At 52.9% G+C, this 55,115-nt stretch carries 66 protein-coding genes (1 of these 66 cut by a window edge); 16 read left to right on the top strand and 50 right to left on the bottom strand.

The window, feature by feature from the left end; translation table 11 throughout:
* From secY to rpsJ, 22 genes are all read right to left on the bottom strand, one after another.
* Positions 1-1,050, bottom strand: the 5' portion of a protein-coding gene (gene secY / locus EOS98_RS02175) for a preprotein translocase subunit SecY (protein ID WP_001118864.1). 282 nt of this gene lie to the left of the window's left edge; the window shows 1,050 of its 1,332 coding nt (coding positions 1-1,050); its start codon is at positions 1,048-1,050; its stop codon lies off the left edge, out of view.
* Positions 1,051-1,057: 7 nt separating this feature from the next.
* A complete protein-coding gene (rplO, locus tag EOS98_RS02170) occupies positions 1,058-1,492 on the bottom strand; it encodes a 50S ribosomal protein L15 (protein ID WP_001238917.1) in 435 nt (144 codons plus the stop codon).
* 3 nt (positions 1,493-1,495) lie between these two features.
* Positions 1,496-1,675 carry a 50S ribosomal protein L30 gene (gene rpmD / locus EOS98_RS02165; RefSeq protein ID WP_001140434.1) on the bottom strand — a complete coding sequence of 60 codons (180 nt, stop codon included), beginning with the start codon at positions 1,673-1,675 and terminating at the stop codon, positions 1,496-1,498.
* Between the two features lie 3 nt (positions 1,676-1,678).
* Positions 1,679-2,182, bottom strand: coding sequence for a 30S ribosomal protein S5 (gene rpsE / locus EOS98_RS02160; RefSeq protein WP_000940121.1), 504 nt, complete (start codon positions 2,180-2,182; stop codon positions 1,679-1,681).
* 14 nt (positions 2,183-2,196) lie between these two features.
* Positions 2,197-2,550, bottom strand: coding sequence for a 50S ribosomal protein L18 (gene rplR / locus EOS98_RS02155; RefSeq protein ID WP_000358956.1), 354 nt, complete (start codon positions 2,548-2,550; stop codon positions 2,197-2,199).
* 9 nt (positions 2,551-2,559) lie between these two features.
* The gene (rplF, locus tag EOS98_RS02150) at positions 2,560-3,093 is read right to left on the bottom strand and encodes a 50S ribosomal protein L6 (protein WP_000091939.1); all 534 of its coding nucleotides are present in this window, start codon (positions 3,091-3,093) and stop codon (positions 2,560-2,562) included.
* A gap of 12 nt (positions 3,094-3,105) precedes the next feature.
* Positions 3,106-3,498, bottom strand: coding sequence for a 30S ribosomal protein S8 (gene rpsH, locus EOS98_RS02145; protein WP_000062611.1), 393 nt, complete (start codon positions 3,496-3,498; stop codon positions 3,106-3,108).
* 33 nt (positions 3,499-3,531) lie between these two features.
* A complete protein-coding gene (gene rpsN / locus EOS98_RS02140; RefSeq protein WP_001118932.1) occupies positions 3,532-3,837 on the bottom strand; it encodes a 30S ribosomal protein S14 in 306 nt (101 codons plus the stop codon).
* A gap of 14 nt (positions 3,838-3,851) precedes the next feature.
* Positions 3,852-4,391, bottom strand: coding sequence for a 50S ribosomal protein L5 (gene rplE / locus EOS98_RS02135; protein WP_001096206.1), 540 nt, complete (start codon positions 4,389-4,391; stop codon positions 3,852-3,854).
* Between the two features lie 14 nt (positions 4,392-4,405).
* Positions 4,406-4,720, bottom strand: a complete 315-nt coding sequence (rplX, locus tag EOS98_RS02130; protein WP_000729185.1) for a 50S ribosomal protein L24 — start codon at positions 4,718-4,720, stop codon at positions 4,406-4,408.
* A gap of 10 nt (positions 4,721-4,730) precedes the next feature.
* Positions 4,731-5,102: a 50S ribosomal protein L14 gene (rplN, locus tag EOS98_RS02125; protein ID WP_000613954.1), complete on the bottom strand. Its 372-nt coding sequence runs from the start codon at positions 5,100-5,102 to the stop codon at positions 4,731-4,733.
* Between the two features lie 163 nt (positions 5,103-5,265).
* Positions 5,266-5,520 (bottom strand): 30S ribosomal protein S17, encoded by a 255-nt coding sequence (rpsQ, locus tag EOS98_RS02120; protein WP_000130101.1) that lies wholly within the window; start codon positions 5,518-5,520, stop codon positions 5,266-5,268.
* Positions 5,520-5,711, bottom strand: a complete 192-nt coding sequence (gene rpmC / locus EOS98_RS02115; protein WP_000644742.1) for a 50S ribosomal protein L29 — start codon at positions 5,709-5,711, stop codon at positions 5,520-5,522. Before rpmC ends, rpsQ begins: the two co-directional genes overlap by 1 nt.
* Entirely contained in the window at positions 5,711-6,121 is a 411-nt protein-coding gene (gene rplP, locus EOS98_RS02110) for a 50S ribosomal protein L16 (RefSeq protein ID WP_000941208.1), read from the bottom strand. The genes rpmC and rplP overlap by 1 nt, the downstream gene beginning before the upstream one ends.
* A 12-nt stretch (positions 6,122-6,133) precedes the next feature.
* Positions 6,134-6,835, bottom strand: coding sequence for a 30S ribosomal protein S3 (gene rpsC / locus EOS98_RS02105; protein WP_000529945.1), 702 nt, complete (start codon positions 6,833-6,835; stop codon positions 6,134-6,136).
* A 17-nt stretch (positions 6,836-6,852) separates the two neighbouring features.
* Positions 6,853-7,185 carry a 50S ribosomal protein L22 gene (gene rplV / locus EOS98_RS02100; RefSeq protein WP_000447529.1) on the bottom strand — a complete coding sequence of 111 codons (333 nt, stop codon included), beginning with the start codon at positions 7,183-7,185 and terminating at the stop codon, positions 6,853-6,855.
* Positions 7,186-7,199: 14 nt separating this feature from the next.
* Positions 7,200-7,478, bottom strand: coding sequence for a 30S ribosomal protein S19 (gene rpsS / locus EOS98_RS02095; protein WP_001138115.1), 279 nt, complete (start codon positions 7,476-7,478; stop codon positions 7,200-7,202).
* A gap of 16 nt (positions 7,479-7,494) precedes the next feature.
* On the bottom strand, positions 7,495-8,316 hold the full coding sequence (rplB, locus tag EOS98_RS02090) for a 50S ribosomal protein L2 (protein ID WP_000301869.1): 822 nt from the start codon (positions 8,314-8,316) through the stop codon (positions 7,495-7,497).
* A gap of 17 nt (positions 8,317-8,333) precedes the next feature.
* On the bottom strand, positions 8,334-8,636 hold the full coding sequence (gene rplW, locus EOS98_RS02085) for a 50S ribosomal protein L23 (protein WP_000617546.1): 303 nt from the start codon (positions 8,634-8,636) through the stop codon (positions 8,334-8,336).
* Positions 8,633-9,238, bottom strand: a complete 606-nt coding sequence (gene rplD / locus EOS98_RS02080; RefSeq protein ID WP_000424395.1) for a 50S ribosomal protein L4 — start codon at positions 9,236-9,238, stop codon at positions 8,633-8,635. The genes rplW and rplD overlap by 4 nt, the downstream gene beginning before the upstream one ends.
* A gap of 10 nt (positions 9,239-9,248) precedes the next feature.
* Entirely contained in the window at positions 9,249-9,878 is a 630-nt protein-coding gene (gene rplC, locus EOS98_RS02075; RefSeq protein ID WP_000579838.1) for a 50S ribosomal protein L3, read from the bottom strand.
* Between the two features lie 32 nt (positions 9,879-9,910).
* Positions 9,911-10,222 (bottom strand): 30S ribosomal protein S10, encoded by a 312-nt coding sequence (gene rpsJ, locus EOS98_RS02070; protein WP_001181005.1) that lies wholly within the window; start codon positions 10,220-10,222, stop codon positions 9,911-9,913.
* A 379-nt stretch (positions 10,223-10,601) separates the two neighbouring features.
* Between rpsJ and hopD the strand changes: the two genes are divergently transcribed.
* Positions 10,602-11,069: a prepilin peptidase gene (gene hopD / locus EOS98_RS02065; protein WP_024798447.1), complete on the top strand. Its 468-nt coding sequence runs from the start codon at positions 10,602-10,604 to the stop codon at positions 11,067-11,069.
* Here hopD and bfr read toward each other — a convergent pair.
* The 11 genes from bfr to fkpA form a co-directional block, all read right to left on the bottom strand.
* Positions 11,066-11,542: a bacterioferritin gene (gene bfr / locus EOS98_RS02060; protein WP_000675530.1), complete on the bottom strand. Its 477-nt coding sequence runs from the start codon at positions 11,540-11,542 to the stop codon at positions 11,066-11,068. The two genes, hopD and bfr, sit on opposite strands and share 4 nt — an antisense overlap.
* Before the next feature lie 72 nt (positions 11,543-11,614).
* Positions 11,615-11,809 carry a bacterioferritin-associated ferredoxin gene (bfd, locus tag EOS98_RS02055; RefSeq protein WP_000289082.1) on the bottom strand — a complete coding sequence of 65 codons (195 nt, stop codon included), beginning with the start codon at positions 11,807-11,809 and terminating at the stop codon, positions 11,615-11,617.
* A gap of 184 nt (positions 11,810-11,993) precedes the next feature.
* On the bottom strand, positions 11,994-13,178 hold the full coding sequence (gene tuf / locus EOS98_RS02050; RefSeq protein WP_000031748.1) for an elongation factor Tu: 1,185 nt from the start codon (positions 13,176-13,178) through the stop codon (positions 11,994-11,996).
* A gap of 71 nt (positions 13,179-13,249) precedes the next feature.
* On the bottom strand, positions 13,250-15,364 hold the full coding sequence (fusA, locus tag EOS98_RS02045) for an elongation factor G (protein WP_000124693.1): 2,115 nt from the start codon (positions 15,362-15,364) through the stop codon (positions 13,250-13,252).
* A gap of 96 nt (positions 15,365-15,460) precedes the next feature.
* Positions 15,461-15,931, bottom strand: coding sequence for a 30S ribosomal protein S7 (rpsG, locus tag EOS98_RS02040; RefSeq protein ID WP_001138042.1), 471 nt, complete (start codon positions 15,929-15,931; stop codon positions 15,461-15,463).
* A 95-nt stretch (positions 15,932-16,026) separates the two neighbouring features.
* The gene (gene rpsL / locus EOS98_RS02035; RefSeq protein ID WP_000246815.1) at positions 16,027-16,401 is read right to left on the bottom strand and encodes a 30S ribosomal protein S12; all 375 of its coding nucleotides are present in this window, start codon (positions 16,399-16,401) and stop codon (positions 16,027-16,029) included.
* Positions 16,402-16,526: 125 nt separating this feature from the next.
* A complete protein-coding gene (gene tusB / locus EOS98_RS02030) occupies positions 16,527-16,814 on the bottom strand; it encodes a sulfurtransferase complex subunit TusB (RefSeq protein ID WP_000903398.1) in 288 nt (95 codons plus the stop codon).
* A gap of 7 nt (positions 16,815-16,821) precedes the next feature.
* Positions 16,822-17,178: a sulfurtransferase complex subunit TusC gene (gene tusC, locus EOS98_RS02025; protein WP_000820705.1), complete on the bottom strand. Its 357-nt coding sequence runs from the start codon at positions 17,176-17,178 to the stop codon at positions 16,822-16,824.
* On the bottom strand, positions 17,178-17,564 hold the full coding sequence (gene tusD / locus EOS98_RS02020) for a sulfurtransferase complex subunit TusD (protein WP_126523796.1): 387 nt from the start codon (positions 17,562-17,564) through the stop codon (positions 17,178-17,180). The genes tusC and tusD overlap by 1 nt, the downstream gene beginning before the upstream one ends.
* Positions 17,564-18,286 (bottom strand): transcriptional regulator, encoded by a 723-nt coding sequence (locus EOS98_RS02015; protein WP_000091471.1) that lies wholly within the window; start codon positions 18,284-18,286, stop codon positions 17,564-17,566. Before EOS98_RS02015 ends, tusD begins: the two co-directional genes overlap by 1 nt.
* 276 nt (positions 18,287-18,562) lie before the next feature.
* Positions 18,563-19,381: an FKBP-type peptidyl-prolyl cis-trans isomerase gene (fkpA, locus tag EOS98_RS02010; protein WP_000838222.1), complete on the bottom strand. Its 819-nt coding sequence runs from the start codon at positions 19,379-19,381 to the stop codon at positions 18,563-18,565.
* A gap of 219 nt (positions 19,382-19,600) precedes the next feature.
* Here fkpA and EOS98_RS02005 point away from each other — a divergent pair, with 219 nt between their 5' ends.
* Positions 19,601-19,819 (top strand): protein SlyX, encoded by a 219-nt coding sequence (locus EOS98_RS02005; RefSeq protein WP_001152701.1) that lies wholly within the window; start codon positions 19,601-19,603, stop codon positions 19,817-19,819.
* A 188-nt stretch (positions 19,820-20,007) separates the two neighbouring features.
* Here the strand turns inward: EOS98_RS02005 and slyD are convergent, their stop codons facing one another.
* The 4 genes from slyD to kefG all read right to left on the bottom strand — a co-directional run bounded on the left by slyD (position 20,008) and on the right by kefG (position 23,259).
* The gene (gene slyD / locus EOS98_RS02000) at positions 20,008-20,598 is read right to left on the bottom strand and encodes a peptidylprolyl isomerase (protein ID WP_000861341.1); all 591 of its coding nucleotides are present in this window, start codon (positions 20,596-20,598) and stop codon (positions 20,008-20,010) included.
* A gap of 94 nt (positions 20,599-20,692) precedes the next feature.
* Complete coding sequence (locus tag EOS98_RS01995) at positions 20,693-20,893, bottom strand: YheV family putative zinc ribbon protein (protein WP_001007735.1); 201 nt, start codon at positions 20,891-20,893, stop codon at positions 20,693-20,695.
* 9 nt (positions 20,894-20,902) lie between these two features.
* Positions 20,903-22,708 carry a glutathione-regulated potassium-efflux system protein KefB gene (gene kefB / locus EOS98_RS01990; RefSeq protein WP_000398141.1) on the bottom strand — a complete coding sequence of 602 codons (1,806 nt, stop codon included), beginning with the start codon at positions 22,706-22,708 and terminating at the stop codon, positions 20,903-20,905.
* Positions 22,708-23,259 (bottom strand): glutathione-regulated potassium-efflux system ancillary protein KefG, encoded by a 552-nt coding sequence (gene kefG, locus EOS98_RS01985; RefSeq protein ID WP_000081820.1) that lies wholly within the window; start codon positions 23,257-23,259, stop codon positions 22,708-22,710. Before kefG ends, kefB begins: the two co-directional genes overlap by 1 nt.
* A gap of 265 nt (positions 23,260-23,524) precedes the next feature.
* Between kefG and EOS98_RS01980 the strand changes: the two genes are divergently transcribed.
* Both EOS98_RS01980 and EOS98_RS01975 read left to right on the top strand, forming a co-directional pair.
* Positions 23,525-25,432 (top strand): ABC transporter ATP-binding protein, encoded by a 1,908-nt coding sequence (locus EOS98_RS01980; RefSeq protein WP_126523795.1) that lies wholly within the window; start codon positions 23,525-23,527, stop codon positions 25,430-25,432.
* Between the two features lie 162 nt (positions 25,433-25,594).
* On the top strand, positions 25,595-25,816 hold the full coding sequence (locus EOS98_RS01975; RefSeq protein ID WP_001633525.1) for a LysR family transcriptional regulator: 222 nt from the start codon (positions 25,595-25,597) through the stop codon (positions 25,814-25,816).
* 1 nt (position 25,817) lies between these two features.
* Here the strand turns inward: EOS98_RS01975 and EOS98_RS01970 are convergent, their stop codons facing one another.
* Positions 25,818-26,129, bottom strand: a complete 312-nt coding sequence (locus tag EOS98_RS01970; RefSeq protein WP_000047689.1) for a monooxygenase — start codon at positions 26,127-26,129, stop codon at positions 25,818-25,820.
* A 197-nt stretch (positions 26,130-26,326) separates the two neighbouring features.
* On the opposite strand from EOS98_RS01970, the gene EOS98_RS01965 reads away from it, so the two are divergent.
* The 3 genes from EOS98_RS01965 to EOS98_RS01955 are packed head-to-tail and all read left to right on the top strand — an operon-like array spanning position 26,327 to position 28,530.
* Positions 26,327-27,394, top strand: coding sequence for a hydrolase (locus EOS98_RS01965; protein ID WP_001214115.1), 1,068 nt, complete (start codon positions 26,327-26,329; stop codon positions 27,392-27,394).
* Positions 27,391-27,609 carry a YheU family protein gene (locus EOS98_RS01960; RefSeq protein ID WP_000586568.1) on the top strand — a complete coding sequence of 73 codons (219 nt, stop codon included), beginning with the start codon at positions 27,391-27,393 and terminating at the stop codon, positions 27,607-27,609. Before EOS98_RS01965 ends, EOS98_RS01960 begins: the two co-directional genes overlap by 4 nt.
* Positions 27,610-27,660: 51 nt before the next feature.
* Complete coding sequence (locus EOS98_RS01955; RefSeq protein WP_001274690.1) at positions 27,661-28,530, top strand: phosphoribulokinase; 870 nt, start codon at positions 27,661-27,663, stop codon at positions 28,528-28,530.
* A 95-nt stretch (positions 28,531-28,625) separates the two neighbouring features.
* Here the strand turns inward: EOS98_RS01955 and EOS98_RS01950 are convergent, their stop codons facing one another.
* Complete coding sequence (locus tag EOS98_RS01950) at positions 28,626-29,030, bottom strand: OsmC family protein (RefSeq protein WP_001148919.1); 405 nt, start codon at positions 29,028-29,030, stop codon at positions 28,626-28,628.
* A gap of 307 nt (positions 29,031-29,337) precedes the next feature.
* Here EOS98_RS01950 and crp point away from each other — a divergent pair, with 307 nt between their 5' ends.
* Together crp and EOS98_RS01940 are read left to right on the top strand one after the other, a co-directional pair.
* Entirely contained in the window at positions 29,338-29,970 is a 633-nt protein-coding gene (gene crp / locus EOS98_RS01945) for a cAMP-activated global transcriptional regulator CRP (protein ID WP_000242758.1), read from the top strand.
* A 48-nt stretch (positions 29,971-30,018) separates the two neighbouring features.
* Positions 30,019-32,106, top strand: a complete 2,088-nt coding sequence (locus EOS98_RS01940) for a YccS/YhfK family putative transporter (protein ID WP_000269312.1) — start codon at positions 30,019-30,021, stop codon at positions 32,104-32,106.
* A gap of 42 nt (positions 32,107-32,148) precedes the next feature.
* Here the strand turns inward: EOS98_RS01940 and argD are convergent, their stop codons facing one another.
* The 5 genes from argD to ppiA form a co-directional block, all read right to left on the bottom strand.
* The gene (argD, locus tag EOS98_RS01935) at positions 32,149-33,366 is read right to left on the bottom strand and encodes a bifunctional acetylornithine/succinyldiaminopimelate transaminase (protein WP_000190024.1); all 1,218 of its coding nucleotides are present in this window, start codon (positions 33,364-33,366) and stop codon (positions 32,149-32,151) included.
* A gap of 85 nt (positions 33,367-33,451) precedes the next feature.
* Positions 33,452-34,015, bottom strand: a complete 564-nt coding sequence (gene pabA, locus EOS98_RS01930; RefSeq protein ID WP_000601879.1) for an aminodeoxychorismate synthase component 2 — start codon at positions 34,013-34,015, stop codon at positions 33,452-33,454.
* Between the two features lie 31 nt (positions 34,016-34,046).
* Positions 34,047-34,649: a putative adenosine monophosphate-protein transferase Fic gene (locus EOS98_RS01925; RefSeq protein ID WP_001280675.1), complete on the bottom strand. Its 603-nt coding sequence runs from the start codon at positions 34,647-34,649 to the stop codon at positions 34,047-34,049.
* Positions 34,639-34,806 (bottom strand): YhfG family protein, encoded by a 168-nt coding sequence (locus EOS98_RS01920; protein WP_023239092.1) that lies wholly within the window; start codon positions 34,804-34,806, stop codon positions 34,639-34,641. The genes EOS98_RS01925 and EOS98_RS01920 overlap by 11 nt, the downstream gene beginning before the upstream one ends.
* A gap of 108 nt (positions 34,807-34,914) precedes the next feature.
* A complete protein-coding gene (ppiA, locus tag EOS98_RS01915) occupies positions 34,915-35,487 on the bottom strand; it encodes a peptidylprolyl isomerase A (RefSeq protein WP_000920478.1) in 573 nt (190 codons plus the stop codon).
* 276 nt (positions 35,488-35,763) lie between these two features.
* Here ppiA and tsgA point away from each other — a divergent pair, with 276 nt between their 5' ends.
* The 7 genes from tsgA to EOS98_RS01880 all read left to right on the top strand — a co-directional run bounded on the left by tsgA (position 35,764) and on the right by EOS98_RS01880 (position 49,039).
* Complete coding sequence (gene tsgA / locus EOS98_RS01910; protein WP_000185267.1) at positions 35,764-36,945, top strand: MFS transporter TsgA; 1,182 nt, start codon at positions 35,764-35,766, stop codon at positions 36,943-36,945.
* A 318-nt stretch (positions 36,946-37,263) separates the two neighbouring features.
* A complete protein-coding gene (gene nirB, locus EOS98_RS01905; RefSeq protein ID WP_126523794.1) occupies positions 37,264-39,807 on the top strand; it encodes an NADPH-nitrite reductase large subunit in 2,544 nt (847 codons plus the stop codon).
* Positions 39,804-40,130, top strand: a complete 327-nt coding sequence (nirD, locus tag EOS98_RS01900) for a nitrite reductase small subunit NirD (protein ID WP_000084814.1) — start codon at positions 39,804-39,806, stop codon at positions 40,128-40,130. Before nirB ends, nirD begins: the two co-directional genes overlap by 4 nt.
* Before the next feature lie 182 nt (positions 40,131-40,312).
* On the top strand, positions 40,313-41,122 hold the full coding sequence (gene nirC / locus EOS98_RS01895) for a nitrite transporter NirC (protein WP_000493576.1): 810 nt from the start codon (positions 40,313-40,315) through the stop codon (positions 41,120-41,122).
* Positions 41,123-41,133: 11 nt separating this feature from the next.
* On the top strand, positions 41,134-42,507 hold the full coding sequence (gene cysG / locus EOS98_RS01890; protein ID WP_000349897.1) for a siroheme synthase CysG: 1,374 nt from the start codon (positions 41,134-41,136) through the stop codon (positions 42,505-42,507).
* Between the two features lie 328 nt (positions 42,508-42,835).
* A complete protein-coding gene (locus EOS98_RS01885; RefSeq protein WP_127821134.1) occupies positions 42,836-48,676 on the top strand; it encodes an autotransporter domain-containing protein in 5,841 nt (1,946 codons plus the stop codon).
* Positions 48,677-48,868: 192 nt separating this feature from the next.
* On the top strand, positions 48,869-49,039 hold the full coding sequence (locus tag EOS98_RS01880) for a YhfL family protein (RefSeq protein WP_000472323.1): 171 nt from the start codon (positions 48,869-48,871) through the stop codon (positions 49,037-49,039).
* A 144-nt stretch (positions 49,040-49,183) separates the two neighbouring features.
* On the opposite strand, the gene trpS is transcribed toward EOS98_RS01880, so the two are convergent.
* From trpS to aroB, 6 genes are all read right to left on the bottom strand, one after another.
* Positions 49,184-50,188, bottom strand: a complete 1,005-nt coding sequence (trpS, locus tag EOS98_RS01875; protein WP_000165562.1) for a tryptophan--tRNA ligase — start codon at positions 50,186-50,188, stop codon at positions 49,184-49,186.
* The gene (gph, locus tag EOS98_RS01870; protein ID WP_047605611.1) at positions 50,181-50,939 is read right to left on the bottom strand and encodes a phosphoglycolate phosphatase; all 759 of its coding nucleotides are present in this window, start codon (positions 50,937-50,939) and stop codon (positions 50,181-50,183) included. The genes trpS and gph overlap by 8 nt, the downstream gene beginning before the upstream one ends.
* The gene (gene rpe / locus EOS98_RS01865) at positions 50,932-51,609 is read right to left on the bottom strand and encodes a ribulose-phosphate 3-epimerase (protein WP_000816286.1); all 678 of its coding nucleotides are present in this window, start codon (positions 51,607-51,609) and stop codon (positions 50,932-50,934) included. The genes gph and rpe overlap by 8 nt, the downstream gene beginning before the upstream one ends.
* A 17-nt stretch (positions 51,610-51,626) precedes the next feature.
* The gene (gene dam / locus EOS98_RS01860) at positions 51,627-52,463 is read right to left on the bottom strand and encodes an adenine-specific DNA-methyltransferase (protein WP_000742132.1); all 837 of its coding nucleotides are present in this window, start codon (positions 52,461-52,463) and stop codon (positions 51,627-51,629) included.
* 180 nt (positions 52,464-52,643) lie between these two features.
* Positions 52,644-53,921 (bottom strand): cell division protein DamX, encoded by a 1,278-nt coding sequence (gene damX / locus EOS98_RS01855; protein WP_031606030.1) that lies wholly within the window; start codon positions 53,919-53,921, stop codon positions 52,644-52,646.
* A 97-nt stretch (positions 53,922-54,018) separates the two neighbouring features.
* Complete coding sequence (gene aroB, locus EOS98_RS01850; protein ID WP_126523792.1) at positions 54,019-55,107, bottom strand: 3-dehydroquinate synthase; 1,089 nt, start codon at positions 55,105-55,107, stop codon at positions 54,019-54,021.
* Positions 55,108-55,115 lie beyond the last annotated feature (8 nt).

Genomic DNA, 55,115 nt, shown 5'->3' with positions numbered 1-55,115 from the left:
ACCGGACTTCTTCAGGTTATCTGCTGTTTCACGCGGGTTGAAAACCAACGCCGTGTAGAAGAAACAGAAGAAGATGATTGCAGACGCATAGAGTAACACATAAAGCGGTTGCCCAGGCTGCAAATACAGCGAAATTGTTGTCAGCCAGTTCCAACCAGTACCGCCCCCGAACCATGACGCGATGGTCGCCGGGAACAGAATAATACTGGAAGCGAAGATTGCCGGGATTACCCCCGCCATATTCACTTTCAGCGGTAAATGTGTGCTCTGTGCAGCATAGACACGACGACCTTGCTGACGTTTGGCGTAGTTTACCACAATACGGCGTTGACCACGTTCAACGAATACTACAAAGAACGTCACTGCAAATACTAATACTGCAACCAACAGCAACACGAGGAAGTGCAGGTCGCCTTGACGCGCTTGCTCGATAGTATGGGCAATGGCTGGCGGGAGTCCCGCAACGATACCAGCGAAGATGATGATTGAGATACCGTTACCGATACCGCGCTCAGTAATCTGTTCGCCGAGCCACATCAGGAACATCGTCCCTGTAACCAGACTTACAACAGCGGTGAAATAGAATGCAAAGCCTGGATTCATCACCAGGCCCTGCATACCAGGCATATTCGGCAAACCGGTAGCAATACCGATCGACTGGAATATCGCCAGCACCAGAGTACCGTAACGGGTGTACTGGCTGATCTTACGACGACCAGACTCCCCTTCTTTCTTAATTTCTGCCAGCGTTGGATGAACCACCGTCAACAGCTGGATAATGATCGACGCCGAAATATACGGCATGATCCCCAGGGCAAAGATAGAAGCACGGCTGAGAGCACCACCAGAGAACATGTTAAACATTTCAATGATGGTGCCTCGCTGTTGCTCAAGCAGTTTGGCAAGTACAGCGGCATCAATACCAGGGATCGGAATAAAAGAGCCAATACGGAACACAATCAGCGCGCCGATAACAAACAGCAGTCTGCGTTTCAGCTCACCTAAGCCACCTTTGGCACTTTGAAAATCTAATCCCGGTTGTTTAGCCATCTGCTACTTATTCCTCGATTTTACCGCCAGCAGCTTCGATAGCAGCACGAGCGCCTTTAGTAACACGCAGGCCACGAACAGTTACCGGAGTAGTGACTTCGCCAGCCAGGATCACTTTCGCGAACTCGATCTGGATACCGATAATGTTTGCCGCTTTCAGCGTGTTCAGGTCTACAACGCCGCCTTCTACTTTCGCCAGGTCAGACAGACGAACTTCGGCTGTAATCGCTGCTTTGCGAGAAGTGAAGCCGAATTTCGGCAGACGACGGTACAGAGGCATCTGACCACCCTCGAAACCGCGACGTACGCCACCGCCAGAACGAGACTTCTGACCTTTGTGACCACGACCACCGGTTTTACCGAGGCCAGAACCGATACCACGACCCAGGCGTTTACCCGCCTTTTTGGAGCCTTCGGCCGGAGACAGAGTATTTAAACGCATCTCTTACTCCTCAACTTTAACCATGAAGGAAACCGCGTTGACCATACCACGAACAGCAGGAGTATCCTCGCGCTCTACGGTGTGGCCAATACGACGCAGACCCAGGCCAAGCAGCGTTGCCTTGTGTTTCGGCAGACGACCGATTGCACTGCGGGTTTGAGTAATTTTAATAGTCTTTGCCATGGTTTATTTCCCCAGAATTTCTTCAACGGATTTACCACGCTTGGCAGCGACCATTTCTGGAGAATTCATATTTTCCAGGCCGTCGATAGTTGCACGAACCACGTTGATCGGGTTGGTGGAACCGTATGCTTTAGCCAGAACGTTATGAACCCCAGCAACTTCCAGAACGGCGCGCATTGCACCACCGGCGATGATACCGGTACCTTCGGAAGCTGGCTGCATGAATACACGAGACCCCGTGTGAACACCTTTAACCGGGTGCTGCAGGGTGCCGTTATTCAGCGCGACGTTAATCATATTGCGACGGGCTTTTTCCATCGCTTTCTGGATCGCTGCTGGAACTTCACGCGCTTTACCGTAACCAAAACCTACGCGACCGTTACCATCGCCTACTACAGTCAGAGCTGTGAAGGAGAAAATACGACCACCTTTAACGGTTTTAGATACGCGGTTTACCGCGATCAGCTTTTCCTGCAGTTCGCCAGCTTGTTTTTCGATGTGAGCCATCTTACACCTCTACCTTAGAACTGAAGGCCAGCTTCACGGGCAGCATCTGCCAGTGCCTGGACACGACCATGATATTGGAACCCGGAACGGTCAAAGGACACATCTTTGATGCCTTTTTCCAGAGCGCGTTCAGCGACAGCTTTACCCACAGCTGCAGCCGCGTCTTTGTTACCGGTGTACTTCAGTTGTTCAGCGATAGCTTTTTCTACAGTAGAAGCAGCTACCAGAACTTCAGAACCGTTCGGTGCAATTACCTGTGCGTAAATATGACGCGGGGTACGATGTACCACCAGGCGAGTTGCGCCCAGCTCTTTGAGCTTGCGGCGTGCGCGGGTCGCACGACGGATACGAGCAGATTTCTTATCCATAGTGTTACCTTACTTCTTCTTAGCCTCTTTGGTACGCACGACTTCGTCGGCGTAACGAACACCCTTGCCTTTGTAAGGCTCAGGACGACGGTAGGCGCGCAGATCTGCTGCAACCTGACCGATCACCTGCTTATCAGCGCCTTTCAGCACGATTTCAGTTTGAGTCGGACATTCAGCAGTGATACCTGCCGGCAGCTGATGGTCAACCGGGTGAGAGAAACCTAAAGACAGGTTTACTACATTCCCTTTAACCGCTGCACGATAACCTACACCAACCAGCTGCAGCTTCTTAGTGAAGCCTTCGGTAACACCGATAACCATTGAGTTCAGCAGGGCACGCGCGGTACCAGCCTGTGCCCAACCGTCTGCGTAACCATCACGCGGACCGAAGGTCAGTGCATTATCTGCATGTTTAACTTCAACAGCATCGTTGAGAGTACGAGTCAGCTCGCCGTTTTTACCTTTGATCGTAATAACCTGACCGTTGATTTTGACATCAACGCCGGCAGGAACAACGACCGGTGCTTTAGCAACACGAGACATTTTTTCCTCCGATTAGGCTACGTAGCAGATAATTTCGCCACCAAGACCAGCCTGGCGCGCTGCACGATCAGTCATAACACCTTTAGAGGTAGAAACAACTGCGATACCCAGACCGGCCATAACTTTCGGCAGCTCATCTTTACGTTTGTAGATGCGCAGACCTGGGCGGCTGACACGCTGAATGCTTTCTACAACAGCTTTACCCTGGAAATACTTAAGAGTCAGTTCCAGTTCCGGCTTGGTGTCGCCTTCAACTTTAAAATCTTCAATAAAACCTTCTTCCTTCAGCACGTTGGCAATTGCCACTTTCAGCTTGGAGGAAGGCATGGTGACCGCAGCTTTGTTCGCGGCCTGACCGTTACGGATACGGGTCAGCATATCCGCGATCGGATCTTGCATGCTCATCTGTCTTTACTCCCGTGATTCAATTGGTGACAATTACCAGCTAGCCTTTTTCAGACCCGGAATTTCACCGCGCATAGCGGCTTCACGGACCTTAATACGGCTCAACCCGAACTTCCGCAGGAAAGCGTGCGGACGACCAGTTTGACGGCAGCGGTTACGCTGACGTGACGGGCTGGAATCACGCGGCAGAGTCTGCAGCTTAAGAACCGCATTCCAACGATCTTCGTCGGTTGCGTTCACATCAGAGATGATCGCTTTCAGTTCAGCGCGTTTCGCGAAGTATTTATCAGCTAAAGCTACGCGTTTTACTTCGCGTGCTTTCATTGATTGCTTAGCCATTTAGTAACCCTACCTTACTTGCGGAACGGGAAGTCAAAGGCAGCCAGCAGAGCACGGCCTTCTTCGTCAGATTTCGCAGTAGTGGTAATGGTAATATCCAAACCACGAACGCGGTCGACTTTATCGTAGTCGATTTCTGGGAAGATGATCTGCTCACGGACACCCATGCTGTAGTTACCACGACCGTCGAATGACTTAGCGGACAAGCCACGGAAGTCACGGATACGAGGAACAGCAATAGTGATCAGGCGCTCAAAGAACTCCCACATGCGTTCGCCACGCAGAGTTACTTTACAGCCGATCGGATAGCCCTGACGGATTTTGAAGCCTGCAACAGATTTGCGTGCTTTGGTGATCAACGGTTTTTGACCGGAGATTGCTGTCAGGTCTGCTGCTGCGTTATCCAGCAGTTTCTTGTCAGCGATCGCTTCACCAACACCCATGTTCAGGGTGATCTTCTCGACCCGAGGGACTTGCATGACAGAATTGTAGTTAAACTCAGTCATGAGTTTGTTAACTACTTCGTCTTTGTAGTAATCATGCAGTTTCGCCATCGTACTACTCCAAATTACTTGATAGTTTCGCTGTTAGACTTGAAGAAACGGACTTTTTTGCCGTCTTCGAATCTAAAGCCTACACGGTCAGCCTTGCCGGTTGCCGCATTGAAGATTGCAACGTTAGAAACCTGAATTGCAGCTTCTTTTTCAACGATGCCGCCCGGTTGGTTCAGAGCCGGAACCGGCTTCTGGTGTTTCTTAACCAGGTTGATACCTTCAACAATGACCTTGCCGGAAGACAGGACATTCTTAACTTTACCGCGTTTACCTTTATCTTTACCGGTTAACACGATAACTTCGTCATCACGACGGATTTTCGCTGCCATGATTCGCTCCTTAGAGTACTTCTGGTGCCAGAGAGATAATTTTCATGAACTTCTCGTTACGAAGTTCACGAGTTACCGGCCCAAAAATACGCGTACCGATAGGCTGCTCGCTGTTATTGTTTAAAATAACGCATGCATTACCATCGAAGCGAATGACAGAACCGTCCGGGCGACGAACACCCTTCTTGGTGCGCACCACTACCGCCTTCAGCACATCACCTTTTTTGACCTTACCACGCGGAATCGCTTCTTTGATGGTGATCTTAATGATGTCGCCTACGCCTGCGTAGCGACGGTGCGAGCCACCCAGAACCTTGATACACATTACGCGACGTGCACCGGAGTTGTCGGCGACGTTCAGCATAGTCTGTTCTTGGATCATTTTAGTGCTCCGCTAATGTCAACTACTACTGAGACCCGAAAATCAGGTCGTTAAAAAAACCCCATATCGAGGGCGCGGCATTATAACACCGCAAATCAGATATGGGTAGAAAAAATAAACGGCCCATCGCTGAGCCGTTTATTCGTTGAGAATGCGTACTGTATTACAGAACCGCTTTCTCTACAACGCGAACCAGAGTCCAGGATTTGGTCTTGGACAGCGGACGGCATTCGCGGATTTCAACCACGTCGCCGATACCGCATTCGTTGTTCTCGTCATGTACGTGCATTTTGGTCGTACGCTTGATGAATTTACCGTAGATCGGGTGTTTCACAAAACGTTCGATAGCAACAACAATGGATTTCTCCATTTTGTCGCTAACCACGCGACCTTGCAGAGTACGGATTTTATCGGTCATTACGCACCCGCCTTCTCAGTCAGTAAAGTCTTAACGCGTGCGACATCACGACGCACTTGCTTCAACAGGTGAGACTGTTGCAGCTGGCCACTTGCAGCCTGCATACGCAGGTTGAACTGCTCACGCAGCAGGTTCAGTAGCTCGGTGTTCAGCTCTTCAACGCTCTTCTCACGCAGCTCTTTTGCTTTCATTACATCACCGTCTTAGTTACAAAGGTGGTTTTAATCGGCAGTTTCGCTGCTGCCAGCTTGAATGCTTCACGGGCCAGCTCTTCCGGTACGCCGTCCATTTCATACAGGACTTTACCCGGCTGAATCAAGGCAACCCAATACTCCACGTTACCTTTACCTTTACCCATACGCACTGCCAGCGGCTTTTCAGTGATCGGTTTGTCCGGGAATACACGGATCCAGATCTTACCTTGACGCTTAACTGCACGGGTCATAGCACGACGTGCTGCTTCGATCTGACGGGCAGTCAGACGACCACGGCCAACAGCTTTCAGGCCGAAGCTGCCGAAGCTAACATCCGCGCCTGCAGCCAGACCACGGTTGCGGCCTTTGTGCATTTTACGGAATTTTGTACGCTTTGGTTGTAACATCAGCGACGCTCCTTATTTACGGCCTTTACGCTGCTGCTTTTTCGGTTGAGCAGCCGGTTTTTCCGGTTGTTCAACAGCAGCCATACCACCCAGGATCTCGCCTTTGAAGATCCACACTTTAACGCCGATTACACCATAAGTGGTGTGCGCTTCAGAGGTGTTGTAGTCGATGTCAGCACGCAGAGTGTGCAGCGGTACGCGACCTTCGCGGTACCATTCGGTACGTGCGATTTCCGCGCCGCCCAGACGGCCGCTAACTTCAACTTTGATACCTTTAGCGCCCAGACGCATGGCGTTCTGTACAGCACGCTTCATCGCACGACGGAACATAACGCGACGTTCCAGCTGAGAAGTGATGCTGTCAGCAACCAGTTTAGCGTCCAGTTCAGGTTTACGAACTTCGGCGATGTTGATCTGTGCAGGAACGCCAGCGATATCCGCTACGACCTTACGCAGTTTTTCTACGTCTTCACCTTTTTTACCGATAACGATACCCGGGCGAGCGGTGTGAATAGTCACACGGATGCTCTTAGCCGGACGCTCGATAACGATACGAGATACAGACGCTTTAGCCAGTTCCTTCGTCAGGTACTGACGTACTTTAAAATCGCTGTCCAGGTTGTCAGCGAATTCTTTGGTGTTCGCAAACCAGGTAGAGTTCCATGGTTTTACAATACCCAGGCGAATACCATTAGGATGTACTTTCTGACCCATTGCTAGTCTCCAGAGTCTCAGCGATCGGACACAACCACAGTGATGTGGCTGGTGCGCTTCAGGATGCGATCTGCACGACCTTTTGCACGCGGCATAATGCGCTTCATGCTCGGGCCTTCGTCTACGAAAATTTTCGTAACTTTCAGATCGTCAATGTCAGCGCCATCGTTGTGTTCAGCGTTAGCAATGGCAGATTCCAGAACTTTCTTGACCAGTACAGCCGCTTTCTTGTTGGTGTAGGTCAGAATATCCAGAGCCTGCGACACTTTCTTACCGCGAATCAGGTCAGCAACAAGGCGAACCTTCTGAGCAGAAGAACGAGCATGGCGATGTTTAGCGATAGTTTCCATCTCTTCCTCCTACCTTATTTCTTCTTCGCTTTTTTATCAGCAGCGTGGCCGCGATAAGTACGAGTCGGTGCGAATTCACCCAGTTTGTGACCGACCATTTCGTCGGAAACAAATACCGGAACGTGCTGACGACCATTATGGACAGCGATGGTCAAACCGATCATGTTAGGAAAGATCGTTGAACGACGGGACCAGGTGCGCAGGGGCTTCTTGTCTCCGCTTTCCACCGCTTTCTCTACCTTCTTCAGCAAGTGCAGGTCAATAAAAGGACCTTTCTTGAGAGAACGTGGCATGGCTTATCCTCTAAAATTATTTGCTACGGCGACGTACGATGAATTTATCAGTACGCTTGTTGCTGCGGGTCTTCTTACCTTTGGTCTGAACGCCCCACGGAGTTACCGGGTGCTTACCAAAGTTACGACCTTCACCACCACCATGTGGGTGGTCTACTGGGTTCATCGCAGTACCGCGAACGGTAGGACGAACGCCACGCCAGCGTGCAGCACCTGCTTTACCCAGAACGCGCAGCATATGCTCAGCATTGCCAACTTCGCCCAGGGTTGCACGGCAGTCTGCTTCGACTTTACGCATTTCACCAGAACGCAGACGCAGGGTGACATAAGCGCCATCGCGAGCAACGATCTGAACGTAAGTACCAGCGGAACGCGCCAGCTGACCGCCTTTACCTGGTTTCATTTCTACGTTATGAACGGTAGAACCAACCGGGATATTGCGCATCGGCAGGGTGTTGCCTGCTTTGATTGCAGCATCAACGCCAGACTGAATCTGGTCGCCAGCTTTCAGGCCTTTCGGGGCCAGGATGTAACGGCGTTCGCCGTCTTTGTACAGAACCAGCGCGATGTTCGCGGAACGGTTCGGATCGTACTCAAGACGTTCAACAACTGCCGGGATACCGTCTTTGTTGCGTTTGAAGTCAACAATACGATAAGCCTGTTTGTGACCACCACCGATATGACGAGTGGTGATACGGCCATTGTTGTTACGACCACCGGATTTGCTGTTTTTTTCAACCAGCGGAGCAAAAGGTTTGCCCTTGTGCAGCTCTGGGTTGACCACTTTAACGACGTGGCGACGACCCGGAGATGTCGGTTTACATTTAACAACTGCCATTGTATTACTCCTCCGACTTACTCAGCGCCGCCGACGAAGTCCAGATTCTGGCCTTCTTTCAGGGTGACGTAAGCTTTTTTCCAGTCGCTACGACGACCGATACGCTGTCCGTGACGTTTAACTTTCCCTTTAACGACCAGGGTGTTAACGACTTCGACTTCGACTTCAAACAGTTTCTGCACAGCAGCTTTGATTTCTGCTTTGGTCGCGTCTTTAGCAACTTTGAGAACGATGGTGTTAGTTTTTTCCATCGCAGTAGACGCTTTTTCAGAAACGTGCGGTGCGCGCAGCACCTTCAGCAGACGTTCTTCACGAATCATGCCAGCATCTCCTCAACTTGCTTAACAGCATCAGCAGTCATTACGACTTTGTCGAAGGCGATCAGGCTAACCGGGTCGATACCAGTCGCATCGCGTACGTCAACCTTGTGCAGGTTACGTGCGGCCAGGAACAGGTTCTCGTCCAGCTCACCGGTGATGATCAGCACATCTTCCAGAGCCATGTCTTTCAGTTTCTGTGCCAGCAGCTTAGTTTTCGGCGCTTCTACAGAGAACTTCTCGACAACGATCAGACGATCCTGACGTACCAGTTCGGACAGGATGCTTTTCAGCGCGCCGCGGTACATCTTCTTGTTAACTTTTTGACTGTGGTCCTGCGGACGAGCAGCGAAGGTCACGCCACCGGAACGCCAGATCGGGCTCTTGATAGAACCTGAACGCGCACGGCCAGTGCCTTTCTGGCGCCACGGTTTTTTACCGGAACCAGTTACTTCAGCACGAGTCTTCTGAGCACGAGTACCCTGACGAGCACCAGCTGCATAAGCAACAACAACCTGGTGAACCAGCGCTTCGTTGAAATCACGACCGAAGGTAGTTTCGGAAACAGTCAGCGCGCTCTGCGCGTCTTTCAATACTAATTCCATTGCTATCCCCTTACGCCTTCACAGCTGGTTTAACGATCAGGTCGCAACCGGTTGCACCCGGAACACCACCCTTAACCAGCAGCAGGTTGCGCTCAGCGTCAACGCGTACTACGTCAAGGCTCTGAACGGTTACGCGCTCATTACCCATCTGACCTGCCATTTTCTTGCCTTTGAACACTTTGCCCGGAGTCTGGTTCTGACCGATAGAACCCGGAACGCGGTGAGACAAGGAGTTACCGTGAGTAGCGTCTTGGGTACGGAAGTTCCAGCGCTTAACGGTACCAGCGAAACCTTTACCTTTAGAGGTACCGGTTACGTCAACTTTTTTAACGTCAGCAAACAGTTCAACGCTGATGCTCTGACCTACGGTGTATTCTTCGCCTTCAGCCAGACGGAATTCCCACAGACCACGGCCAGCTTCTACGCCAGCTTTAGCAAAGTGACCCGCTTCCGGCTTGGTGACACGGTTAGCTTTTTTAGCACCCGTAGTAACCTGAACAGCGCGGTAGCCATCGTTAGCCAGGTCTTTAACCTGAGTAACACGGTTTGCTTCAACTTCGATTACGGTTACTGGGATAGAGACGCCATCTTCAGTGAAGATGCGGGTCATACCCACTTTTTTACCGACTAAACCAATCATTGTATCAACCTCTCAATCGCTCGATGACCTGATTAACCCAGGCTGATCTGCACGTCTACACCGGCAGCCAGGTCCAGACGCATCAGAGCATCAACGGTTTTCTCGGTTGGCTCAACGATGTCAACCAGACGCTTGTGAGTGCGAATTTCGTACTGATCGCGCGCATCTTTGTTAACGTGCGGAGAGATCAGAACGGTAAAGCGCTCTTTGCGGGTCGGCAGCGGGATCGGACCGCGAACCTGCGCACCAGTGCGCTTGGCAGTCTCGACGATTTCCGCGGTTGATTGATCGATCAGACGATGATCAAACGCTTTCAGGCGGATACGGATTCTTTGGTTCTGCATGAGACCAGAGCTCCAATTATTTTATAAACGAAAATGATTACTCCTCACACCCATTACGATTGATGGGAGAGTGTAACCGTTCTTACGTAGCTCCCCGATTGGGAGCATTGTTAAATAGCCAAATCGGCTATTCGAGGTTCAAATCGAACCTGCCGTCAATTACGACAAGCCCGCGCATTATACGTAAATCTCAGCCTGACGCAAGTGTCGGATAGAAATTAAGCGCTTTATTCTTATGCGAGCACGATTCCAGATGGTACGCATAGGATGGCAACGCGTATCTTTTCTTTGGAAGGCATCAGGCAAACCTGGCAATACGTCGTTGTCGCTGTCGCATAAATCTATAAAGGTGAGCACAAGCCTTGACGAGGATTTGCTTATGTTTGTTGCCCTCCCCTTTCTCATTTTTTATGCGTCGTTCTCTTTATTACTTGGCATATACGACGCGCGTACCGGACTGTTGCCTGACCGGTTTACTTGTCCATTACTGTGGGGGGGTCTGCTTTATCACCAGATTTGCCTGCCGGAGCGTTTACCGGATGCGCTTTGGGGTGCTATCGCCGGCTATAGCGGATTCGCGTTAATTTACTGGGGCTATCGCCTGCGTTATCAGAAAGAGGGGCTTGGATATGGCGACGTCAAGTACCTTGCTGCCTTAGGGGCGTGGCATTGTTGGGAAACACTGCCGTTACTGGTTTTCCTTGCCGCCATGTTGGCCTGTGGCAGGTTTGGCGTCGCGCTACTGGTGAGAGGTAAATCGGCATTAATAAACCCGCTACCTTTTGGGCCATGGCTGGCGGTGGCGGGTTTCATAACAGGTTGGAAAGTTTTCTTTCCAGACGGTTAATCGGTCACCTTAATTTGTGATTGCAGATAATTTTGCATACCAAGTTTAGCAATCAAATCCAGCTCAGTTTCCAGCCAGTCGATGTGGCCTTCCTCGTCGGCAAGAATTTCAATCATCATATCCCGGCTGACATAATCATGAACGCTATCAGCATAGGCTATTGCCTCACGTAGATCTTTTGCGCCTTCCAGTTCGAGCCGGAGATCCGATCGTAGCATCTCTTCGACATCTTCACCGATGCCCAGCTTGCCCAGATCCTGTAGGTTCGGTATGCCTTCCAGAAATAAAATACGCTCAATATACTTATCGGCGTGTTTCATCTCATCAATGGATTCATGGTACTCAACATCATTAAGCCGGGTCAGGCCCCAGTTTTTGAACATACGGGCATGAAGAAAATACTGATTAATTGCGACAAGCTCATTTCCCAATAGTTTATTGAGATAATTTATGATTTTAACATCACCTTTCATTTTATAGTCCCTCCGCTTCCACTCTCTAGAGCGTAGATGGGGCTACAGGGATGTCAAAAAAAAGAGTGTGACTCAGGCGATCTCTTTAAATTCCGGCATTTGCGTTAACTCATCCTGCATCACTTCTCGCGCGGCGCGAATACACTTACCACATTGATTTCCCACAGGAATAAATTTACGCAACTGTTGAAATGACTGTGGATGAAATTGTCGTACAGCCTGGCGGATTTTTTTATCGCTTATACCATTACACAAACAAACGTACATGATCGCTCCCGTTCAATTTCTGCACAAAGTGTAAATGAGAATGGTTATGATTACAATAGCACAAAGCGATTTACGCCACGGGAGAAGCGTTAAAAAAGGCAAATAAATATAACAGCGGCTAAATAGCAGGCAACAAAAAGGGCGCCGAAGCGCCCTCTTCAATTCAAAACTAATTAACGAGTAATTAGCCCAGAACTTTAGCAACAACGCCCGCGCCAACGGTACGGCCGCCTTCACGGATTGCGAAACGCAGACCGTCGTCCATCGCGATCGGGTGGATCAGGGTAACAACCATTTTGATGTTGTCGCCCGGCATTACCATCTCTACGCCTTCCGGCAGTTCGATGGTACCAGTCACGTCAGTAGTACGGAAGTAGAACTGCGGACGGTAGCCTTTGAAGAACGGAGTATGACGGCCGCCTTCATCTTTGGACAGAATGTACACTTCAGATTCGAACTTGGTGTGCGGCTTGATGGTGCCCGGCTTAGCCAGTACCTGACCACGTTCGATTTCTTCACGTTTGATACCACGCAGCAGAACACCTACGTTCTCACCGGCACGGCCTTCGTCCAGCAGTTTGCGGAACATTTCAACGCCAGTACAGGTAGACTTCTGAGTCTCTTTGATACCAACGATTTCAACTTCTTCGCCCACTTTGATGATACCGCGTTCTACACGACCGGTAACAACGGTACCACGACCGGAGATGGAGAATACGTCTTCGATCGGCAGCAGGAACGGCTTGTCAATCGCACGCTCTGGTTCCGGGATGTAAGAATCCAGGAAGCCAGCCAGTTCGATGATTTTCGCTTCCCACTCTGCGTCGCCTTCCAGCGCTTTCAGAGCAGAACCACGAACGATCGGAGTGTCGTCGCCCGGGAAGTCGTACTGAGACAGAAGTTCACGAACTTCCATTTCAACCAGTTCCAGCAGCTCTTCGTCATCAACCATGTCGCATTTGTTCAGGAACACGATGATGTACGGAACGCCTACCTGACGACCCAGCAGGATGTGCTCACGGGTCTGCGGCATCGGGCCGTCAGTCGCAGCAACAACCAGGATCGCGCCGTCCATCTGAGCAGCACCGGTGATCATGTTTTTAACATAGTCGGCGTGCCCCGGGCAGTCTACGTGTGCGTAGTGGCGGGTCGGGGTATCGTATTCAACGTGAGAAGTGTTGATGGTGATACCACGCGCTTTTTCTTCCGGCGCGTTATCGATCTGGTCGAATGCACGAGCAGCACCGCCGTAGGTTTTAGCCAGTACGGTGGTGATTGCAGCGGTCAGGGTAGTTTTACCGTGGTCAACGTGGCCGATGGTGCCGACGTTAACGTGCGGTTTTGTACGTTCAAATTTTTCTTTAGACACGGCTATATTCCTTACTATAGCGCTCTCCCCTTCAGGAGAGAGCACGGGATTTTGGTTTTTAACCCTGCGGCTTATTTACCACGGGCTTCGATTACGGCCTGAGCAACGTTGTTCGGCGCATCATCATACTTCAGGAATTCCATAGTGTACGATGCGCGACCTTTGGTCAGAGAACGCAGCTGAGTTGCATATCCGAACATTTCAGACAGCGGTACTTCAGCGTGGATCTTAACGCCTGTAACTTCAGATTCCTGACCTTTGAGCATACCACGACGGCGGCTAAGGTCGCCGATAACGTCACCGGTATTCTCTTCAGGTGTTTCTACTTCAACCTTCATGATCGGCTCAAGCAGAACTGGTTTTGCTTTCTTAAAGCCTTCTTTAAAGGCGATAGACGCAGCCAGTTTAAACGCCAGCTCAGAGGAGTCAACGTCATGGTAAGAACCGAAGTGCAGACGCACGCCGAGATCAACTACCGGATAACCCGCCAGCGGGCCAGACTTCAGCTGCTCCTGGATGCCTTTATCAACGGCCGGGATGTATTCGCCAGGAATTACACCACCTTTGATGTCGTTGATGAACTCGTAACCTTTCGGGTTAGAGCCCGGCTCCAGCGGGTACATGTCGATAACAACATGACCATACTGACCGCGACCACCAGACTGTTTCGCGTGTTTACCTTCGATGTCGGTAACTTTCGCGCGAATCGCTTCGCGGTAAGCAACCTGAGGTTTACCCACGTTAGCTTCAACGTTGAATTCACGCTTCATACGGTCAACGATGATATCCAGGTGAAGTTCACCCATACCAGCGATGATGGTCTGGTTAGATTCTTCATCAGTCCATACGCGGAATGACGGGTCTTCTTTCGCCAGACGGCCCAGAGCCAGACCCATTTTTTCCTGGTCAGCTTTGGTTTTCGGTTCTACCGCGATGGAGATTACCGGCTCAGGGAATTCCATACGTTCCAGAATGATCGGGTTTTCCGGATCACACAGGGTGTCACCGGTAGTCACGTCTTTCAGGCCGATAGCAGCCGCGATGTCGCCCGCGCGAACTTCTTTGATCTCTTCACGTTTGTTGGCGTGCATCTGAACGATACGACCGAAACGCTCACGTGCGGTTTTCACGGAGTTCAGTACGGTATCACCAGAGTTAACCACACCGGAGTACACACGGAAGAAGGTCAGGTTACCCACAAACGGGTCGGTAGCGATTTTGAACGCCAGCGCAGAGAACGGCTCGTCGTCGCTTGCGTGACGCTCAGCCGGAGTATCTTTACCGTCGTCCAGAATACCGTTGATCGCAGGTACGTCTACCGGGGATGGCAGGTAATCAATTACCGCATCCAGCATCGCCTGAACACCTTTGTTCTTAAATGCAGAACCACAGGTTACCAGGATGATTTCGTTGTTCAGAACGCGCTGACGCAGAGCTTGTTTGATCTCTTCTTCAGTCAGTTCTTCACCACCCAGGTATTTTTCCATCAGCTCTTCAGAAGCTTCTGCGGCGGACTCGATCAGGTTCTGGTGCCATTCGTTAGCCAGGTCCTGCATGTCAGCCGGGATATCTTCGTATTCGAAGGTAACGCCCTGGTCGGCATCGTTCCAGTTGATGGCTTTCATTTTCACCAGGTCAACAACGCCGGTGAAACCTTCTTCAGCACCAATTGCCAGCTGCAGCGGAACCGGGTTCGCGCCCAGACGGGTTTTGATCTGACCAACAACTTTCAGGAAGTTCGCGCCCATGCGGTCCATTTTGTTAACGAACGCAATACGCGGAACTTTGTATTTGTTTGCCTGACGCCATACGGTTTCAGACTGCGGCTGAACACCACCAACTGCGCAGTAAACCATTACCGCACCATCGAGAACACGCATGGAACGTTCTACTTCGATAGTGAAGTCAACGTGCCCCGGGGTGTCGATGATGTTGATGCGATGCGGTTCATACTGCTTAGCCATACCAGACCAGAATGCAGTAGTCGCTGCGGAGGTGATAGTAATACCACGCTCCTGCTCCTGCTCCATCCAGTCCATGGTAGCTGCGCCGTCATGAACTTCACCGATTTTGTGGTTTACACCGGTGTAGAACAGAATACGTTCGGTAGTAGTGGTTTTACCGGCGTCGATGTGCGCACTGATACCGATATTACGGTAGCGTGCGATGGGTGTTGTACGAGCCATTTGATTCCTCGTTGATATCTTTAGGCGTTCAGTTAAGTTATCCAAAACGGGCGACTTACCTGAAGCGCCCGCCTGGTGACTATGACTCCGAAGGGATTACCAACGGTAGTGTGCGAACGCCTTGTTGGCTTCTGCCATACGGTGAACGTCTTCACGTTTCTTAACTGCAGTACCTTTGTTGTCTGCAGCGTCAGAAAGTTCGTTCGCCAGGCGCAGAGCCATGGATTTATCACCGCGTTTACGAGCAGCTTCTACGATCCAACGCATTGCCAGAGCATTACGACGGACCGGACGGACTTCAACTGGTACCTGATAAGTAGAACCACCTACACGGCGGGATTTAACTTCTACAGTCGGGCGAACGTTTTCGAGAGCGACTTCGAAAGCTTCCAGTTCAGATTTACCAGAACGCTGAGCCAGGGTCTCCAGCGCGCTGTATACGATTGATTCTGCAGTAGATTTTTTACCATCTACCATCAGGATATTGACAAATTTAGCCAGCAGTTCTGATCCGAACTTCGGATCCGGCAGAATTTTACGCTGACCAATGACGCGACGACGTGGCATGGAAATACTCCGTTGTTAATTCAGGATTGTCCAAAACTCTACGAGTTTAGTTTGACATTAATTTAAAACGTTTGGCCTTACTTAACGGAGAACCATTAAGCCTTAGGACGCTTCACGCCGTACTTAGAACGAGCTTGCTTACGGTCTTTAACGCCGGAGCAGTCAAGCGCGCCACGAACGGTGTGGTAACGAACACCCGGGAGGTCTTTAACACGACCGCCACGGATCAGGATCACGGAGTGCTCCTGCAGGTTGTGACCTTCACCACCGATGTAGGAAGTCACTTCAAAACCGTTAGTCAGACGAACACGGCAAACTTTACGCAGTGCGGAGTTCGGTTTTTTAGGAGTGGTAGTATATACACGAGTACATACGCCACGTTTTTGCGGGCATGCTTCCAGCGCAGGCACGTTGCTTTTCGCAACTTTGCGAGCACGTGGTTTGCGTACCAGCTGGTTAACTGTTGCCATTAAATAGCTCCTGGTTTTAGCTTTTGCTTCGTAAACACGTAATAAAACGCCCTCACACAATATGAGGACGCCGAATTTTAGGGCGGTGTCGAAAAGGTGTCAAGAAATATACAACGATCCCGCCATCACCAGGCCATCTGGTTGGCATACTTAACCGTGAGTCTGACAAACTCAGTATAGTCAACCCTGACGACACTGTCTGAAATTTGACCACCCAGGCCGCGGGCGTCAATGTCTTCTTTCAAGGCATAGACCGTTATGGGGGCATCGCGCAGACTTTCAAGGAAGCGGTTACCTTCAATCGCGACGGTAACGCCATCCTGGAGCAACAAAAGCGCATCGCCCTCTTTTAGCAGGCGCAGCAAAGCGGGAAAATCAACGCCCGAAGCGCAATGAGGTAAGGTATGCAGCATAAACGCCTCAGAATCTCAGGATGACATCATAGTTGCCAAGCTCGCGGCGTAGCGCCACGGGTTCAAGCGGCGTGGCGTCTACCACAAAATTAACGTTCTCCAGACCACGCTCGCGCAGCGATGCCGCGCAGATCCAGCATTGATCAATATCGTACAAATCAAAGAGCTTGAAAGTAGCAATATAGTCACGCGCCAGCACAGCGTCTGGTTTTTGTCCCGGTAATAACTGAAAGACGCCGTCGCTGATAAAAAAGACGCCCAGCGCTTCCGTTAGCGCTGACGTCGCCAGCAGCGCATCCAGCCCTTCACGACCTGAGGCGCTACCATGTGGCGCGGTGGAAAAGACAAATGCAATACGTTTCATTAAAACTGCACCACCCGATCGCAGGTGAGAGATGCCTCCGCCAGCGCGCCCAGTCCGCTTAGCGTAAAGCCCGGCTGAAGATTGGCGGACGGCAACTCCAGTCTGCCGGCTTCAGTTTCATCAATAATACCGCGACGAAGCGCCGCCGCGACACAGATGTTCAGCGCTACGCCATGCTGCGTATTCAATTTCTGCCAGGCGCGTACCAGATCATATTCATCGCTCGCCGGCGAGGTCAGGAGATTGGCGTTATAGACCCCTTCCCGATAGAAAAAGACGCTGGCTAACTCATGGCCCTCATTGAGCAGCGCGTGGGCGAACTGCAATGCGCTGCTGGCCTGCTGGGTGCCATATGCCGCCCCGGTGACCATAATGGCATAACGCATTATTTATCCTGCCCCTGAAAATCGCCGCTTTTGAACTGGCGAATATAGAGGTAAACCGTGTGTTTTGAGATATTCAGACGATCGGCTACCTGGTTAATGGCGTCTTTAATATCGAAAATGCCTTTTTCGTACAGGTTAAGGACGATCTGGCGATTTTTCGCATTGTTAGAGACATTACGATCGGCATTCACTTCTTCGATCGTGAACTCCAGCGTCTGGGTGACTAAATCTTCGACTGAGGAGGCAAAATTAACCGCTGAGCCGACTTCCGGCGTTTCCGGCGGAATAAAGGTATTCATAATCTGTGAAAATGGCACATCAAGATTCATGTTGATGCACAGTAGACCAATGACGCGCTGCTCGCGGTTGCGAATGGCAATCGTCAACGACTTCATCAAGACACCGCTTTTCGCGCGCGTAAAATAGCATTTCGACACGCTACTGTCCGCCCCTGTCATGTCGTGCAACATGCGCAACGCCAGGTCGGTAATCGGCGAGCCAATTTTACGGCCCGTATGTTCGCCATTGGCAATACGAATGGCTGAACATTTTAGATCCTGCAAAGAGTGCAATACGATTTCACAATGGGAACCTATAAGCATCGCTAACCCGTCCACTACCGCTTCGTAGGATTTCAGAATATCGAAGTCGGTTTGCTCGAAGGGACGCTGATCCAGCAAATCAAGTTCACTGGTTTCGTTGGTTAAAAGCGACCTGGACATGAAAAAAAACACTCCTTTTCAGGAGCCTGTCGTTATGTTTTCAGGGCAGGCTCATTATTTACGCGGATGATTAAATTAATACAGTGAGGGTTCATCTTTCCAGTACTAATTTGCTCGTCTATTTCAGACTACGTGTGCGTTGGCGGTCATTCAGCCTACGGTCTCGCCCTTAACGACCAGCGCAAGCGCCGTTATCCGCAAATCAAATTATGGTGAGTAATATATCCGGCCTGAATAAAAAAAACCGCCGCTATTACAAGCGGCGGCTCTCAGTTTTTATTTTTTAGCAGCATCTGCGGCTTTAGCGTCAGCCGCATCGGCAGGTTTAGCATCCGCTTTCGGCGCTGGTTTGATATCCAGCAGCTCTACGTCGAATACCAGGGTGGAGTTCGCCGGGATACCCGGGACGCCCGTTTTACCGTAGGCCAGCGCCGGTGGGATAACCAGTTTGATCTTGCCGCCTTTCTTAATATTTTTCAGGCCTTCAGTCCAGCCAGGGATAACGCCGTCCAGACGGAAGGAGAGCGGTTCGCCGCGCGTGTAAGAGTTATCAAACTCTTTACCGTCGATCAGCGTACCTTTGTAGTTCACCACAACGGTATCGCTATCTTTCGGCGCCTCGCCTGTGCCTTCTTTCTCTACTTTGTAAAGCAGACCGGTAGAGGAGGTTTTCACGCCTTTCTCTTTAGCAAAAGCGTCGCGGAACGCTTTACCTTTTGCTTCGTTATCGGCAGCGTCTTTTTCCATCTTCGCCTGAGCAGCGCTCTTCACGCGTGCTTCAAACGTCTGCAGCGTTTGCTCAATTTCCTGATCGGACAGTTTGCTCTTATCGGCAAAGGCATCCTGAACGCCGGCAATCAACTGATCTTTATCCAGTTTGATGCCCAACTTTTCCTGCTCTTTAAGCGAATTTTCCATGTAACGACCCAGCGAGGCGCCCAGCGCATAAGCCGCTTTTTGATCGTCGTTTTTAAATGCTGCTTTGCTATCAGCGGTAGCTGCCGGTTTCGCCGCATCAGCAGCAAAAGTGATCGGTGCGTGCATAGCAACGGCCATCGTAGTTGCCAGCAGCGTGGCTTTAAACAGTGATTTCATCCATATCTCCAGGGCCGGGGCATCTCGCCCCATGTTAACTTACGTAAGAAGCGTACTATAAATCGTTGCAGAACAAATCAACATACGAACACGCCCTATTATCACTTCTTTTCAGACTCTTTTTGTTTAAATTAGTTTCGTAGGGCGCGTAATGGTTGCTGTGAAAGCCGGTAAAGTTAAGTAGAATCCGCCGACGGAGACAACATAAAGAGGTACATCATGCAGGATATCACGATGGAAGCTCGTCTGGCTGAACTGGAAAGCCGTCTGGCGTTCCAGGAGATTACCATAGAAGAACTAAACCTGACGGTAACCGCACATGAAATGGAGATGGCGAAGCTGCGCGATCATCTGCGTTTGCTCACGGAAAAGTTAAAAGCCAGTCAGCCGTCAAATATCGCCTCTCAGGCGGAAGAAACGCCGCCGCCGCATTATTGAGACGAAAAAAAAGCGGGGTTAACCCGCTTTTTTTGTGCCCGATGATTTATCGAACCAATGATAATACCCTAAGGATTTCGAGTCACAGCAAGGCGGCAAGCTTGAAAATTCCCCGGGAGCATAGATAACTATGTGACCGGGGTTTGAAAGCGTAGCCAACACCGCGGTGGCTTGAAAGACGACGGGGATTAATGGCAACCGCAGCCGCCTTTACCACCACCGCCGCAGCAGCCTTCGCCGCCGTGCTCGTGACCATGGTCATGACCATGACCGCCACAGCAGCCATCTTCACCGTGATCGTGGTGGTGATCGTGCGCGCCGTGAACATGACCGTGAGCCAGTTCTTCTTCAGTCGCTTCACGAATCGCAACAACTTCTACGTTAAATTTCAGATTCTGGCCAGCCAGCATGTGGTTACCATCAACCACAACGTGATCGTCTTCCACTTCGGTGATCTCTACCGGTACCGGGCCCTGGTCGGTTTCCGCCAGGAAACGCATCCCTACCTGCAGTTCATCAACGCCCATAAAGACGTCTTTAGGCACACGCTGCACCAGATTTTCGTCATACTGACCGTAAGCGTCGTTCGCGCCAACAGCGACATCAAATTTGTCGCCAACTTCATGGCCTTCCAGCGCGGTTTCCAGACCAGAGATCAGGGAGCCGTGACCGTGCAGGTAATCCAGCGGCGCACTCACCGGAGACTCATCAACCAACACACCGTCTTCTGTACGTACCTGATAGGCCAGGCTGACCACCAGGTCTTTTGCTACTTTCATGATATCTCCTGAGCATGGGAAGAATAGTGGCGCAGATTGTAGCGGAATTCTGCAGCCGTGTACCCCTTAGCTTAAAAAAACCTGCGGCATATCGCTAGTCCGGATGAAAAATCCCGATCACTTGCTCTTCTTTGCGAACATGCTCGCGAACGTCTTTATCCGCCTCCCGCATTTGATGCCCGCACTTAACGCATTCAACAATATCGACATTATTTTCACGCCACATCGCCATTGTATCCTGCGCCTGACAGGCCGGACATTTCGCGCCTGCAATAAAACGTTTACGGATTGCCATTGTTTACCCCTACTCAAATTCATCCCAGCCATCCAACTGGCGCCGTTCCTGTTGCATTTCGCGCTGAAAAATCTCCTCCAGCTCGCGTCGGGCCTCTCTGGCGCGCGAAATCTGTACCATGTCGCTATGCTCCGGGATCAGCTCCCGCAGCATTCGCATATCCAGCCGACGAAAATGCAACTGCGCGCGTTGCGCCTGATGCGGATGCATACCTAACGACACCAGAGTTTTACGTCCCAGTTCCAGCGCGCTGGAAAACGTTTCACGGGAAAACTGCGTGACGCCAGCCTGTAATAACTCATGGGCCTCCACACGTCCACGCGCTCGCGCAAGAATATGCAGATGAGGAAAATGCTGCTGACACAGCGCCACCAGCTTCATCGTGTCTTCCGGTTCATTACACGTGATGACTATCGACTCCGCCGCCTCCGCGCCCGCAGAACGCAGCAGCTCGACTTGTGTAGCGTCGCCGTAATACACTTTATAACCATATTTGCGCATCAGATTAACGGCGCCGATATCGCGTTCCAGCACGGTGATACGCATCTTATTCGCCATCAATAAGCGAGCGATCACCTGACCAAAACGGCCAAAGCCGACGACAATTACCTGGGGCTTATCATCCTCAACCCACGGCTTTTCATCATTCTCTTCCGGGCCATTAAGGCGGCGCGATAACCACTTATCAATCCCTTTCATCAGTAGCGGCGTGGTCATCATTGATAACGTGACAGTCACCAATAATAACGCCATCTGATCGCCCTGAAACAGGCGCTGAGAAGAGGCGGTAGAAAAGAGCACAAAAGCGAACTCGCCCCCCTGACTCAGCACGCTGGCAAACTGCATCCGTTCAGAACTTCTTATTCCATATAACCGCGCCAGCAGATACAGCGTCAGCATTTTTATGACGACCAGAATAACAACGCTCGCCGCCACCCACAGTAAATGGGTATAAAGTACGCCGAGATTTAGCGACATACCGACGGAGATAAAGAACAGCCCAAGCAGTAAACCTTTAAAGGGATCGATAGCGTTTTCCAGCTCATGCCGGTATTCACTCTCTGCCAGTAAAACGCCGGCAATGAAGGTTCCCAGGGCCATCGACAGTCCCAGCGCGTCCATAAATAAGGCGGCGCTCAACACCAGCAACAGCGTCGCGGCAGTGAAGACTTCCCGCACGCCGGACGCAGCAATAAAACGAAATACCGGGCGCAGCAGGTAACGACCGCCAATCAGCATTACCGCGAAAGCCAGTACCTTCATTGCCACTTTAAACCAGTCGAAATGCTCGTCGACCGATCCCGCCAGTAAAGGCACCAACGCCAGCGCGGGGATCACCGCTAAATCCTGAAACAGTAAGACGGAAAACCCTAACTGCCCGGACTCGCTACGGTTCATGCCTTTCTCGCGCATCAGTTGTAGCGCCATCGCTGTCGAAGACATCGCCAGGCCAATCCCGCCGACGACCGCCGCCTGCCATAAGAAATCTGCAAGCATCAATAATCCCGCCAGCACCGCCGCGCTTAACAGCACCTGAGCAGCGCCCACGCCGAAGATAGAGCGCCGCAGTTGCCAAAGCCGGGACGGATTGAGTTCGAGACCAATGATAAACATCAGAAACACGACGCCCAGTTCGGAAAAGTGCAGGATCTCGTCAACGTCGCTGATAAATCCCAGCCCCCACGGACCGATGGCGATTCCCGCCAGCAAATACCCTAGCACCGCGCCGATGCCCAGCCTGGCGGCTAACGGCACCGCCGCCACCGCCGCGAAGAGGAACAACACTCCCGCGGTCAATAAATCAGCACCTTCCATCAATAGCCTCCCGCGCTCACAGGATTCGCCAGCCACTCGCCATAGGCTTTCGCATGACTGGCCAGCGTCTGCGGCGACTGGCGGCGCGCCCAGTACACAATAATGGGCGGCATCCAGTGCATCCGGCACATGGCCGCGGTCAGTTCAAAAGGGCGGAGTACATCGCTCATTGGATAGCGGTTTAGCGCGTCATACCGGTAAGCGCTCTCCGGCTCGCCGGTCGTAATCACGCTACGCCAGTACTTTCCCACCAGTTGGTTTCCCCCTGGTCCGCTGGCGAACCCCCGACTCAAAACGCGATCAAGCCATTCTTTCAGTAAAGCCGGACAGCTATAGGTGTAAAGGGGATGCTGAAAAACAATGACGTCGTGCTCACGTAACAGGGCTTGTTCATAGGGCGTGTCGATAAAAAAATCAGGATAGCGCGCATAAAGATCGTGCACGGTTACGTTATTGTGCTGTATGGCCGGTTTAAGCAGTACCCGGTTAGCAACCGAGTCCTGAGATTCCGGATGGGCATACAACAGCAAGACTTTCGCTGGCTGAGACATCAATCCCCCTCCCGGTTGTTTTGGGTCGATACATGCCATTCTTCAGGCCGCTTCTACGTTGACAGCGTTTGTTCAACTCAGAAACGTACTCCATGTCCGCCGCTGGGGATTAATGAGAGATATTCTTGTCCCTCACCAAAGGCGGCCTGAATGATTTTGTGTATCGTTGTTGTTTTGAGCTACCATTGCGCTCCAGCGCGGCGGTACGCCCGAATATTACATTATCATAATGATAAATTAACATAGTCTGAACATACGGCGCCTTATGATTGTTTTCTCCTCATTACAAATTCGTCGCGGCGTGCGCGTCCTACTGGACAATGCCTCGGCTACCATTAATCCAGGCCAGAAAGTCGGCCTGGTGGGTAAAAACGGCTGCGGTAAATCTACCCTGCTGGCATTGCTAAAAAATGAAATCAGCGCCGATGCCGGGAGTTTTACCCTGCCCGGAACCTGGCAATTAGCGTGGGTGAATCAGGAAACACCTGCGTTGCCTCAGCCAGCGATTGAGTATGTCATTGACGGCGACCGTGAATACCGGCAGCTGGAGGCGCAGCTTAACGACGCCAACGAACGTAACGACGGACATGCTATCGCCTCCATACATGGCAAGCTGGACGCCATCGACGCATGGACCGTTCGTTCGCGCGCCGCCAGCCTGCTACACGGTCTCGGCTTCTCTAACGATCAGCTGGAACATCCGGTCAGCGACTTTTCCGGCGGCTGGCGGATGCGCCTTAACCTGGCCCAGGCGCTGATTTGCCGTTCCGATTTACTGCTGCTCGACGAACCGACCAACCACCTCGATCTGGATGCCGTTATCTGGCTGGAAAAATGGCTGAAGAGCTATCCGGGCACCCTGATTTTGATCTCCCACGATCGCGATTTTCTTGACCCGATAGTGGATAAAATTATCCATATCGAACAGCAGACTCTGTTTGAGTACACCGGCAACTACAGCGCGTTTGAAGTTCAGCGCGCCACGCGCCTGGCGCAACAGCAGGCGATGTATGAGAGCCAGCAGGAGCGTGTGGCGCATCTGCAAAGCTACATCGACCGTTTCCGCGCCAAGGCCACCAAGGCCAAGCAGGCGCAAAGCCGTATCAAGATGCTGGAGCGTATGGAGCTGATTGCGCCAGCTCATGTCGACAACCCGTTCCATTTCAGCTTCCGCGCGCCGGAAAGCCTGCCGAACCCGCTGCTGAAGATGGAAAAAGTCAGCGCAGGTTATGGCGATCGCATCATTCTGGAATCCATCAAGCTGAACCTGGTGCCCGGCTCGCGTATCGGCCTGCTGGGCCGCAACGGCGCGGGGAAATCGACGCTGATCAAGCTGCTGGCGGGCGAACTGGAACCGTTGCACGGTGAAATCGGCCTCGCCAAAGGCATTAAGCTCGGCTACTTCGCCCAGCACCAACTGGAGTTCCTGCGCGCCGATGAATCCCCGTTGCAGCATATGGCGCGTCTGGCGCCGCAGGAACTGGAGCAGAAGCTGCGCGACTATCTCGGCGGCTTCGGTTTCCAGGGCGACAAAGTAACGGAAGAGACGCAACGCTTCTCTGGCGGCGAGAAAGCGCGTCTGGTGCTGGCGCTGATCGTCTGGCAGCGTCCAAATCTGCTACTGCTCGATGAACCGACCAACCACCTGGATCTCGACATGCGTCAGGCGCTCACCGAAGCGCTGATTGATTTTGAAGGCGCATTGGTCGTCGTGTCGCACGACCGCCACCTGATTCGCTCCACCACTGACGACCTCTATCTGGTTCACGACAAAAAGGTCGAACCGTTCGACGGCGACCTGGAGGATTATCAGCAGTGGCTGAGTGACGTGCAGAAGCAGGAAAACCAGGCCGACGACGCGCCGAAGGAAAACAACGCCAACAGCGCCCAGTCACGCAAAGATCAGAAGCGTCGCGAAGCCGAGCTACGCACTCTGACGCAGCCGCTGCGTAAAGAGATTACCCGTCTGGAAAAAGAGATGGAAAAGCTCAACGCCCAGTTAGCGCAGGCGGAAGAGAAGCTCGGCGACAGCAGCCTGTATGACCCCAGCCGTAAAGCGGAGATGACCGAGTGTCTGCAACTGCAGGCCAGCGCCAAATCCGGGCTGGAAGCGTGTGAAATGGCATGGCTTGAGGCGCAGGAGCAGCTTGAGCAGATGATGCAGAACGACTAAGAGCCTATCCCATTAGGCTATTTTATTCGCCATTTTAGGGCCGGGCAGTGCTCGAAATCCTCACGTACTATGTGTACGCTCCGGTTTCTGCGCGCTGTCCGGCCCCAAACTGGCTTCAACAATTACGCCTACTGCGATAGGCTCTAACGCGCGGGGTGGGCGATGAACCTGTCAATCACCGATGACATTACCTTCCGCAAGCTCACCATCTTCATGATGTTTGTGGAGAAGGGTAACATCGCCCGCACCGCCGAGGCGCTGCACACGCTGGAAGAGAACGTTCGTGGTCCGCTGTTCGTCCATAAAGGCCTCTTCGGTACTCGTCCCGGTATAAAGATTACCGTTGCGGTCGGCAGCACCGGAACAGAAGCCTGCGTTATGTGATTTAGCGGCAAAGGTTGCCGTGATTTATTTTCGTCAGCGCGTCGTTCACGCCAAATAATTTAAACGTCACCTCATCAACGCCAAGATTTTTCAGACGCGCAGTGTGTTTTTTAATATAAGCCTGCGCCGTTTCTTCGGATTCAAACAAGTAAATGCCGCCAGCTTGCTGGTTTTTCTCGCTTTCTGTCCAGATTTTCCAGATGAAGCCCGGCTCCTCATTGATAGACTCCGCCAGCCCGACCAGTTGCTGAGTCATCTCCTCGCCAAAAGGGCCGCTAAAGTTAAAATGGATCTGTAAAAGTGTCTTCGACATGCCTTCTCCTTGAGTCACATAACTATCGTGTTGCCACACTACCACGATTAATTCGGCTGATGCAGAGGTTCACGCGATTTCTGTGGGGTATTGCGCGCGCCTTGCATACCGCCCCCTCTGGTGAAATGAGGCGCAATTTTATTTCGCCAGACGACCAATTGAACGTAAAATCACATATTGACTAATCTGTGAACCTTATGCGCGGTATAGTATTGTTTCCAATTATCAATTGTTCTGGTGCTATGGTTGAGATCACGTCCACAGAAATGACCCCGCCTGTCAATGACTCGCATGAATTTATTCCCATGCGTGGCATTCGTAATCGCCATTTACAAACTATGCTGCCGCGCTTAATCCGCCGCAAAGTGAAGTTCAACGCCCACTGGCAGCGGCTGGAGCTACCGGACGGCGATTTTGTCGATCTGGCATGGAGCGAAGAACCGCAACAGGCAAAGCATAAACCGCGGCTGGTGGTCTTTCACGGTCTGGAAGGCAGCCTGAACAGCCCCTATGCCCACGGGCTGATTGAGGCGGCGCAAAAGCGCGGCTGGCTGGGCGTGGTGATGCACTTTCGCGGCTGTAGCGGCGAACCCAACCGTCTGAATCGTATTTACCACTCCGGTGAAACGGAGGACGGAGCCTGGTTTTTACGCTGGCTACAGCGGGAGTTCGGCGCCGTTCCGACAGCCGCCGTGGGCTATTCGCTCGGCGGTAATATGCTGGCGTGCCTGCTGGCGAAAGAAGGCCGCGATATTCCCATCGAGGCGGCGGTGATTGTTTCTGCGCCCTTTGTTCTCGAAGCCTGTAGCTACCATATGGACAAAGGGTTTTCCCGCGTCTATCAGCGTTATTTGCTTAATCTGTTAAAAGCGAATGCGTCACGCAAGCTGGCGGCGTACCCCGGGTCGCTGCCGGTGAATCTGGCGCAACTGAAATCAATGCGCCGTATTCGCGAGTTTGACGACCTGATCACCGCGAAAATTCACGGCTTTGCCGACGCCATCGACTACTATCGTCAGTGTAGCGCCATGCCGTTGCTTAACCAGATTGCTAAACCGACGCTGATTATTCACGCTAAAGACGATCCGTTTATGGATCATCATGTAATCCCTAAAGCGGAAGATCTGCCCCCGCAGGTGGAGTATCAGCTGACTGAGCATGGCGGACACGTAGGATTTATCGGCGGTACGCCGCTGCGCCCTGAAATGTGGCTGGAACGCCGAATTCCTGACTGGCTGACAACGTACCTGGAGGCGTCATCATGATCATTCCCTGGCAGGGGCTCGCCCCCGACACGCTGGACAACCTGATCGAAAGCTTTGTGTTGCGCGAAGGCACCGATTATGGTGAACATGAACGTTCGCTTGAACAAAAAGTCGCTGACGTAAAACGCCAACTGCAATCCGGCGAGGCCGTGCTGGTATGGTCTGAATTACATGAAACGGTCAATATTATGCCGAAAAAGCAGTTTCGCGAATAAAACGCCTTTGCCGACAATACATTATTACTAAAGCTCAATCATGGAGTTGCCATGTCAGCCAAACATCCGGTGATAGCAGTAACAGGGTCAAGCGGCGCGGGGACCACCACCACCAGCCTCGCGTTTCGTAAAATTTTCGCGCAGTTAAATCTGCACGCCGCCGAGGTGGAAGGCGACAGTTTTCATCGTTACACCCGCCCGGAAATGGACATGGCGATCCGCAAAGCGCGTGACGCCGGGCGGCATATCAGCTATTTCGGGCCTGAAGCCAATGACTTCAGCCTACTGGAACATACCTTTATTGAGTACGGGCAGACGGGTAAAGGCCAGTCGCGTAAATATCTGCATACCTATGATGAAGCCGTACCGTGGAATCAGGTTCCCGGCACGTTTACGCCCTGGCAGCCGCTTCCCGAACCGACCGATGTGCTGTTTTATGAAGGACTGCACGGCGGCGTCGTCACCCCGCAACATGATGTCGCGCGTCATGTTGATCTGTTGGTTGGCGTGGTGCCTATCGTCAACCTCGAGTGGATTCAGAAACTGATTCGCGACACCAGCGAGCGCGGACACTCCCGTGAAGCGGTGATGGATTCCGTGGTGCGTTCCATGGACGACTACATCAATTACATTACGCCGCAGTTCTCGCGTACCCATATCAACTTCCAGCGCGTACCGACCGTCGACACGTCCAATCCGTTCGCCGCAAAGGGTATTCCCTCGCTGGATGAGAGTTTTGTGGTGATCCATTTCCGCAACCTGGAAGGGATCGATTTTCCCTGGCTCCTGGCGATGCTCCAGGGCTCGTTCATTTCTCACATTAATACATTAGTGGTGCCGGGCGGCAAAATGGGGCTGGCGATGGAGCTGATTATGTTGCCGCTGGTGCAGCGATTAATGGAAGGCAAAAAAATCGAATAACCGCGGTGAAATGCCCGATAGCGCTACGCTTATCGGGCCTACGAGATAAAAACGGGTAGGCCGGATAAAGCCACGCCGCCATCCGGCATCACGTGTTACGCCGCAATCACTTCATACGAATGGGTAATATTGACCGCTTTTTCCAGCATTAGCGCCACCGAGCAATATTTTTCCGCGGAGAGATCGACAGCGCGCGCGACGGCAGCCTCTTTCAGATCGCTGCCGGTAACGATAAAATGCAGATTAATGTGCGTAAACAGGCGCGGCGCGTCTTCCCGGCGCTCGGATGTCAGCTTCACTTCGCAATTGGTGACATTCTGACGGCCCTTTTGCAGGATTGATACCACATCAATAGCGCTACATCCGCCAGCCGCCATTAATACCATCTCCATCGGACTCGGCGCTTTGTCACCGGAGTTACCATCCATTAAAATCTGGTGGCCGGAGGAGGACTCTCCGAGGAACGTGAGCCCTTCAACCCACTTTACACGCGCTTGCATATTTCGTAACTCCAATGTTTCAATTTTCCTGAAAGATTACGCGCATACAACAAAAGTCGCAATGGAAGGCGACCTGGGTCATGCTGAAGCGAGACACCAGGAGACACACGGCGAAAGCTATGCTAAAACAGACAAGATGCTACAGTAATACATTGACGTACTGCATGTATGCAGAGGACATCACATTACAGGCTACAATCTATTTTCGTAGCCCCCTTCCCAGGTAGCGGGAAGTATATTTTTGCAACCCCAGAGACAGTGCCGTTTTCTGGCTCTGGAGACAGCTTATAACAGAGGATAACCGCGCATGGTGCTTGGCAAACCGCAAACAGACCCGACTCTTGAATGGTTCTTGTCTCATTGCCACATTCATAAGTACCCGTCAAAGAGCACGCTGATTCACCAGGGTGAAAAAGCAGAAACGCTGTACTACATCGTTAAAGGCTCCGTGGCAGTGCTGATCAAAGATGAAGAAGGGAAAGAAATGATCCTTTCTTATCTGAATCAGGGTGATTTTATTGGTGAACTGGGCCTGTTTGAAGAAGGCCAGGAACGCAGCGCCTGGGTACGTGCGAAAACCGCATGTGAGGTCGCTGAAATTTCCTACAAAAAATTTCGCCAATTAATCCAGGTCAACCCGGATATTCTGATGCGCCTCTCTTCCCAGATGGCTCGTCGCTTACAAGTCACCTCTGAAAAAGTAGGTAACCTCGCCTTCCTTGACGTCACCGGGCGTATCGCTCAGACGCTGCTGAATCTGGCGAAACAGCCCGATGCCATGACGCACCCGGATGGGATGCAGATCAAAATCACCCGTCAGGAAATCGGCCAAATCGTCGGCTGCTCCCGCGAAACCGTTGGTCGTATTTTGAAAATGCTGGAAGATCAAAACCTGATCTCCGCGCATGGCAAGACCATCGTCGTCTACGGCACCCGTTAATTCCGTCAGAATGGCGCGTTTTATCATGCGCCATTTTTGTTTGCATCGATGTGGCGAAGACTGATTTATCACCCAGAGATTAATTACGCACTACGGCAAACGCTGGTGCTGTGCCTGCCTGTGGCTGTTGGTTTATTGATAGGCCAGCTACACCTGGGCTTGCTTTTCTCTCTCGTTCCCGCCTGCTGCAACATTGCAGGTCTGGATACCCCGCACAAACGCTTTTTTAAACGCCTGATCATCGGCGCGTCGCTGTTCGCCGGATGCAGTCTGGTAACGCAACTTCTGCTGGCGGAATCCATCCCCCTGCCGTTGATCCTGACCGGGCTCACGCTGGTGCTTGGCGTGACGGCGGAAATTAGCCCGCTTCACGCGCGGTTACTGCCAGCGTCGCTGATTGCCGCCATCTTTACCCTGAGCCTTGCGGGATACATGCCCGTCTGGGAGCCGCTGCTCATTTATGCGCTGGGCACGCTATGGTACGGCGTGTTTAACTGGTTTTGGTTCTGGCTATGGCGCGAACAGCCGCTGCGCGAGTCATTGAGTTTGTTATACCGTGAACTGGCCGATTATTGCGAAGCGAAATACAGCCTGCTCACCCAACATATCGATCCGGAAAAAGCGCTGCCTCCCCTGCTGATACGCCAGCAAAAAGCGGTCGATCTCATTACCCAGTGTTACCAACAGATGCATATGCTTTCGGCGCACAACAATAATGATTACAAGCGCCTGTTACGGGCTTTTCAGGAAGCGATGGATTTGCAGGAGCACATCTCCGTCAGCTTGCATCAGCCGGAAGAGGTACAGAAACTGGTAGAACGCAGCCATGCGGAAGAGGTGATTCGCTGGAATGCGCAAACGGTCGCCGCCCGTCTGCGCGTGCTGGCGGATGACATTCTTTATCATCGTCTGCCGACGCGCTTCTCCATGGAAAAACAGATTGGCGCTCTGGAGAAGATCGCTAATCAGCATCCTGAAAATCCGGTAGGCCAGTTCTGCTATTGGCACTTCAGTCGAATCGCCCGTGTGCTGCGTACTCAGCGGCCGCTGTATGCCCGCGACCTGATGGCCGATAAACAGCGTCGTCTGCCGCTACTTCCGGCGCTGAAAAATTATATGTCTCTTAAATCACCGGCGCTACGCAACGCCGGACGCATCAGCGTGATGATGAGCATCGCCAGTCTGATGGGCAGTGCGTTGCACCTGCCTAAACCGTACTGGATACTCATGACGGTGCTGTTTGTCACCCAAAACGGCTATGGCGCGACGCGCGTACGTATTCTGCACCGTTCGGTCGGAACGCTGGTCGGCCTGGTGATTGCCGGCGTCACGCTGCACTTACATATTCCCGAAAGCATTACGCTGGCGGTCATGCTGGTACTAACGCTGGCAAGTTATCTGATTATTCGTAAAAACTACGGCTGGGCGACGGTCGGCTTTACGGTGACGGCGGTATACACCATCCAGTTACTGACGTTAAACGGAGAGCAGTTTATTGTGCCGAGGCTGATCGATACGCTGATTGGCTGTTTAATTGCCTTTGGCGGCATGGTCTGGCTGTGGCCGCAATGGCAAAGCGGGCTATTACGTAAAAACGCCCATGATGCGCTGGAAGCCGATCAAGAAGCTATCCGACTGATCCTCAGTAACGATCCGCAGGCCACCCCGCTCGCTTATCAAAGAATGCGGGTCAACCAGGCGCATAACACGTTATTCAACTCGTTAAATCAGGCAATGCAGGAACCCGGATTCAATACCCACTATCTGTCGGATATGAAACTGTGGGTCACGCACAGCCAGTTTATTGTCGAGCATATCAACGCTATGACGACGCTGGCGCGGGAACACACCATGCTGACGCCGGATCTGGCGCAGCGCTATCTGGAATCTTGCGAGATTGCGATTCAGCGCTGCCAGCAGCGCCTGGAGTACGACAGGCCAGGCGGCTCCGGCGATGTCAATATTCTGGAGTCGCCGGACATGCCGTCACATGGCTTATTGAGCACTCTGGAACAACATTTACAGCGCATCATTGGCCATCTGAACACCATGCACACCATTTCGTCGATGGCCTGGCGTCAGCGTCCGCATCACGGTATCTGGCTGAGTAAGCGGCTACGGGATACAAAAAGTTAAGACCGACTGCCGGATGCGCTACGCTTATCCGGCAATCCGCCATCAGGCCACCACCTTCCCTACCGCCTGCGCAAAGCGCTGCATTCCTTCATTGATATCCGCCTCTTCCACCACCAGCGACGGGGCAAAACGCATCACGTCGGCTCCGGCATTGAGCACCATCACGCCGGCCTCCGCGCCTGCGTACAGAAAATCGCGCGCCCGACCTTTATACTTCGGCTTCAGCTCCGCGCCAATCAGCAGCCCCATGCCGCGAATATCGCTGAAAATGTCAAATTGCTCGTCAATCGCCTGCAAATGTTGCACAAACTGTTGCCGCTTAGTGTGAATGCCTTGTAGTACCTCTGGCGTATTAATAATATCGAATGCCGCGCCAGCCACCGCACAGGCCAGCGGATTGCCGCCATAAGTTGAACCGTGCGAACCAACATGGAAGGCCGAGGCGATCTCCTGCGTGGTCAGCATGGCGCTCACCGGAAAACCGCCGCCTAACGCTTTGGCGCTGGTGAGGATATCCGGCGTGACGCCGTAGTGCATATAGGCAAACAGGTCTCCGGTGCGCCCCATCCCGCACTGCACTTCATCAAACACCAGCAACGCCTGATGCTCGTCACACAGGTCGCGTAACCCTTTGAGGAATTCCGGTGTAGCCGCCTGCACGCCGCCTTCACCCTGAATCGGCTCGACCACCACCGCGCAGGTGTGGTCATCCATTACCGCTTTCACCGCATGGAGATCGTTGAAGGGAACGTGAATAATATCGGCGGGTTTCGGCCCAAAGCCGTCGGAATATTTTGGCTGCCCGCCGACAGAGACGGTAAACAAGGAACGGCCATGAAAGGCGTTATGGAAGGCAATGATTTTCGTTTTGAACGGGCTATGGCGCACGCAGGCATAATGACGCGCCAGTTTAAAAGCGGTTTCGTTCGCTTCGGTGCCGGAATTCATAAACAGCACGCGCTCGGCAAACGTGGCGTCGATCAGTTTACGTCCCAGACGCAACGCCGGTTCATTGGTAAAAACGTTACTGGTATGCCACAAGGTTTCCCCCTGGGATTTCAGCGCCTCGACCAGTGCCGGATGGCAATGGCCCAGCGCAGTCACTGCAATCCCGCCGGCGAAATCGATATACTCTTTGCCCTGCTGATCCCATACGCGGCTGCCTTTACCTTTGACCGGAATAAAGTCCGCCGGTGCATAAACAGGCAGAATCACCTCATCAAAAGTTGCGCGCGTAATAGCCGTTTGTTCAGTTGCCATATCATTACCACCCGGTTAAGTAGAAATGCCAGTGAAATTATAATCACAAAATATGAATAAAAAATCACTCAATAGCAACCACAAATCAACGCCGGAGGAAATTTTCCAGCAGAGCGTGTCCTTGTTCGCTGAGAATACTTTCCGGGTGGAACTGCACGCCTTCCAGATCCCACTCGCGGTGGCGAATGCCCATAATCTCCTGCGTTTCGCTCCAGGCGGTGATCTCAAAACACTCAGGCAACGTGGCAGGGTCGACAATCAGCGAGTGGTAACGTGTCACGGTTAACGGGCTGGGCAATCCCCGAAACACGCCCTGTCCATTATGCGTAACAGGTGACGTTTTACCGTGCATCACTTTCGCTGCCCGCACCACCGACGCGCCAAAGGCCTGCGCCATCGCCTGATGACCCAGGCAAACGCCCAGCATCGGAATACGTCCGGCATAATGGCGGATGACCGCCAGTGAAATGCCAGCGTCATTCGGCGTACAGGGGCCAGGAGAGATAACGATTTTTTGCGGGTTCAAAGCGTCAATGTGCGCCAGCGTCAGCGCATCATTGCGCCGGACCTGCACTTCCGCGCCCAGTTCACAAAAATACTGGTAGAGGTTCCAGGTAAAGGAATCATAGTTATCGATAAGCAGGATCATGGCGGCTCCGGGTGAGTAGAACCGCACTATTTTACTCAGTTTCGCGAGCTTCGCTTATCGCTTTCTGAAAAATCGCCTGCAAAGCAGAGAGATCGCCCATCGCGCCGCTCTGGTTCGCCTGCTTCCATGTTTCAACCGCAATACCTTGCCAACTCAGCGCGTAGCCTGCATGTAACGCCAGCTGTTCAAAGAAGATGCGCTGCGCCAGCCCGCTCCCCAAACGAAACGGATGAAGCACGTTAATTTCACAGTAGTAATGCGCCAGCCGCTCGACAAACTTCTCGTGCGCCAGACCGACCAGATAGCCCTCTTCTTCCAGATCCTGCATCAGAGCGTTGCCCTCTTTTTCGATATAGGCAAAGTGGCAAAAACGGGTATCGCCCTGGTAAATATCGACCTCCCGCAGTTGCCCTGCCCAGTCGAAAATATCCTGATAGAGCTGGCGATGAATCGCGCACAGATGAGGCAAGCCGCGTACCAGCGGCCCCAGTTCAATCGTGGCGGCGCGGAGCGCGGTCATTTCATATGCCGCTTGCGCCAGTCGCTGGGCCTGATGAATCCCCAGCCGATTACGCATCACATTCAGCCCCGGATAGAGGTACGGATCGCGCCCTTCGCCAAATTTATCGCTCATAGTGCCTCCGAAGCTCGTCAAGACGTGCCAGCGCTTCATCGGCGGACAGAGTTACTAAGGGGATCTCAATACCTTCGAGACGGCGGCTTTGCTGGAAGTTAACGTTGCGCCGCTGTTCCCAAAAGCGTGACTTTTGTTTATCGGTAAGTTTCTTCACCGGGCCTCCCTGAATATGTCTGTGCTTGACCACAAGTATAAGCAGCAATTTCAGGTTACGCTGAGACAGGGAGAAAACGCGGGCGGCTCGCGCCCGCGCAGGCATGTTTTATGGCAGGACTTTCGCGGAAAGGATAACGACTGGTTTTGTCGGCACATTCTGATAAGGCCCGACATCGTGCGTCGGTACCTGTGAGATTTTATCGGCGACATCCATACCTTTTACCACTTTACCAAATACCGCATAGCCAAAGTCGCGCTGGCCGTGGTCGAGAAAAGCGTTATCCGCGACGTTAATAAAGAACTGGCTGGTGGCGCTGTCTTTATCTGCGGTGCGCGCCATCGCGATCGTGCCGCGAGTATTACGCAGACCGTTGTCGGCTTCATTCTTAATCGGCGGATTCGGTTTCTTCTGCTGCATCTGCTCGTTAAAACCACCGCCCTGAATCATAAAGCCAGGAATAACGCGGTGAAACGTAGTGTTGTTATAGAAACCACTGTTGACGTAATCGACAAAGTTTTTCACAGAAACCGGCGCTTTCTGGCTGTTCAGCTCCAGCTCAATATTCCCGGCGGAGGTGGTTAACAGCACATGAGGATCGCCTTTTGCTGCCAACGCTGCGGGAGAAAGAGCAGAAAGAGCGAAAACAGCTGCGACAGCCGCCAGAGTCGATTTGAGCATGAGATTTCCTTAAAGAGAGCAGAAATAAAGCAAGTGGAATGATTTTAAAGAGCCTTCCTGGGCCAGGCCAGCCCTTTACCTAATTTTACGTATATGAAACAAATGTAACGTTACGACGCAACGCCGTATTCTTGCAATATGATGTGACAAACATCACATTAAAAAATGCAATGAACATTACTATCACTAATAATTATTTAAATGCATCACAAAAGCGCCTAAAATCTGCCCGCTTAACGCGCCCTCCACGCGCTTCACTTCTCTTCAAGGCCAGACATGACTAACAGCAACCGCATCAAGCTCACATGGATCAGCTTTCTTTCCTACGCCCTGACCGGGGCGCTGGTGATTGTCACTGGGATGGTGATGGGAAATATCGCAGACTATTTTCAGCTGCCCGTTTCCAGCATGAGTAACACCTTTACTTTCCTGAACGCCGGGATTTTGATCTCGATCTTCCTCAATGCGTGGTTGATGGAAATCATCCCGCTGAAAACACAGCTACGCTTTGGTTTTATCCTGATGGTGCTGGCGGTGGCCGGGCTGATGTTCAGCCACAGCCTGGCGTTGTTCTCAGCGGCGATGTTTGTGCTGGGGCTGGTCAGCGGGATCACCATGTCGATTGGCACCTTCCTGATTACGCAACTGTATGAAGGGCGTCAGCGCGGTTCCCGACTGCTGTTTACCGACTCCTTCTTCAGCATGGCGGGGATGATTTTTCCTATGGTCGCCGCCTTCCTGCTGGCGCGTAGTATTGAGTGGTACTGGGTCTACGCCTGCATCGGCCTGGTCTACCTGGCGATTTTCATCCTGACCTTCGGCTGTGAATTTCCGGCGCTGGGTAAACATGCGCAGCACTCTCAGGCGCCTGTCGTCAAAGAAAAATGGGGCATTGGCGTACTGTTTCTCGCCGTCGCCGCGCTGTGCTATATCCTCGGTCAATTGGGCTTTATCTCCTGGGTGCCGGAATACGCCAAAGGCCTCGGCATGAGCCTGAATGACGCCGGGGCGCTGGTGAGTGATTTCTGGATGTCCTATATGTTCGGCATGTGGGCGTTCAGCTTTATCCTGCGCTTTTTCGATCTGCAACGCATTCTGACCGTACTGGCGGGTATGGCAGCGGTACTGATGTATTTGTTTATTACCGGCACGCAGGCGCATATGCCGTGGTTTATTCTGACGCTGGGCTTCTTCTCCAGCGCCATTTATACCTCCATCATTACGCTGGGATCGCAGCAAACGAAAGTGGCCTCGCCTAAGCTGGTTAACTTTATTCTGACCTGCGGCACCATAGGAACGATGCTGACCTTCGTCGTCACCGGCCCGATTGTGGCGCACAGCGGTCCACAGGCGGCGTTACTCACCGCGAATGGTCTGTATGCGGTGGTCTTTGTGATGTGCTTTGCGCTCGGCTTTGTATCCCGTCATCGTCAGCATAGCGCGCCGGCTACGCATTGATAATGATTGCCGGATGGCGCCGCGATGCGTCTTATCCGGCCTACAGCGTAAGCTGTTGGTAGGCCGGATAAGGCGACGTCGCCCTCCGGCACTCTATCCCCCTCCTGACGAGGTAGGCCTGTTGGTCTAAAAACCCCCTCATTTTGTATATTATTTGTACAAACCTGAAAAGCCTGACAATTCCGCCACTTATAAAAATCCAGACAAATCAGCCATATACCCATTAAGAGGTATATAAAGGTGAATTTGATTTACATCAATAAGCGGGGTTGCTGAATCGTTAAGGTAGGCGGTAATAGAAAAGAAATCGAGGCAAAAATGAGCAAAGTCAGACTCGCTATTATCGGTAATGGTATGGTCGGCCACCGCTTTATTGAGGATCTCCTTGATAAATCCGACGCTAGCCTGTTCGACATTACCGTGTTCTGTGAAGAACCCCGTAAAGCCTATGACCGTGTCCACCTGTCATCCTACTTCTCTCACCACACCGCGGAAGAGCTCTCTCTGGTGCGTGAAGGATTTTACGAGAAGCACGGCGTGAAGGTACTGGTTGGCGAACGCGCAATTACCATTAACCGTCAGGAGAAAGTGATTCACTCCAGCGCGGGTCGTACCGTTTATTATGACAAGCTGATCATGGCGACCGGTTCATATCCGTGGATTCCGCCGATTAAAGGCTCCGAAACCCAGGATTGCTTCGTTTACCGTACCATTGAAGACCTCAACGCTATCGAAGCCTGCGCCCGTCGCAGCAAGCGCGGGGCGGTGGTCGGCGGCGGTCTGCTGGGGCTGGAAGCCGCTGGCGCGCTGAAAAACCTCGGCGTGGAAACGCACGTCATTGAATTTGCGCCAATGCTGATGGCGGAACAGCTCGATCAGATGGGCGGCGAGCAGCTACGTCGCAAGATCGAAAGCATGGGCGTGCGTGTACACACCAGTAAAAACACGCAAGAGATTGTTCAGCAGGGTAACGAAGCGCGTAAGACTATGCGTTTTGCCGACGGCAGCGAGCTGGAAGTCGATTTTATCGTCTTCTCTACCGGTATTCGCCCCCGCGACAAGCTGGCTACCCAGTGCGGTCTGGCCGTCGCGCAGCGCGGCGGTATCGTGATTAACGACACCTGCCAGACGTCTGACCCGGATATCTACGCTATCGGCGAGTGCGCCAGTTGGAACAACCGCGTTTACGGTCTGGTCGCACCGGGCTATAAAATGGCCCAGGTTGCCGTTGACCATATCCTCGGCAGTGCAAACGCCTTTGAAGGCGCGGATCTCAGCGCCAAACTGAAGCTGCTGGGCGTGGACGTCGGTGGCATCGGCGACGCGCATGGCCGCACGCCGGGCGCGCGTAGCTACGTTTACCTCGATGAAAGCAAAGAAGTCTACAAACGTCTTATTGTCAGCGAAGATAACAAAACGCTGCTCGGCGCAGTACTGGTCGGCGACACCAGCGATTACGGCAATTTGCTGCAACTGGTACTGAACGCCATCGAACTGCCGGAAAACCCGGATTCGCTGATCCTGCCGTCGCACGCGAGCAGTGGTAAACCCGCTATCGGCGTGGATAAACTGCCGGACAGCGCGCAGATCTGCTCCTGCTTCGATGTGACTAAAGGCGATCTGATCGCCGCTATCAATAAAGGCTGCCATACCGTGGCGGCGCTGAAAGCGGAAACCAAAGCCGGCACCGGCTGCGGCGGCTGCATCCCGCTGGTGACGCAGGTACTGAACGCCGAACTGGCGAAACAGGGTATTGAAGTCAACAACAACCTGTGCGAGCACTTTGCTTATTCTCGTCAGGAACTGTTCCACTTAATCCGCGTGGAAGGTATCAAAACCTTTGAAGAACTGCTGGCGAAACACGGTAAAGGCTACGGCTGCGAAGTGTGTAAGCCGACCGTCGGTTCGCTGCTGGCGTCGTGCTGGAACGAATACATCCTCAAACCGCAGCACACGCCGCTACAGGATACTAACGATAACTTCCTGGCGAATATTCAGAAAGACGGCACCTACTCGGTGATCCCGCGCTCGGCGGGCGGTGAAATCACCCCGGAAGGTCTGGTGGCCGTGGGTCGTATCGCCCGCGAGTTTAACCTCTATACCAAAATCACCGGTTCTCAGCGTATCGGTCTGTTTGGCGCGCAAAAAGACGATCTGCCGGAAATCTGGCGTCAGCTGATTGAAGCGGGCTTCGAAACCGGTCACGCGTATGCCAAAGCGCTGCGGATGGCGAAAACCTGCGTCGGCAGCACCTGGTGCCGCTACGGCGTGGGCGACAGCGTCGGTTTCGGCGTGGAGCTGGAAAACCGCTACAAAGGCATTCGCACCCCGCACAAAATGAAGTTCGGCGTCTCCGGCTGTACCCGTGAATGTGCGGAAGCTCAGGGTAAAGATGTCGGCATTATCGCCACTGAGAAAGGCTGGAACCTGTACGTCTGCGGTAACGGCGGCATGAAACCGCGTCATGCGGATCTGCTGGCAGCCGATCTCGATCGCGACACGCTGCTCAAGTATCTCGACCGCTTTATGATGTTCTACATCCGTACTGCCGACAAACTGACGCGTACCGCGCCGTGGCTGGATAACCTGGAAGGCGGCATCGAGTATCTGAAATCGGTCATCATCGACGACAAGCTGGGCCTGAACGAACATCTGGAAGAAGAGATGGCGCGCCTGCGTGCAGCGGTGGTCTGCGAGTGGACAGAAACCGTTAACACGCCAGCGGCGCAGGTTCGCTTTAAGCACTTTATCAACAGCGACAAACGCGACCCGAACGTCCAGGTTGTGCCTGAACGTGAACAGCATCGTCCGGCCACGCCGTATGAACGTATCCCGGTCACTCTGGTGGAGGAAAACGCATGAGTCAGTGGCAAAACATCTGCAAAATCGATGACATCCTGCCGGGAACCGGCGTCTGCGCGCTGTCAGGCGGCGAACAGGTGGCGATTTTCCGTCCTTACCATAGCGATCAGGTGTTCGCGATCAGCAACATCGACCCGTTCTTTGAGGCCAGCGTGCTGTCTCGTGGACTGATTGCGGAACACCAGGGCGAACTGTGGGTCGCCAGCCCGCTGAAGAAACAGCGCTTCCGCCTGAGCGATGGTTTGTGCATGGAAGATGAGCAGTTCTCTGTGAAACATTACGACGCGCGGGTAAAAGACGGCGTGGTGCAGTTGCGCGGTTAATTATTTTTGGGAGGCGCAACGCCTCCCCTTTTTTGACGTACTTGTAGGTCTTTTATTGGTAGGCCTGATAAGCGTAGCGCCATCAGGCAATTGCAAAAGCACATTGCCGGATGGCGGCATAAATGCCTTATCCGGCCTACGGTTACGATTTTTTTTATTTTTTGTACTTCAAGGATAATCAAATGTTTACAGACACTATCAATAAGTGTGCGGCTAACGCTGCGCGCATCGCACGCCTGTCGGCGAATAATCCGCTCGGCTTCTGGGTCAGTTCGGCAATGGCCGGGGCTTATGTCGGTCTCGGCATCATTCTTATTTTCACCCTCGGCAATCTGCTCGACCCGTCCGTGCGTCCTTTGGTGATGGGAGCCACCTTCGGTATCGCCTTAACGCTGGTCATCATCGCCGGTTCCGAACTGTTTACCGGCCACACCATGTTCCTGACGCTAGGCGTCAAAGCAGGCACCATCAGCCACGGTCAAATGTGGGCTATCCTGCCGCAAACCTGGCTCGGCAACCTGGTCGGTTCCGTCTTTGTCGCCCTGCTTTACAGCTGGGGCGGCGGCAGTTTGTTGCCGGTCGATACCAGCATCGTTCACTCAGTCGCGCTGGCAAAAACCACCGCGCCCGCCACGGTACTGTTCTTCAAAGGCGCGCTGTGTAACTGGCTGGTTTGTCTGGCAATCTGGATGGCGATCCGCACCGAAGGCACGGCAAAATTTCTTGCTATCTGGTGGTGTCTGCTGGCGTTTATCGCTTCCGGCTACGAGCACTCCGTCGCGAATATGACGCTGTTTGCCCTCTCCTGGTTTGGTCATCACAGCGACGCCTATACCCTGTCCGGAATCGGACACAACCTGTTATGGGTCACTCTGGGTAATACTTTGTCCGGCGTCGTGTTCATGGGATTGGGTTATTGGTATGCTACGCCGAAATCGGAGCGTCCTGTTCCGCAAAAAACCAACCAAATTAAGGTTACAGCCAACCATTAAGGGGTAATGTCGTGGACCATTTGCCTATATTTTGTCAATTACGCGACCGCGACTGTCTGATCGTCGGCGGTGGCGATGTCGCAGAACGCAAAGCACGGTTACTGCTGGAAGCAGGCGCACGTTTAACGGTCAATGCGCTAACCTTCATTCCACAGTTCACCGTATGGGCAAATGAAGGCATGTTGACTCTGGTTGAGGGACCGTTCGACGAAACGCTTCTCGACTCGTGTTGGCTGGCGATCGCGGCCACTGACGACGATACCGTCAACCAGCGCGTCAGCGACGCGGCGGAGTCACGCCGTATCTTTTGCAACGTGGTGGATGCGCCGAAAGCCGCCAGCTTTATCATGCCCTCCATTATTGACCGCTCGCCGCTGATGGTCGCCGTCTCCTCGGGCGGCACTTCCCCGGTGCTGGCGCGTCTGCTGCGCGAGAAGCTGGAATCGCTGCTGCCGCAGCATCTGGGGCAGGTCGCGCGCTATGCCGGGCAACTCCGCGCCCGAGTGAAAAAGCAGTTTGCCACGATGGGCGAGCGTCGTCGCTTCTGGGAAAAATTTTTCGTCAATGACCGGCTGGCGCAGTCGCTGGCGAATGCCGATGAGAAAGCGGTTAACGCGACAACCGAACGCCTGTTTAGCGAACCGCTGGATCACCGTGGCGAAGTCGTGCTGGTCGGTGCCGGGCCGGGCGATGCCGGACTGCTGACGCTGAAAGGGTTACAACAAATCCAACAGGCGGATATCGTGGTTTACGATCGCCTCGTCTCCGACGACATTATGAACCTGGTACGCCGCGATGCCGATCGGGTCTTTGTGGGGAAACGCGCGGGTTACCACTGCGTCCCACAGGAAGAAATCAACCAGATCCTGCTGCGTGAAGCGCAAAAAGGTAAACGCGTGGTACGCCTGAAAGGCGGCGATCCCTTTATCTTTGGTCGCGGCGGTGAAGAGCTGGAAACGCTGTGTCATGCCGGTATTCCTTTCTCGGTAGTGCCGGGGATTACCGCGGCTTCCGGCTGCTCCGCCTACTCCGGTATTCCGCTAACCCATCGCGATTACGCCCAGAGCGTACGTCTGGTCACCGGTCACCTGAAAACCGGCGGCGAGCTGGACTGGGAAAACCTGGCGGCAGAAAAACAGACGCTGGTGTTCTACATGGGGCTGAATCAGGCAGCGACTATCCAGGAAAAACTGATCGCATTCGGTATGCAGGCCGATATGCCGGTTGCGCTGGTAGAAAACGGTACCTCTGTGAAGCAACGCGTCGTCCACGGTGTGCTGACGCAGCTTGGTGAATTAGCGCAACAGGTTGAAAGCCCGGCGCTGATTATCGTTGGCCGGGTCGTTGGCTTACGCGATAAATTAAATTGGTTCTCTAATTATTAATTAAAATAATGCCCTGAATAACAGGGCTTTATTTTACAACTACTCGTAATCTCAAATTATTTTTACTTAAAAGTGAATTAAGAAATCAACTTTAAATACACCAGAAAAATTTAAATAGTAATAATTCTGCCTAAAAACCCTTTTACTCGTCAAATTCACCCCTTATTCATTCATACAATAAATAACACCGTTAAGCACTCAATTTGACCTGACCTGGTTATCGGGTGATAAAATAAACACTAAAGCATAATTTTTCTTCTGGCCATTTCATCATTGCCTGTACCGCTCTCTGCATATGTTTAGTACGCAAGGAAAATATTAATTAAGGATGAACCCTATGCAAAAGAAAAAACTTATTTCTATCGCTATCGCTTTAACGCTACAAAGTTATTACATTCCGGCCATCGCCGCAGAAAATAACGATGATGAAAAAGAATGTCCCAGTAATATCTCCTCCCTGCCTAAAGAAAAACGCGCAAAACTCTCACCGACCTGCCTTGCTACACCTGAAAATGATAATCACTGGGGCTGGGTTGCTGGCGGCGTTGCTGCACTGGTCGCAGGTGTGGCTATTGGCGTTGAAAATAACGGTGGCGGAGATTCTAATCATTCTTATACCCCCCCTACGCCCGATAATGGCGGCGACGTTACCCCACCCGACGATGGCGGCAACGTCACCCCGCCTGACGATGGCGGCGATGACAATGTGATCCCGCCCGACGATAGCGGCGATGACGATGTAACCCCACCCGATGATAGCGGCGATGACGATGTAACCCCACCCGACGATAGCGGCGATGACGATGTAACCCCGCCCGACGATAGCGGCGATGACGATGTAACCCCGCCCGATGACAGCGGCGATGACGATGTAACCCCGCCCGACGATAGCGGCGATGACGATGCAACCCCGCCCGATGATAGCGGCGATGACGATGTGACCCCGCCTGATGATAGCGGCGATGACGATGTAACCCCGCCCGATGATAGCGGCGACGACGACGACGACGACGACGACACGCCCCCAGATGACTCTGTTACTACCTTCAGCAACGGCGTCACCATCGATAAAGGCAAAGACACCCTGGCCTTCGATAGCTTCAAACTGGATAGCGGCAGCGTTCTCGAAGGTGCCGTGTGGAATTATTCAGAACCGGACAACCAGTGGCAGCTCACCACCGCAGACGGTAAAACGCTGAACGTCACCGGCTGGGACGTGACCGACGCCAATGCCGCCGTGATTGAAGGCACCCAGGAAAACGGTCTCTACTGGAAGTACGACAGCCGTGGCTATCTGATTATTGCCGACGATAAAACCACCGTTATCAGCGGCGATGACCAGGAGCATAATTCCGATCGCGGCATGGATATCAGCGGCCAGGATCGCACCGGCGTGATTATTTCCGGCGATCGAACCGTCAACACGCTCACCGGGGACTCCAGTGTGACCGGCGGCGCCACCGGCATGGTTATCTCCGGTGACGGCACCACCAACACCATTTCGGGCCACTCAACGGTGGACAACGCCACCGGCGCGCTGATTTCCGGCAACGGAACCACCACCAATTTCGCCGGTGACATTGCCGTGAGCGGCGGCGGCACCGCCATCATCATCGACGGCGACAACGCCACGATTAAGAATACCGGTACCTCTGACATCAGCGGCGCAGGCTCCACCGGCACCGTCATTAACGGCAATAACGCCCGCGTCAACAATGACGGTGATATGACCATCACCGATGGCGGCACCGGCGGCCACATTACCGGCGATAACGTGGTTATCGATAACGCCGGGAGCACTACCGTCAGCGGCGCGGACTCCACGGCGCTGTATATCGATGGCGACAACGCGCTCGTTATCAACGAAGGTAATCAGACTATCTCCGGCGGCGCCGTCGGTACGCGCATTGACGGCGACGACGCCCATACCACCAATACCGGTGATATCGCGGTGGATGGCGCGGGCTCTGCCGCCGTGATTATCAACGGCGACAACGGCAGCCTGACCCAGGCGGGCGATCTGCTGGTCACCGACGGCGCGATGGGCATCATCACCTATGGCACCGGAAATGAAGCAAAAAATACCGGCAACGCCACCGTACGTGATGCAGACTCCATAGGTTTTGTGGTTGCAGGCGAAAAAAACACCTTCAAAAACAAAGGGGATATTGACGTCAGCCTTAACGGCACTGGCGCGCTGGTGAGCGGCGATATGTCGCAGGTTACGCTGGATGGCGATATTAACGTTGTCTCAGTCCAGGACAGCGAAGGCGTATTTAGCTCAGCGACAGGCGTGAACGTGAGCGGCGACAGCAACGCCGTTGATATCACCGGCAACGTAAATATCAGCGCCGACTACGGGCAGGATGATCTGGCTGCCGGGGCTCCCCCGTTAACCGGCGTTGTCGTCGGCGGTAACGGCAATACCGTTACCCTTAATGGCGCGCTGAATATTGATGACAACGATCTGTCCGCCACCGGCGGACAATACCTGGACGTTGTTGGCCTGAGCGTAACAGGTGATGATAACGACGTTGAGATTGACGGCGGTATTAATATCACCCACAGCGAGGATCCATTTGATGGAACCTCTGCAGACATTACCGGCATCAGCGTCAGCGGTAACAGTACCGTTACGCTAAACGGTCATTCTACCATTGATACCAACACGGTAGTGGGGGGTCACGTTGTACTGGCGCGGGTCAACAACGGCGGCTCCCTGATTCTGGGTGATGACTCAGTTGTTGACGTTAATGTCAGTTATATACCCACAGGCTATTACACCTACAACGCGTTGCTGATGGCTGATGGCGAAGGCACATCAATTGAAAATAAAGGCGATATTACAAGCCATGGCGTGTATTCCGTCATTCGCGCAGATAACGGCGCGGAAGTCAGCAACAGCGGAGATATTTTTGTCTACGCGACCAGTAGCAACAGCAGTGAGGATCGTGCAGCCATCACAAGGGCTAGTGGCGAGGGAGCGGCTGTTCATAACAAAGCCGGCGGCGATATCACCATCATTTCTAACCAGACGCCGCAGAGCAATGGCGGTATTGGCACATACCCACTGGAATGGTACACCCACACCTTTTACGCCATGATGGCTTCGGATTATGGCGATGTCGTTAACGATGAGGGCGCCACTATCCATTTGCAGGGCGCGGGCGTATATGGCGTCGCTGCCAGCAAAGGAACAGCGTCAAACGCAGGCGATATCTATCTGGACGGCTTTGTCCCGACGCTGGATGATGAAAACAACATCACCGACACAAATTACTGGAAACCGTCGCAGCTTTATCTCACCAGTTCGGGGATGGTGGTCGGCTCCACCAACAGTGGTGAAGGCGACGCCACCGCAATCAACACCGGCAACATTACCGTTAATAACGCCGGGTTCGGCATGATGGCGCTCAAGGACGGCACCGCCATTAACCAGGGCACAATCACCCTGACCGCCGATGACGGCGTGACCGGCCAGGCAAACGAGCTGGTCGGGATGGCGGCGCTCAATGGCGGCACCGTCATCAACGACACCACCGGCATCATCAATATTGATGCCGATTACGGCCAGCCCTTCCTGACCGACAGCAGTAGCACCGTAGTTAACTACGGCACCGTTTGCTATGACAGCGCTTGCCAGAACAGTGACGAGTACAACCCAACCGATAGCAATGTATCCCTTTCCTTTAGAGATGGTGATGAGATTACCGCCGAGGGTGAAACGCTGACCGGTGAAACCATCATCACCAATCCGATCGCAACGCAGACCGTACACGTCACCAACGCAGGCATCGTCAGCGGCGGCAAGGTCACCGTCAGAAATTACGGTGATGTCACCAACGAGTCCACCGGCAGCATCAGCAGCGTCGGCATCGACAAAGGCGGCGTCTATACCAACGAGGGAACAACGGCTGCCGTTTCCGTAGACGGCGGCGTGTTCAACAATACCGGCACCGTGACCGGGAAAACGGGTACCACGGTAGCGGGTTCCATTATCAACAACAGCGGCTCCATGAACGCGGTTGAGCAGTGGGCCAGCACCATGAATAACATAGGCACAGTATCGGCCTGGGTCGGCGCATCGGGCAGTACGGTACTGAATAACTACTCAGGCGGCGAAATCGATAAGCTGAACTTTACCGGTGCCGCAACCGTTAATAACGCAGGGATCATCAACAATGGTTCTGTTGATAAAGGCGGTACGTTTAATAACCTCGAAGGCGGCGTTGTAACGCTAATAAACGACGGCCTGTGGGCTGGCGCCTTCAATAACTGGGGAACGGTGAATAGCGATGCCGATATTGCCACCGGCGGGAGCGGGCACACCCTGTATAACGGCAGCACCGGTGTTATTAACGGGCAGATCACCACGGCGAAAAATAACGGCGGCAGCAAGGCGATTAACGACGGCACCATCAACATTGATAAAACCAACAATGTGGCGATGTCGGCGCACGGCAGCGCGAAGATGGTCAATAACGGCACTATCAATGTGGGTACAGTCGGCACCACGCAAACCGGAATGGTCGGGATGCAGTTGGAATCAGATGCAAAATCCGATGCAGTGATCGAGAACAATGGCACCATCAATATTTACGCCAGCGACTCCTACGCCTTCAGCCAGTTGGGCAGCAACGGCCATATCGTCAACAACGGCACGGTCTACATTGATAACAGCGTGACCGGTTCCGGCTTTATCAAGCAGGACGGTAAAACCATTGAAGGCAGCGGCGAAAACGGCGACGGTACGGAAGTGCATTATGTTGACTTCACTGCCCCCACGGAACCCACCATTACCGATGGCTCGACGACCGTTACCACCAGCGACAGTGCAGATTCATCTGCCACCAACAACCTGTCGGGCTACGTGGTCGGCACCAGCGCTGATGGTAGCGCCGGTAAATTGATGGTCAGCAATGCCAGCATGAACGGTGTGGAAATTAACACCGGGTTCACCGCAGGCACCGCCGACACCACCGTCAGCTTTGACAACGTGGTTGAGGGCAGCAACCTGTCCGACGCAGGCGCGATTCAGTCCACTTCCGTAGTCTGGAACGCCCAGGGTAGCCAGGATGCCGACGGCAACGTTGACGTCACCATGACTAAAAACGCCTATGCCGATGTGGCGACCGACGGCTCGGTAAGCGACGTGGCGCAGGCGCTGGACGCCGGTTACACCAACAACGAGCTGTACACCAGCCTTAACGTGGGTACTACCGCCGAGCTGAACAGCGCACTTAAGCAGGTGAGCGGTGCTCAAGCCACCACGGTATTCCGTGAAGCGCGTGTACTCAGCAACCGCTTTACCATGCTGGCCGACGCCGCGCCGCAAATTAAAGATGGCCTGGCGTTTAACGTAGTGGCGAAAGGCGATCCGCGCGCTGAACTGGGCAACGACACCCAGTACGACATGCTGGCATTACGCCAGACGTTGGATCTCACCGCCAGCCAGAATCTGACGCTGGAGTACGGTATTGCGCGTCTGGATGGCGACGGTTCGAAAACCGCAGGCGATAACGGCCTGACCGGCGGCTACAGTCAGTTCTTTGGTCTGAAGCACAGCATGGCGTTTGATGAAGGTCTGGCGTGGAACAACAGCCTGCGCTATGACGTGCATAACCTCGACAGCAGCCGTTCTGTCGCCTATGGCGATGTCAACAAAATTGCCGATTCCGACATGCGTCAGCAGTACCTTGAGTTTCGCAGTGAAGGGGCGAAAACTTTCACCATGATGAGTGATACGCTGAAAGTCACGCCGTATGCCGGAGTGAAATTCCGTCACACCATGGAAGATGGCTACAAAGAGCGCAGCGCCGGAGATTTTAACCTGTCCATGAACTCTGGCAACGAAACGGCGGTAGACTCTATTGTCGGCCTGAAGCTGGATTACGCCGGGAAAGACGGCTGGAGCGCTACCGCTACCCTGGAAGGCGGCCCGAACCTGAGCTACAGCAAGAGCCAGCGTACAGCGTCATTACAGGGTGCGGCGGGTCAATCGTTCGGCGTGGATGACGGTCAAAAAGGCGGCGGCGTTAATGGTCTGGCAACCATCGGCGTGAAATACAGCAGCAATGATACCGCGCTACATCTGGATGCCTACCAGTGGAAGGAAGACGGTATCAGCGATAAAGGCTTTATGCTTAACGTTAAGAAAACATTTCGTTAAATAAACGACATTATATAACACTAATAAAGGCCGCTTATTATTAAGCGGCCTTTTTAAATCATATCCCCTGGTAAAGATAAAGTCCTTATTTGGACTACCTGTATAGTTTAATAATTGCTATCGTACTATACGCTAAATAGATCTTATATTTATTCCACCAGTAGTGCTCGTTTTATCAACAAGGATTTTGAAATGTTTAAATTTGTAAAAATTGCCGTTGTGGCAGGGGTTCTGGCGACGCTCACTGCTTGTACTGGTCATATCGAAAACAAAAAAAATAACTGCAGCTACGATTATTTGCTGCACCCTGCAATTTCTATTTCTAAAATTATTGGCGGTTGCGGCCCGGCTGCAGATCAATAATAGAAACGACTGCGCAGATACAAAAAAACCGGGATTTTCCCGGTTTTTTTACAGGTCTGATAAACGGTACGGCGCAGATGCCTTGTCCAACTTACGCTCGTTTGTAGGCCCGATAAGCTAGCGCCATCGGGCAAGCAATAACCCTTACGGTTTCGCCACAAAGCCAATGGCTTCGTAAACGGCTTTCAGCGTTTCGGCCGCACGTGCGCTGGCTTTTTCCGCCCCGTCTTTCATCACCTTCTGCAAGAACGCTTCGTCGTTGCGGAAACGGTGATAGCGCTCCTGCAACTCAGACAGCATTCCGGAAACCGCCTCCGCCACTTCGCCTTTCAAATGGCCATACATTTTACCTTCAAACTGTTTTTCCAGTTCAGGAATGCTCTGACCGGTCACGGCGGAAAGAATATCCAGCAGGTTAGAGACACCCGCTTTCTCTTTCACATCATAACGTACTACCGGTGGCTCGTCGGAGTCAGTGACCGCACGTTTGATTTTCTTCACTACCGATTTCGGATCTTCCAGCAGGCCGATCACGTTATTACGGTTATCGTCCGATTTGGACATTTTCTTTGTCGGCTCCAGCAGCGACATCACGCGCGCGCCGGATTTTGGAATAAACGGTTCCGGTACTTTGAAAATATCGCCATACAGCCCGTTGAAACGCTGGGCGATATCGCGGCTCAGTTCCAGATGCTGCTTCTGATCTTCGCCTACCGGCACCAGATTGGTTTGGTACAACAGGATGTCTGCCGCCATCAGCACCGGGTAATCAAACAGGCCGGCGTTAATGTTTTCCGCATAGCGCGCAGATTTATCTTTAAACTGCGTCATACGGCTCAGCTCGCCGAAATAGGTATAGCAGTTCAGCGCCCAGCCAAGCTGCGCATGTTCCGGCACATGGGACTGAACGAAAATAGTGCTCTTTTCAGGATCAATACCACATGCCAGGTACAGCGCCAGCGTATCCAGCGTCGCTTTACGTAGCTGCTGCGCGTCCTGACGCACGGTAATAGCATGTTGGTCTACGATGCAGTAGATGCAATGATAGTCATCCTGCATGTTTACCCACTGACGCAATGCCCCCATATAGTTGCCAATGGTCAATTCACCTGAGGGCTGTGCGCCACTAAAAACGATGGGCTTAGTCATTTTTTATTTCCTGGTTATCGCTATGCGGAAGCCCAAGTGCGGGCAAAAGATCGTTAAAACTGTCATAAATGACGTCCGGCTCGCTAAGAGCGATCGCTTCGCCATAATTGTAGCCGTATGTCAGGCCAACCGAAGGGCAACCCGCCGCTTTTGCAGCCTGAATATCATTACGCGAATCGCCGACAAAAAGCATCTGCTCCGGCATCATGCCCAGCCGGCTTGCCACCAGCAACAGCGGCTCCGGATGCGGCTTCTTATTTTGCACATCATCGCCGCCGATAACCACACTAAAGTATTTGGCGATATCAAGCGATTCCAGCAACGGCGCGACGAACGGCGTCGGTTTGTTGGTCACCAGACCTAATGACAATCCGCTGGCGTGCAGCGCACCCAGCGTGTCGGCGACATGCGGAAATAAAAAAGTGCCTTCTTCCGCCACTTCGCCATAATACCTGTCGAACAGTTTACGCAGAATGCGTACCTGTTCCTCGGCAGGAATATCTTCATCAACGGGCGGTTTCCCCATCGTCTTACGCAGCGTGGCGCGCTCCTCGCGAGCCCAGGTCAGCGCGCGTTCCATCAATACGTCTGCGCCGTTACCAATCCAGGTAATCACGCGCTCCTCGCCCGCGACCGGCAGTTCCAGCGCATACAGCGCCATATCTACCGCCGCGGCAAGACCCGGCGCGCTATCCACCAGCGTACCGTCAAGATCAAAGGCGACGCCCCGAATATGCTGCAACTTATCCATGACTTACCTTTGCCAGCTCACTGCGCATTTCATCAATCACTTTTTTGTAGTCGGGTTTATCGAAAATTGCCGACCCCGCAACAAACATGTCCGCACCTGCTGCGGCGATCTCGCCGATATTGTTCACCTTCACGCCGCCGTCCACTTCCAGGCGAATGTCGTAACCGGAGGCATCAATGCGGCGACGCACTTCGCGCAGTTTATCCAGCGTCTGCGGAATAAAAGACTGGCCGCCGAAGCCTGGGTTCACGGACATCAGCAGGATCACATCCAGTTTGTCCATGACGTAATCGAGATAACTGAGCGACGTTGCCGGGTTGAATACCAGCCCCGCTTTACAGCCGTGTTCTTTAATCAACTGTAGCGTGCGGTCAACATGTTCGGAGGCTTCCGGGTGAAAGGTAATGATGCTCGCGCCAGCGGCGGCAAAGTCGGGCACGATACGGTCGACTGGCTTGACCATCAGGTGGACATCAATAGGCGCGGTAATACCGTATTGACGCAGGGATTTCAGCACCATCGGGCCGATAGTCAGGTTCGGCACATAGTGATTATCCATGACGTCAAAGTGTACAACATCAGCACCGGCAGCCAGCGCTTTGGCGGTGTCTTCACCCAGGCGAGCAAAATCAGCCGACAGAATTGAGGGGGCAATCAAATACTGTTTCATCCGCTTCTCCTTGAGAATTATTTTCTTGCAGGCGTTGCGACTCCTGGTTGGTACAGAGCCAGCAGTTCGTCCACCTTTTTACGTGTGCCGCCGTTGCTGCTTATACTGCGTCTAACTTTGACGACATGCAATTTTGCGAGTTGATACCACTCGCGTGTGAGCGCCGTATCATGGTTGGAAATGAGCACCGGTATCCGGTTACTGACCAGATTCTCAGCGATTTCCGCCAAATGCGCTTGTTGCGTCAGGCTAAAACTATTGGTGTGATACGCTGTGAAGTTAGCCGTGGCGGACAACGGCGCATAAGGCGGATCGCAATAGACCACCGACGACTTGTCCGCACGCGCCATACTGTCTGCGTATGACTCACAGTAAAAGAACGCATTCTGCGCTTTTTCTGCAAAGTGGTACAACTCCGCTTCCGGGAAGTAAGGTCTTTTATAACGACCAAACGGTACATTAAATTCCCCGCGCAAGTTATAGCGACAGAGTCCGTTATAACCGTAGCGGTTCAGATATAAAAACAGTACCGCCCGACGAAAGGGGTCCTGGCAGGTGTTGAACTCCTCACGGAGTTGGTAATAGACCTCAGCCTGGTTAGTTTCAGGCATAAACAGCTCGCGCGAAGCCTGTACGTACTCGTCAGTACGTAACTTCACGATGTTATAGAGGCTAATAAGGTCGCTGTTGATATCGGCGAGGATATAACGAGAAAAGTCGGTGTTAAGAAACACCGATCCGGCACCCACAAAAGGTTCAACAAGGCACTCGCCTTTTGGCAAATGTCGTTTGATATCATCAAGCAGAGGGTATTTTCCCCCTGCCCACTTCAAAAAAGCGCGATTTTTTTTCATGCTGACTAACTAATTACACCTTCTCCGGCTGTGGAGAAAGCTCCGACAGCATCCTGCGCTTTAGGCTGTGCCGCGTTGCTTTACGGCGCATTTGACGGTAGCAAATGCGCCCCTCGCGCCTGTCCTGAACAAAAATAGCTGTCAGCGACACTCACAGGCAATTGCAGGACACAGCCTGGATTATTTCAGATCGGCCTGAACCTGATGCAACGGTTTTGCCCACGGGTTTTTCGCCTGCACATCGGCAGGTAAGGTGGACACCGCACGTTTAGCATCTTCTTTCGAAGCATACATCCCCGTTACCAGCACATACCACGGTTGTCCATTACGCGTCGTCTCGTATACCACATAATTTTTCAGGTTCTCTTTCTTCGCCCAACCGTTCAGGTTGTCGTAATTTGAAGAACTACTGAGCTGCAATGTGTAGTGGCTGGATGGCGCGCTCTTTAATGCGCCAACGTTGCCGGCGCTTTTCCCGCCGCCTGCGACAGGCGTCGTCGAGGCTTGCGCTGGCTTCGCGGTTTGTACCGGCGCAGCGCTTGCCGTCGCTGTCGGCGCAGCCGTCGTGGTGGTCGCTTTCGGCGTCGCGGCTGGCGCTGCCGGTTCCGTGCGTTTCACTGGCGCGACCGGTTTCTTCGGTTCCGCAGTGGTGGTTTTCGCCGTGGTCTGCGGTTTCTTAGGTTCAATGACGGCCTGTTTACGTTCCGGACGCGTGGTATGACGCTCAGCAGGTTCGCTAACCGCCGCCTGACGCGTCGTGCTGCCATTGCGAACTGGCGCGACGGTTGCAGGCTCTGTCGGCAACGTAGAGTTCACCGCAACATTGTTCATCTGCTCTGGATTCTGCGTCAGCGCATTATTCAGATCGCCCTGCACTTCCACGCGCTGCTGACCGTCAGCGACCACAGGCGACTGTCCCTGCGTCGGCGTTGAAGAAATCGGCGGCAACGAAATATCCTGCGACGTATTGCCCGCGGTTTGTTCTGCGGAGGTGGCGCTCGGCGCAGGCTGGGTCGCATTTGCCTGATCGGCGGCGTTACCGGAAAGATCGATACTCTTTTCGCCAGAGGCCGACGGCTCGCTGGAAGACGTTGAGGGGGCTTTCAGCGCGGAGCCGATACCGATAATCAACAGCAGCAGCACCAGTACGCCAACGCCCATCATCATGTACTGACGAGAGGCTGGCTTATGGGCCGCTTTTTTACGCTTACGTGGACGGCGTTCAACACGCTCCTCGTCCACCGTATCGTCTTCATCGGATTCGTACTCTTCTTCAACTTCAGGCTCTTCACTACGCGCTTTACGCGTACGCGTCGGACGGCGATCGTCGGCATCCAGATCAACGTCATCAAAGTTGATCTGCGGCTCATTATCGCGTTCTGAAGATTGACGAGAACGACCAGTACGACGATCGCTGGGATCGGGTTTCAGCTCGTCTTCTGGTTTGAATTCATCCATTTAACACCCCACTCAAAGGTTAATGCTTACGACATTGCACATAACCTGAAGCTAAAAGACTGACATCTACGCAATATCAGTCTGACCTTTCTTGTTGTTACGCCTGCTGACAGTCAGCAATCGCGCTAAGAACGACTTCGTGCGACACTCCGCCGCGCACTTCACTTTTCCCTATGGCCAGCGGAAGCACTAAACGCAGCTCCCCCGCTAACACTTTTTTATCTCGCAGCATGTGCGGCAAATAGTCCTGCGCGGACATCTCGCAAGGGCCATTGACTGGCAACCCGGCCCGTTCGAGTAGAGCGATGATGCGCTGCGTATCAGCAGAACTGAACTGCCCCAAACGCTCGGATACGCGCGCAGCCATCACTATACCTGCGGCAACGGCTTCACCATGTAACCAATTGCCATATCCCATTTCCGCTTCAATGGCGTGGCCAAAGGTATGTCCAAGATTCAGTAAAGCACGTAAGCCCGCTTCACGCTCGTCGGCGGCAACAACTTCGGCTTTCAGCTCGCAACAACGACGAATACAGTACGCCATCGCCGGGCCGTCCAGACGCAATAGCGCATCCAGATTACCCTCAAGCCAGGTGAAGAAGTCCGCGTCAAGTATAATGCCGTATTTGATCACCTCTGCCAGTCCCGATGCCAGTTCGCGTGCGGGAAGCGTTTTCAGGCAATCAAGATCGACAACCACAGAAGCGGGTTGGTAAAACGCGCCAATCATGTTTTTGCCAAGGGGATGGTTGACGGCGGTCTTCCCGCCCACGGAAGAATCAACCTGCGACAGTAAGGTAGTTGGCACCTGGATGAAACGTACGCCTCGCTGGTAGCTGGCCGCCGCAAAACCGGTAAGATCGCCAATCACGCCGCCGCCAAGCGCGACCAGCGTGGTATCACGACCATGCGGTTTTTTCAGTAACGCCGTAAACACCGTATCCAGCACCGTCAGGCTCTTATACTGCTCGCCGTCAGGAAGAATCACGCTGTCTACGTTAACGCCCGCCCGTTCGAGTACGCCGCGAACCTTGTCCAGATAAAGCGGCGCCAGGGTTTCGTTGGTCACTAACATGACCTGATCGCCTGATTTCAGCGGCAAGAATGAAGCTGGTTCGTTAAACAAACCAGCCGCGATGGTGATCGGGTAACTACGTTCCCCGAGAGTGACTGTAATCCTCTCCATGACGCGAC

Source organism: Salmonella sp. SSDFZ69, assembly GCF_004010755.1.
GTDB classification, from domain to species: Bacteria; Pseudomonadota; Gammaproteobacteria; order Enterobacterales; family Enterobacteriaceae; genus Salmonella; species Salmonella enterica.
This window is presented reverse-complemented; position numbering and strand designations above follow the sequence as displayed.

Bases quoted from the DNA above. Each gene is read 5' to 3' on its own strand.
- rpsS (WP_001138115.1), bottom strand. From the start codon at position 7,478: ATGCCACGTTCTCTCAAGAAAGGTCCTTTTATTGACCTGCACTTGCTG.
- rpmD (WP_001140434.1), bottom strand. From the start codon at position 1,675: ATGGCAAAGACTATTAAAATTACTCAAACCCGCAGTGCAATCGGTCGT.
- dam (WP_000742132.1), bottom strand. From the start codon at position 52,463: ATGAAAAAAAATCGCGCTTTTTTGAAGTGGGCAGGGGGAAAATACCCT.
- EOS98_RS01960 (WP_000586568.1), top strand. From the start codon at position 27,391: ATGATCATTCCCTGGCAGGGGCTCGCCCCCGACACGCTGGACAACCTG.
- rpmC (WP_000644742.1), bottom strand. From the start codon at position 5,711: ATGAAAGCAAAAGAGCTGCGTGAGAAGAGCGTTGAAGAGCTGAACACC.
- nirB (WP_126523794.1), top strand. From the start codon at position 37,264: ATGAGCAAAGTCAGACTCGCTATTATCGGTAATGGTATGGTCGGCCAC.
- rplE (WP_001096206.1), bottom strand. From the start codon at position 4,391: ATGGCGAAACTGCATGATTACTACAAAGACGAAGTAGTTAACAAACTC.
- tusC (WP_000820705.1), bottom strand. From the start codon at position 17,178: ATGAAACGTATTGCATTTGTCTTTTCCACCGCGCCACATGGTAGCGCC.
- gph (WP_047605611.1), bottom strand. From the start codon at position 50,939: ATGGATAAGTTGCAGCATATTCGGGGCGTCGCCTTTGATCTTGACGGT.
- ppiA (WP_000920478.1), bottom strand. From the start codon at position 35,487: ATGCTCAAATCGACTCTGGCGGCTGTCGCAGCTGTTTTCGCTCTTTCT.
- EOS98_RS01955 (WP_001274690.1), top strand. From the start codon at position 27,661: ATGTCAGCCAAACATCCGGTGATAGCAGTAACAGGGTCAAGCGGCGCG.
- rplD (WP_000424395.1), bottom strand. From the start codon at position 9,238: ATGGAATTAGTATTGAAAGACGCGCAGAGCGCGCTGACTGTTTCCGAA.
- EOS98_RS01940 (WP_000269312.1), top strand. From the start codon at position 30,019: ATGTGGCGAAGACTGATTTATCACCCAGAGATTAATTACGCACTACGG.
- damX (WP_031606030.1), bottom strand. From the start codon at position 53,921: ATGGATGAATTCAAACCAGAAGACGAGCTGAAACCCGATCCCAGCGAT.
- bfr (WP_000675530.1), bottom strand. From the start codon at position 11,542: ATGAAAGGTGATGTTAAAATCATAAATTATCTCAATAAACTATTGGGA.
- tusD (WP_126523796.1), bottom strand. From the start codon at position 17,564: ATGCGTTATGCCATTATGGTCACCGGGGCGGCATATGGCACCCAGCAG.
- kefB (WP_000398141.1), bottom strand. From the start codon at position 22,708: ATGGAAGGTGCTGATTTATTGACCGCGGGAGTGTTGTTCCTCTTCGCG.
- trpS (WP_000165562.1), bottom strand. From the start codon at position 50,188: ATGACTAAGCCCATCGTTTTTAGTGGCGCACAGCCCTCAGGTGAATTG.
- rpsE (WP_000940121.1), bottom strand. From the start codon at position 2,182: ATGGCTCACATCGAAAAACAAGCTGGCGAACTGCAGGAAAAGCTGATC.
- bfd (WP_000289082.1), bottom strand. From the start codon at position 11,809: ATGTACGTTTGTTTGTGTAATGGTATAAGCGATAAAAAAATCCGCCAG.
- EOS98_RS01980 (WP_126523795.1), top strand. From the start codon at position 23,525: ATGATTGTTTTCTCCTCATTACAAATTCGTCGCGGCGTGCGCGTCCTA.
- rplF (WP_000091939.1), bottom strand. From the start codon at position 3,093: ATGTCTCGTGTTGCTAAAGCACCGGTCGTTGTTCCTGCCGGCGTTGAT.
- rplC (WP_000579838.1), bottom strand. From the start codon at position 9,878: ATGATTGGTTTAGTCGGTAAAAAAGTGGGTATGACCCGCATCTTCACT.
- rplN (WP_000613954.1), bottom strand. From the start codon at position 5,102: ATGATCCAAGAACAGACTATGCTGAACGTCGCCGACAACTCCGGTGCA.
- rplX (WP_000729185.1), bottom strand. From the start codon at position 4,720: ATGGCAGCGAAAATCCGTCGTGATGACGAAGTTATCGTGTTAACCGGT.
- nirD (WP_000084814.1), top strand. From the start codon at position 39,804: ATGAGTCAGTGGCAAAACATCTGCAAAATCGATGACATCCTGCCGGGA.
- rpsC (WP_000529945.1), bottom strand. From the start codon at position 6,835: ATGGGTCAGAAAGTACATCCTAATGGTATTCGCCTGGGTATTGTAAAA.
- rpsH (WP_000062611.1), bottom strand. From the start codon at position 3,498: ATGAGCATGCAAGATCCGATCGCGGATATGCTGACCCGTATCCGTAAC.
- EOS98_RS01975 (WP_001633525.1), top strand. From the start codon at position 25,595: ATGAACCTGTCAATCACCGATGACATTACCTTCCGCAAGCTCACCATC.
- hopD (WP_024798447.1), top strand. From the start codon at position 10,602: ATGTTTGTTGCCCTCCCCTTTCTCATTTTTTATGCGTCGTTCTCTTTA.
- rpe (WP_000816286.1), bottom strand. From the start codon at position 51,609: ATGAAACAGTATTTGATTGCCCCCTCAATTCTGTCGGCTGATTTTGCT.
- rpsJ (WP_001181005.1), bottom strand. From the start codon at position 10,222: ATGCAGAACCAAAGAATCCGTATCCGCCTGAAAGCGTTTGATCATCGT.
- pabA (WP_000601879.1), bottom strand. From the start codon at position 34,015: ATGATCCTGCTTATCGATAACTATGATTCCTTTACCTGGAACCTCTAC.
- slyD (WP_000861341.1), bottom strand. From the start codon at position 20,598: ATGAAAGTAGCAAAAGACCTGGTGGTCAGCCTGGCCTATCAGGTACGT.
- rpsG (WP_001138042.1), bottom strand. From the start codon at position 15,931: ATGCCACGTCGTCGCGTCATTGGTCAGCGTAAAATTCTGCCGGATCCG.
- EOS98_RS01880 (WP_000472323.1), top strand. From the start codon at position 48,869: ATGTTTAAATTTGTAAAAATTGCCGTTGTGGCAGGGGTTCTGGCGACG.
- rplR (WP_000358956.1), bottom strand. From the start codon at position 2,550: ATGGATAAGAAATCTGCTCGTATCCGTCGTGCGACCCGCGCACGCCGC.
- rplW (WP_000617546.1), bottom strand. From the start codon at position 8,636: ATGATTCGTGAAGAACGTCTGCTGAAGGTGCTGCGCGCACCGCACGTT.
- EOS98_RS01925 (WP_001280675.1), bottom strand. From the start codon at position 34,649: ATGAGCGATAAATTTGGCGAAGGGCGCGATCCGTACCTCTATCCGGGG.
- fkpA (WP_000838222.1), bottom strand. From the start codon at position 19,381: ATGAAATCACTGTTTAAAGCCACGCTGCTGGCAACTACGATGGCCGTT.
- EOS98_RS01995 (WP_001007735.1), bottom strand. From the start codon at position 20,893: ATGGCAATCCGTAAACGTTTTATTGCAGGCGCGAAATGTCCGGCCTGT.
- fusA (WP_000124693.1), bottom strand. From the start codon at position 15,364: ATGGCTCGTACAACACCCATCGCACGCTACCGTAATATCGGTATCAGT.
- rpsQ (WP_000130101.1), bottom strand. From the start codon at position 5,520: ATGACCGATAAAATCCGTACTCTGCAAGGTCGCGTGGTTAGCGACAAA.
- tsgA (WP_000185267.1), top strand. From the start codon at position 35,764: ATGACTAACAGCAACCGCATCAAGCTCACATGGATCAGCTTTCTTTCC.
- rplB (WP_000301869.1), bottom strand. From the start codon at position 8,316: ATGGCAGTTGTTAAATGTAAACCGACATCTCCGGGTCGTCGCCACGTC.
- EOS98_RS01885 (WP_127821134.1), top strand. From the start codon at position 42,836: ATGAACCCTATGCAAAAGAAAAAACTTATTTCTATCGCTATCGCTTTA.
- EOS98_RS01970 (WP_000047689.1), bottom strand. From the start codon at position 26,129: ATGTCGAAGACACTTTTACAGATCCATTTTAACTTTAGCGGCCCTTTT.
- EOS98_RS01965 (WP_001214115.1), top strand. From the start codon at position 26,327: ATGCGCGGTATAGTATTGTTTCCAATTATCAATTGTTCTGGTGCTATG.
- kefG (WP_000081820.1), bottom strand. From the start codon at position 23,259: ATGTCTCAGCCAGCGAAAGTCTTGCTGTTGTATGCCCATCCGGAATCT.
- rpsL (WP_000246815.1), bottom strand. From the start codon at position 16,401: ATGGCAACAGTTAACCAGCTGGTACGCAAACCACGTGCTCGCAAAGTT.
- tusB (WP_000903398.1), bottom strand. From the start codon at position 16,814: ATGCTGCATACCTTACCTCATTGCGCTTCGGGCGTTGATTTTCCCGCT.
- argD (WP_000190024.1), bottom strand. From the start codon at position 33,366: ATGGCAACTGAACAAACGGCTATTACGCGCGCAACTTTTGATGAGGTG.
- EOS98_RS02015 (WP_000091471.1), bottom strand. From the start codon at position 18,286: ATGTCCAGGTCGCTTTTAACCAACGAAACCAGTGAACTTGATTTGCTG.
- EOS98_RS01950 (WP_001148919.1), bottom strand. From the start codon at position 29,030: ATGCAAGCGCGTGTAAAGTGGGTTGAAGGGCTCACGTTCCTCGGAGAG.
- rpsN (WP_001118932.1), bottom strand. From the start codon at position 3,837: ATGGCTAAGCAATCAATGAAAGCACGCGAAGTAAAACGCGTAGCTTTA.
- aroB (WP_126523792.1), bottom strand. From the start codon at position 55,107: ATGGAGAGGATTACAGTCACTCTCGGGGAACGTAGTTACCCGATCACC.
- crp (WP_000242758.1), top strand. From the start codon at position 29,338: ATGGTGCTTGGCAAACCGCAAACAGACCCGACTCTTGAATGGTTCTTG.
- rplO (WP_001238917.1), bottom strand. From the start codon at position 1,492: ATGCGTTTAAATACTCTGTCTCCGGCCGAAGGCTCCAAAAAGGCGGGT.
- nirC (WP_000493576.1), top strand. From the start codon at position 40,313: ATGTTTACAGACACTATCAATAAGTGTGCGGCTAACGCTGCGCGCATC.
- rplP (WP_000941208.1), bottom strand. From the start codon at position 6,121: ATGTTACAACCAAAGCGTACAAAATTCCGTAAAATGCACAAAGGCCGC.
- rplV (WP_000447529.1), bottom strand. From the start codon at position 7,185: ATGGAAACTATCGCTAAACATCGCCATGCTCGTTCTTCTGCTCAGAAG.
- EOS98_RS02005 (WP_001152701.1), top strand. From the start codon at position 19,601: ATGCAGGATATCACGATGGAAGCTCGTCTGGCTGAACTGGAAAGCCGT.